Source organism: Pseudomonas sp. PS01300, assembly GCF_029960155.1.
Classification (GTDB): Bacteria; Pseudomonadota; Gammaproteobacteria; order Pseudomonadales; family Pseudomonadaceae; genus Aquipseudomonas; species Aquipseudomonas palmensis.
The window spans coordinates 1-44,449 of record NZ_JASCPN010000046.1; the positions used below are offsets into that span (position 1 = coordinate 1).

Genomic DNA, 44,449 nt, shown 5'->3' on the forward strand with positions numbered 1-44,449 from the left:
CCCGAACTCAGTAGTGAAACGATGCATCGCCGATGGTAGTGTGGGGTTTCCCCATGTGAGAGTAGGTCATCGTCAAGATTAAATTCCGAAACCCCTATCTGCATCTGCAGGTAGGGGTTTTGTCTTTAGAGTAGAAGCATCAAGAATTCGCCGGCACGTCGCAATGTACGGGCCAGCACACAGAATTTCTTGACGACCATAGAGCATTGGAACCACCTGATCCCATCCCGAACTCAGCAGTGAAACGATGCATCGCCGATGGTAGTGTGGGGTTTCCCCATGTGAGAGTAGGTCATCGTCAAGATTCAATTCCAGAACCCCTGTCTGCGTTGCAGACAGGGGTTTTGTCTTTTCAGGGGCTAGGGTAGCGGGTTGTTCCTGCCACCCTCTGCACCGGCCAGGCCGGCCCCTGCACACAATGGGCTGCAGGAGCCGACCTTCAGTCTATGCAGTGCGCCGAGCCCGGCTACTGCGCCGCGCCAGCAACTTGCGCCACCAGATATACACCCCTGTCACCGACAGCACCGCGATCACTACCCCCAGCACCGCGATCATCACCTGGCCTGTAGTGCCGAGGATCCTGCCGCCATGTATGGGTAGTTGCAGCCGGTAGAAGCGTTCCCCGAGGGTGCCCTGGCCAGCGATCTCCTGCCCCAGCAGGCGCCCGTCGGTGCCATGGAAGAACAACCACGACTTGCCCTGGGCATCGGTGTCGTGCTGTCCGAAACCGGCGCCATAGAAGTTGTATTCGAAGCTGTAGTACAACTCGCCGATCGGCGCCGTCAGCCCCAGCCGCTGGCCCTCCTGCTGCGCCAGCTGATGGGCTTGATGCCATGTCAGCTGGGTCTGCCCCAGTTCTTCTCTGGGCAGCCTGCCACGGGCCTCATAGACGCTTGGTTCCACCGGCGAGAACAGCGACACTGCCGGCTTGAACACCTGGCTGGGCAGGTTCATCGCCACACTGCTGACGGCCACCGGCAACAGCAGCAGCCACAGCCACAAGCCCCCAGCCCTGTGGATATCCATGTTCAGTCGATACGCATGCCCGCCCTTGATCTTCCAGGCCGTGCTCCATTTGCGCCAGAACGGACGACCACGGGGCAGGGTCAGCAGCAGGGCGATGAAGCAGTCGAGCACCCACAGGATCGCCACCACGCCCATCAGCCACAGCCCCCAGTTGCCCGGCAGGGTCAGGTTGTAGTGCAGCTCGAGGACGAACGGCATGAAGTTCTCCCGCGAGAAACAGCACTCGCCCCAGTAGCGCTGGCCCAACGTCTGGCCGCTGACCGGGTCGAGGTAGAACACCGTGTTCTTCTCGGCATACGGCTTGTCGGTGGCTGGGTCGTTGCGCGGCACCATCGCCAGCAACGCCGAATGGCCGGGCTCGTCGGGGTATTCCATGTACCACACCTGCAGGCGCGGGTGTTCGGCCTGCACCTTGTCCACCAGGTTGCCGGGGTCCTGGCGGGGGCCTTGCGCCGGGGCTTCATAGAACGAAGGGTTCAGCCATTCGTCGATCTCGTGGTTGAACGCCAGCACGCTCCCGGTGAGCCCTGCCAGGGCAAGGAACAGCGCGGTGGCCAGGCCGATATAGCGGTGCAGCAATACGTAGAGGTGGCGCATATAAAAGGATTCCAGATCAGGTCGCCAGATGCGACAAAGCCAGCGCCTGGAATCAGGCACTGGCTTTGCGGCTCACGGGGGTGTGGTCAGAACTGATAGCTGACCGTGGCGCTGACATTGCGCTCTTCACCCATGTAGCAGTAGTTCAGGCTCGCGCACGAGGCGATGTAGCTCTCGTTGGTGAGGTTGTTGGCATTGAGCCGCACATCCACGCCCTTGAGCCCGACCTTGCCCAGGTCGTAGCCAACCGACGCATCGAACAGGGTGTACGACGGTACCTTCATGGTGTTTTCCGCATCCACCCAGCTGTAGCCCACGTAACGCACGCCACCGCCTACGCGCACACCGTCCAGCACCCCCTGGCGGAAGTTGTAGTCCGCCCACAGCGAGGCCATGTGCTTTGGCGCCTGGGTTGGCGAGTTGCCCTTGTTGTCGAGTGTGCTGCCAGCCAGGGTGCTCGGCATCGTCTTGCTGTACTCGATGTCGGTGAAGGTGTAGCTGCCCAGCACCTTGAGGTTCTCGCTCAACTGCATGTGCGCTTCCAGCTCCAGACCCTGGGAGCGTACCTGCCCGACCGGGTAGTAGAAGTCGTCCTGCGGCTGTTTGGTGGCCAGGTTCTCCTGCTCGATGCGGAACACCGAGGCGGTGAACAGGTTGTCGGTGCCCGGCGGCTGGTACTTGATACCGGCCTCCCACTGGGTGCCTTCGGTCGGTGCCAGCGGGTTGCCGGCGGCATCGGCGTAGGAGTTGGGGTTGAACGACTCCGAATAGCTCAGGTAAGGCGCAATACCGTTGTCGAACAGGTACAGCACGCCCGCGCGGCCGGTGAGCTTGGTGCGGTCATCGCTGATCTTGGTGCCCAGTGGGCGGGTAGGCTCGGCGATACGATTCTCATCGGAGGTCTTCACCCAGTCCTGCCGCAGCCCCAGCGAGAAGCGCCACTTGTCCATCTCGATCAGGTCCTGGGCGTAGATGCCGGTCCGCTGCAGGCGCCGGGTGTAGCTGGTCGGTGCGTAATAGGTGATCTGCGAATTGCCGTACTGCGGGTTGAACGCATCGATCGACGCCAGGCCGCCGCTGCTCCAGTCCACCACGGTCTTGCGTCGCTGGTAGTCCAGGCCCACCAGCGTGGTGTGCTTGGCCGCGCCGGTGAAGTACTCGGCCTGCAGCATGTTGTCGATGATGTAGGAGTGCAGTTTCTCGTCGGCACCGGTGTAGTAGCGGTTCAGCTTGTTGCTGGTGGGCGACTCGTAGCCCCAGGCGTACACCTGGTCCATCTTCACCGTCGAGTCCAGGTAGCGGAAGTTCTGGCGTGCGGTGAACACGTCGTTGAAGCGATGCTCGAACTGGTAGCCGAACGACTGCTGATTGCGCTCGTAGCTGTCGATGCCCGGCTCGCCCTCGAAGAAGTGCTCCGAGATACGCTGGCCGTTGCGTTTGTGCAGCGCGCCATCGGCGGGCACGCCGGCGTGGTAGCCGCCTTCCGGATCGTTTTGCAGGTAGGCCTGCAAGGTCAGCGAGGTGTCCTCGGTGAAATCGATGCTCAGGGTCGGCGCCAGCGCATAGCGCTTTTCTTCGTTGTGATCGAACTGGGTGTCGGACTGATGCGTCAGGCCGGTCAGGCGATAGGCGATACGCTTGTCGTCGTCCAGCGGGCCGCTGAAGTCGAAGCCCACCCCACGCTGGCCCTGGGTGCCGACGGTAGCCTGCACCTGGCGGAAGATCTCGTACAGTGGCTTCTTGGTGGTCAGTGCCACCAGGCCACCTGGCGAACTGCGGCCATACAGCACCGACGACGGACCTTTGAGAATATCCACGCGCTCGAGGAAGTACGGGTCGATCTGCATGGTGCTGAAGGTGCCGCTGTCACCCATCGACTTCAGGCCGTCGATGTAGATGTTGTCCACCGAGCCATCGTTGAAGCCGCGCATGGCCACATAGTCATAGCGGTGGGTCGCGCCATACGGGTTGGTCAGCACGCCCGGGGTGTAGCGCATGGTCTGCGAGACCGTCTGTGCGCCCTGGTCGTCCATCTGCTGGCGGGTCACCACCGACACCGACTGCGAGGTCTCCAGCAGCGCGGTACTGGTCTTGGTCGCGATCTGGCTGTGGGTGGCGTTGTAGCCCTCCATGCTGCCCAGCGCGTTGCCCAAGGCAAAGCCACGCACGTCGGTGGTAGGCAATGCCAGTGCGGCGTCCTGCGGGGCCGCATGCAGCACATAACTGGTGCCATCCTGGCTCACCGCCTCCAGCCCCGTGCCATTGAGCAACTGGCGCAGCGCCTGGTCGGTGGCGTAGCTGCCCTGCAGGCCGGGCGATTGCGCGCCCTGGGTCATCTGCGGGGTGCTCGACAGCGTGATGCCGGCCTGGCGTGCGAACTGGTTCAGCACTTCGTCCAGCGAGCCGGCGGGGATGTTGTACTGCTGGCTGGCGCTGCCCGCAGGTTCGGCCATCACTACCATCGGCACGCTGGCCAGGCCCAGCGCGGTACCGAACAGTGCGGCGCGCACCGCCTTGCCCAGGCGTGAATCTAAGAGAGGTTGAAACTCATTACTGTCAGTGAGCCGCGGCTGGGCCAGGGTATCGCGCATGAAGAGCATCCGTAGGGTCGGTAAGGGCAGAAGGGAGTCGCTTACTGTCCTAGCCGGACGTGCCGACAAAACCCGCCAAAAAAATCAGCGCATCACGCCTGGCGTTCCAGGCGTACCCACCAGCGCGTGCGATAGCTGACATGCACCGGCAGGGTCTGCGGCAGCAGGTGCAGCAGCTTGTCGGTGTCTTCCAGGCGGAATACCCCGGACAGGCGCAGGTTGGCGATATCGTCGGAGCAGCTCAGGTAGCCGTGGCGGTAGCGCGCCACCTCGTCGATGAAGTCCCCCAGGCGCATGTTGCGCGTGACGATCAGGCCATCGGCCCAGGCACCGGGGTCCATGTTCTGCTGCGCCACGGGCGTGGCGCCCTGGGCATTCACCAGGAAGGCTTCGCCAGCAGCCACCCATTGCAGCCCGGCGGGGCCGGGGTGATGGATCGCCACCTTGCCCTGGCTGACCGTGACGCGGGTGCAGTCGCGCTCCTGGCGCACCACGAAGCGCCCATCGAAGCCTTCGAGCAGCGCATCGCGGCTCTGCACCAGCAACGGCCGCCCAGCCGGGCCGAGCGGGTGTTCGGCGCAGGTCAGCATCAACTCCCCGTGCTTGAGGCGCACCAGGCGCTGGCGGCTGTCAAAGGCCAGGTCTGCCGCGGTATGGGTATTGAGATTGAGCAGGCTGCCATCGGGCAGGCGGACGCTGCGCCGCTCGCCGGTGGCCGTGGCGAAATCCGAGGTCCACGGGTCGAGCAGGCCAACGTCCTTGCTGACCCAGGCCGCTGAGCCAAGCATCACCACGCCGCCCAGGAGCTTCAGGGCCTGGCGCCGGTGCAGCCGCTGCTGGCTGTTCTCCAGGGTCTGCAGGGCGACGACACCGGCGCCCGGCACCGCACGCAGGTTCATTTCCTGCTGCAGGCTGTGCACCCGCTGCCAGGCCAGTTCGTGCTCGTGGCTGGCGCTGCGCCACTGCTCGCACTGGGCCTGCAACTGCGGGCTGGCGCCGTTCTCGCGCACCCGCAGCATCCAGTGAATGGCCTGCTTGACCACGCGCGGGCTAGGGTTCATAGCGCAGCAGGTAGCAGTGATAGAGAGCGTCGGCCACATACCGCTCCACCGAGCGCAGCGAGATACCCATCTGCTCGGCGATCTGCTTGTGGCTCAACCCTTCGCACTGGGCCAGCAGGAACGCGGTGCGCACCTTGGGCCTGAGGCCGTCGAGCAGGCACGCAATGCGTTCCAGTAGCTCCAGCAGCAGCTCGCGGGTTTCCGCTGATGGCACCTCGGCCTCGGGCAGCTGCGCCAGGGCTTCGAGGTAGGCACGCTGCAGCTCTTCGCGGCGCCAGTGATCGATCACCAGCCCCCGTGCGATGGTACGCAGGAATGCGCGTGGTGCATTCAGCTCCAGTTGTTCGCGCCGCTGCAGCAGGCGCACGAAGGTGTCCTGGGCCAGGTCCGCGGCATCGGCCGCATTGCCCAGGCGGCAGCGCAGCCAGGTGTTCAGCCAGCTGTGGTGTTGCTGATAGAGCCTGTGCACAGAGTCGTGGGAGGACATGAAGGCGCGCTGCAACCAAGGTCATAAATGATAATTAGTCTCATTGTTATGGGGCCTTGCGCAATTTGCAACCACTGACCGACCCGGCGGCGCGTTCAGCCCTGCGGCTGGCTGGCCAGGTACTGCCTGATGGCCTGCATGCCCTTGTCCAGGTGCTGGGTCAGAAGCTGTACAGCTTCGTCCACCTGGCCGGCCTGGGCTGCGTCCACCAGCGCGATGTGATCGTCCTGGGTCAGCTTGCCCAGCCCCATCGACGACAGATGAAACCGCAGGAAGCGCGCCTCTTCGCTCAACTCGTTGTCGATCAGGCGCAGCAACTTCTGATTGGGCGCCTTGCGGTACAGGGCCATGTGCAACAGGCGGTTGAGCTGGCCCATTTCGGCGTGCCGGGTCTCGTTCTGCAGTTGCTCGATGTAGCCCCGGGCCAGGGCGATGTCCTCGGCGTCCAGCAGCGGGATCGACTGGCGCAGCGCCTCGCTCTCCAGGATCACCCGTAGCCCGTAGGAGTCCATCGCATCTTCGCTGATCAGCGGGGCCACCACCGCGCCCTTGTGCGCAACCACCTGCAGCAGCGACTGCGCCTCCAGCTGACGCAGGGCCTCGCGCACCGGCATGCGGCTGACCCCGAACAGCGTCGCCAGCTCCTGTTGGCGCAACGCCATGCCGGGTGCCAGGCGCCCGTCGAGGATGGCGCTGCGCAGGCGCTCTTCGATCACGCTGCGCGCCAGGTGAGCAGGCACCTGCTCGTCACCCAGAATGCTCAGGAGTTTGATTTTTTCGGCCACGCTGACTGCCCTGCTAGCAAAGATTGGATCCAATGACCCTAGTGATGACGGTTGCGCCTGTCAAATTCAGGCCGGCGCGGGCCTGCGGGCGTTCGCGGCGGCTATCCTGAATGAAGTCGCAGCGCTTTGGAAGCTTGCCGCCGTGCGCCATTGTCTTTTGCCCGCCCAGCCTGCACCATCGCGATTCCACGATCTGCATGGACCGCCGGCCTTGGCGATACGTTGGGCTTTGCCTCTGACCCCGCGCCGGGCTGGCCTGGCGCTGTTGCTCGGCTGCGTATTGCTGGGCAACCTGCGCGCGGACTGGGACTTTTCCCAGATCAGCCGCAAGGCCCAGGCCCTGTACGGCCCCCTTGGTGCCGGCCAGCAGCGTATCGATGCCTGGCAGCAGTTGCTTGCCACCCAGCGCCAAGGCAGCGAAGCCGAGCGCCTGCAGGTGGTCAACCAGTTCTTCAATCGCCAGTTGCGCTACGTCGAAGACCCCGAACTGTGGCAGCAGGCCGACTACTGGTCCACCCCGATCCAGTCACTGATCAAGGGCGCCGGCGACTGCGAAGACTACGCCATCGCCAAGTATTTCAGCCTGCGCCGCCTGGGTATCCCCAGCGAGAAACTGCGCATTACCTACGTCAAGGCGCTGCGCCAGAATCGCGCGCACATGGTCCTGACCTACTATTCCACTCCAGAGGCGATGCCGCTGGTGCTCGACAGCCTGATCGACACCATCGAGCCGGCCAGCCAGCGCACCGACCTGCTGCCGGTGTATGCCTTCAATGGCGAGGGCCTGTGGCTGACCGGGGCGGGTGGCAATCGCAAGGTCGGCGACAGCAAGCGCCTGTCGCGCTGGCAGGATCTGTTGAAGAAGATGCAGGCCGAGGGGTTTCCCACCGAGCCGGCTTACTGAGGATTGCGGATGTCACTGTTCAAGCAATTGTTGCTCGCCATCTGCCTGTTTCTGGTGGTCGCCTTCAGCGGCAGCTTCATGGTCGGCCTGGAAAGCTCGCGCAGCCAGTACGTCAATCAGCTGCGCGCGCATGCGCAGGACGCCGCCACCGCGCTGGCGCTGTCGCTCACGCCGAACATCGACGACCCGGCAATGGTCGAGCTGATGGTCAGCTCCATCTTCGACAGCGGCTACTACGCCAGCATCCGCGTGATCGACCTGGGCCCCAATGCCCTGCTGGTGGAGCGTCACGCCGAGCCGGACAGCAGCGGTGTGCCGGCCTGGTTCATCCGCCTGATCAACCTGGAGCCGGCCGGCGGCGATGCCATCGTCAGCCGCGGCTGGCAGCAGGCGGCGCGGGTCGAGGTGGTCAGCCACCCGATGTTCGCCCTGGCCAAGCTGTGGCGCAGCGCGCTCGGCAGCCTGGCCTGGCTGCTGGCCTGCGGGGTGGTCAGTGCACTGCTGGGGGCGCTGCTGCTGCGCCGTCAGCTGCGACCGCTGGACTACCTGGTGGCGCAGTCCCAGGCCATTGCGCGTCGCGAGTTCCTCAGTGCGCCGCGCCTGCCGCGCACCCCGGAGCTGCGCCGGGTGGTGCAGGCCATGAACCAGATGGTCGAGAAACTCAAGGCGCTGTTTCTCGAGGAGGCCCAGCGCAGTGAAGCCCTGCGCGCCGAGGCCTGGCAGGACAGCCTGACCGGCCTGGGCAACCGGCGCTTCTTCGAGATGCAGCTGTCTGCCCGGCTCAGCGCCCAGGACGATAGCCCCGGCTACCTGATGCTGGTGCACGTGCAGGACCTGGCCGGGCTCAACCTGCGCCTGGGCGGCCAGCGCACCGATGCCCTGCTGCAGGCTCTTGCGCAGCAGGTGCAGCGGGTGTGCGCGCACTATCCCAAAACCCTCGACCTGATCGCCCGTAGCCGTGGCGGCGAGTTCGCCGTGCTGGCACCGGGGCTGGTGCATGACGAGGCCGTGCACCTGGCCCAGGAACTGGAGCAGACCCTGCACAGCCTGTACGACACCGGCGCTTCCGACCGTAACCCGGTGGCCTGGATCGGCCTGGCCCCCTACAGCCCGGGCGACGCCCCGCAGGCCCTGCTCGAGCGCTGCGACGAAGCCCTGGCCCAGGCGCAGAGCCAGCAGCTGCCGACGTGGGTCTGCCTGCCCGCGCACACCCCGGCGCTGCTGGACCACGACTGGCATGCCCTGCTGCAACACGCCCTCGACCAGCGCCGCTTCGAGCTGTTCTTCCAGCCGGTGGTGGCGACGCACGAGCTGGGCCGCGTATTGCAGTACAAGGTGCTGTCGCGCCTGCCCGACGGGCATGGGCAAACCCTCCCCGCCGGGCGCTTCCTGCCCTGGCTCGAGCGTTTCGGCTGGTCGATCCGGCATGACCTGCTGATGCTCGAACAGGTGCTGGCCCACCTGCAGCGCCATGACCAGGCGCTGGCGCTGAACCTGTCGGCGGCCACTCTGGCCGACCCCCAGGCGTTGCAGGCGGTGTACGGGCTGCTGGGGCGTCATGCGGCGCTGGGCCCGCGCCTGACCCTGGAGATCGGCGAAGAGCAGTTGCCCGACCAGGCCGCGCTCGAGCAGCTGGCACGGCAACTGGGCGCGCTGGGCTTCAAGCTGAGCCTGCAGCACTTTGGCGGGCGCTTCAGCATGATCGGCAACCTGGCGCACCTGGGCCTGGCGTACCTCAAGGTCGACGGCAGCTTCATCCGCGCCATCGATCAGGAGCCGCACAAGCGCCTGTTCATCGAGGCGATCCAGCGCGCAGCGCACAGCATCGACCTGCCATTGATTGCCGAGCGGGTGGAAACCGAAGGTGAACTGGAGGTGCTGCGCGAAATGGGGATTTTCGGGGTGCAGGGGCGCTTGATCGGCGAGCCCCGGCCCTGGGCGCCGTAGTGGCTTCTTCGCCGGCCACGCCGGCGCCTGCAGGCGGCGGTGAACCCCGCAGGCGCCTGCCTGGCCGGCGAAGCTGCTAGATCAACGGCCGCTCCTCATCGATCAGCTTGTTCAAACCCCCCATGGTCTGGCGCGCGCTCGAACGGCTGAGCAGCTTGGCCTGTGCGCTCGCCGGCAGGTCGGTGATGCTGATCACGCCCTTGCTGGTCAGTACCTCGATCAAGTCCTCCAGCACCCGGATCATGTCCAGGTCGCTCTGCTGCAGCTTCTTGGCAAACCAGGCCTGGGCCTCCGGCGAATCGTTGGGCAGTGCTTCGTTCTCCTCGGCAAAGGGCGTCGACTCCAACCGCACGATCTGCCCACGGGTGTCGCGTTGCACATAGAACATGGCTTTTCCCCCTGATGACATCTGCTTGATGGCCTCAGCAGCATAGGCCACGCGAGGCGGACAACCCTCTCTATGCTTATTCTCTAAAGGTATTTAAATTATTTTTCTTATGCATTTATATTTATTTCCACGCGCAGTTACCGACCCGACACGTGGGAGTGAAAAGATATGTCAGCGGCCCCTGGCGCCTTGTCGTACACCGACAGCGCCCAACCCCAAGCCTTCGAGATTCGTCCGTTTGCCGGTGCCGTGGGCGCCGAGATCATCGGCCTGGACCTGAGCCGTCCGGTCAACGCTGGCGATTTTGCGCGCATCCACCGCGCGCACCTGGACCACCATGTGGTGGTGTTCCGCGACCAGCGCATCACCCCCCAGCAGCAGATCGACTTCAGCCGCCGTTTCGGCGTGTTGCAGATCCACGTGCTCAAGCAGTTCCTGCTCGGCGGCCACCCCGAGATCCTGATCGTCTCCAACATCATCGAGAATGGCCAGAACATCGGCCTGGGCGATGCCGGCAAGTTCTGGCACTCGGACCTCTCCTACAAGGAACTGCCCAGCCTGGGCTCGATGCTGCATGCCCAGGAGCTGCCCAGCGAGGGCGGCGATACCCTGTTCGCCGACATGCACAAGGCCTGGGACCAGTTGCCCGCCCACCTGCGTGCCGCCGTCGAAGGCCGCAGCGCCGCGCACTCCTACACCGCGCGCTACAGCGAAACCAAATTCGAAGGCAACTGGCGCCCCACGCTCACCGCCGAGCAACTGGCCCAGGTGCAGGAAGTGATCCACCCGGTGGTGCGTACCCACCCGGAAAACGGGCGCAAGGCGCTGTTCGTCAGCGAGGGCTTCACCACCCGCATCGTCGGCCTGCCCGAGGACGAAAGCCGCCAGATCCTGGCCGAGCTGTACGCCCACAGCGTGCTCGAACACAACATCTACCGCCACCAGTGGCAGCCCCACGACCTGGTGTTCTGGGACAACCGCTCGCTGATCCACCTGGCCGCCGGCTGCCCCGCGCACCTGCGCCGCAAGCTGTACCGCACCACCATCCAGGGCGACGCCCCGTTCTGACCCGTCTTCAGGAGTACCGCATGCGCAACTCAATCAGCCGCCTGGCGGCCAGCATCGGCCTGGGCGTCAGCCTGCTCGCCGGCAGCCTCGTCGCCCCCGCCACGGCCCAGGCCGAAGGTGAAATCCGCATCGCCGAACAGTTCGGCATCGTCTACCTGCTGCTCAACGTGGTGCGCGACCAGCACCTGATCGAGAAGCACGGCAAGGCCCAGGGCATCGACATCAAGGTCGACTGGACCCAGCTCTCGGGCGGCGCCGCGATCAACGACGCGCTGCTGTCCGGCTCGGTGGACATCGCCGGTGCCGGCGTCGGCCCGCTGCTGACCATCTGGGACCGCACCTACGGCCGCCAGAACGTCAAGGCCGTGGCCTCGCTGGGCAACTTCCCGTACTACCTGGTCAGCAGCAACCCCAACGTCAAGACCATCGCCGACTTCACCGAAAAGGACCGCATCGCCCTGCCGGCGGTTGGCGTCTCGGTGCAGTCGCGCTTCCTGCAGTACGCCGCCGCCCAGCAGTGGGGCGACAAGGACTACGCGCGCCTGGACAAGTACACCCTGGCGGTCCCGCACCCCGACGCCACCGCCGCGCTGCTGGCCGGCGGCACCGAGCTCAATGCGCACTTCTCCAACCCGCCGTTCCAGGACCAGGCGCTGGCCAACAAGAGCGTGCACGTGGTGCTCGACACCTACGACCTGCTCGGCCCCAACTCGCCCACCGTGCTGTTCGCCACCGAAAAATTCCGCAACGACAACCCCAAAACCTACCAGGCCTTCGTCGACGCCCTGGCCGAGGCGGCCGACTTCGCCCAGCACGACAAGGGCGCGGCGGCCGATACCTACATTCGCGTGACCAAGGCCAAGATCGACCGCGAGGCATTGCTCAAGATCATCGACAACCCGCAATACGAATTCAGCGTCACGCCGAAGAACACCTACAAGCTGGCCGACTTCATGTACCGCATCGGCGCGATCAAGCACAAACCCGAATCGTGGAAGGACTACTTCTTCCAGGACGCCAAGCCACTGCAGGGGAGCTGAGCGCATGACCGCCCGCTTGCCAGGCCACACGGCCAGCAACCTGAGCCCCGTGAGCGCACCGGCGCTGCTGCAGGTGGACAACCTCAGCCTCGAATACCGCACCGCCCAGCGCGTGGTGCGGGCCACCCACCAGGTCAGCTTCGAAGTGGACAAGGCTGACCGTTTCGTCCTGCTCGGCCCCTCAGGTTGCGGCAAGTCGACCTTGCTCAAGGCCGTGGCCGGCTTCATCGAGCCCCGTGAGGGCGCGATCCGCCTGCAGGGCCAGCCGGTGCACGGGCCGGGCCCGGACCGCATCGTGGTGTTCCAGGAGTTCGACCAGCTGCCGCCGTGGAAAACCGTCAGGCAGAACGTGATGTTCCCGCTGCTGGCCTCCGGCACGCTCAAGCGCGCCGAGGCCGAACAGCGCGCCCTGCATTACCTGGACAAGGTCGGCCTGGCGGCATTTGCCGATGCATACCCGCACACCCTCTCCGGCGGCATGAAGGCGCGCGTGGCCATCGCCCGGGCGCTGGCCATGCAGCCCAAGATCCTGCTCATGGACGAACCCTTTGCCGCCCTCGACGCGTTGACCCGGCGCAAGATGCAGGAAGAACTGCTGCTGTTGTGGGAGGAGGTGCGCTTCACCCTGCTGTTCGTCACCCACTCCATCGAGGAGGCGCTGGTGGTGGGCAACCGCATCCTGCTGCTGTCGCCGCACCCGGGGCGCGTGCGCGCCGAGATCCACAGTCACCAGTACGACCTGCACAGCCTGGGCGCTGCCGACTTCCAGGCCAGCGCGCGGCGCATCCATCGTCTGCTGTTCGACGATGATGCCGCCGCCGAGCAGGACGCCGCCCTGGATTTCACCGACATCCGCATCGCCTACTGACCGGGAGCCCCACCGATGACCACCTCTGCACCGGCTCCGCGTCAGGAGTACGAAGTCACCCTTGAACCCCTGCTCAGCGTACCGCTGGAACGCGAGCTGCCCCTGGGCCAGCGCCTGTGGCAACAGGGCTGGCTGCGCAAGAGCCTGATCCTGATCCTGCTGGCGCTGGCCTGGGAAGCCGTGGCGCGCTATCAGGGCAACGACCTGTTGCTGCCCAGCTTCCTGCAAACCGCCGCGGCGCTGTACGACGGCCTGCTCAGCGGCGAACTGCCGGCCAAGGTCGGGGTGTCGCTGGTGGTGCTGCTCAAGGGCTACCTGCTGGGCATAGTGCTGGCCTTCGGCCTCACCAGCCTGGCCGTGTCGACCCAGATCGGCCGCGACCTGCTCAGCAGCCTGACCTCGATGTTCAACCCGCTGCCGGCCATTGCCCTGCTGCCGCTGGCGCTGCTGTGGTTCGGCCTGGGCGACAACAGCCTGATCTTCGTGCTGGTGCACTCGGTGCTGTGGGCGCTGGCGCTCAACACCTATGCCGGCTTCATGGGTGTGTCCGAAACCCTGCGCATGGCCGGGCGCAACTACGGGCTGCGCGGCTTGCGTCTGGTGGTGCACATCCTGATTCCGGCGGCGCTGCCGTCGATCCTGTCGGGGCTCAAGATCGGCTGGGCGTTCGCCTGGCGCACCCTGATCGCCGCCGAACTGGTGTTCGGTGCCACCAGCGGCAAGGGCGGGCTGGGCTGGTACATCTTCCAGAACCGCAACGAGCTGTACACCGACAAGGTGTTCGCCGGCCTGGCCGTGGTGATCCTCATCGGCCTGCTGGTCGAGAGCCTGGTGTTCAATACCCTCGAGCGCGTCACAGTACGGCGCTGGGGCATGCAGCGCTGAGCGCATCGGGGCGACAAAAGTGCGCGTCCTTGTCTAGGCTTGCCTCACAGGGTGGCATGGGCCACCCACCGGTCAGTCAGGGATGAACCGTTGTCTGCTGCCAGCACCATCTACCCACTGCTCGCGCGGCTGTTGCCCAGGGCGATCGCCCCCGATCCGGGCGGGCAGACCCAGCGCCACACGGCCGGCATCGGCATGCCGGCCCAGCGTGCGGTGCTCGGCAGGGGCTTCTGCCTGGTCAACCGCCTGGACGAAGCCGTCGACCTGCAGGTGGTGTATGCCGACCTGCGCCAGCAGGCGCTGGATGGCAGCGTGGTGGCGCTCAACGACCTCGGCTGGGTATGGCTCAACGGCAAGTACTGGCGTGCCGAACCGGCCCTGGCCGGGCGCCTGCTGCGCATGGCGGCGCTGCAGGGCAGTGCGGTGGCCTGGTACAACCTGGGCCAGCAGCACTATTTCGGCAAGGGCGTGACCATCGCCTACGCCAGCGCCGCCGAGTGCTACCGGCAGGCCTTCGAGCGCGGCCTGGACGAAGCCGCCGCGGCGCTGGGCGACCTCTACGAAGAAGAGATCTGCGATACCCACCTGCAAACCTGGCAGGTCGATCCGCAGCGCGCCTACGACTGGTTCATGCAGGGCGCCCAGCGCGGCGATGGGCGCTGCCGGTTCGAGATCGGCTACCGCCTCCTGCATGGCCAGCAGGTGCGGGCCGATGCCAGGCTCGCCGTGTACTGGCTGGAGCTGGCGGCCGCAGCGGGGGTGATGCCGGCGGCCGAGGAACTGGCCATGCATTTCAGCGTGGCCGGCAACCCCATGCGCTATCTGTTCTGGCGTGACCGGGCGATCAGCCTGGGCAGCCCGCGGGCGCTGACCCTGAAACACGAAGACCAGTACCGGCGCTGACCTCGGCCGACGGATGCCGCATTGCCGCTATTGACGCCCGGGGCGTTGATCGAAGAATATTGATAGTTAGCAAACTATGAATCTCGACACCTTGCCCATGAATCTTGATGCACTGCAACTGAACATCAGCAGCGGCATGGTCGCGGCCAGCCGTCACTGGCGGCGCATCTGCCAGGCCACGCTGGTCGGCTACGGCATCTCCGAAGCCTGCGCGGTACCACTGCTGATGATCGTGCGCCTGGGCGATGGCGTGCACCAGGTGGCGGTAGCCCAGGCCGCAGGGCTTGAAAGCCCGTCGCTGGTGCGCCTGCTCGACCAGCTGTGCAGCGCCGGTTTCGTATGCCGCAGCGAAGCCCCCGGTGACCGCCGCGCCAAGGCCCTGAGCCTGACCCCGCGCGGGCGCGAGCTGGCCGAGGCGATCGAGGCCGAGCTGGTGCGCCTGCGCCGCCAGGTGCTGCACGACATCCCGCCCGCCGACCTCGAAGCGGCGCTGCGTGTGGTGCGCGCCTTCGAAGACGCCGCGCAGCGCTCGCCGGGCGTGCCTTCATGAAGGACTTCTTCAGCTCCATGCCGCCGGCGCGGGACTGGTTCTACGGCGTGCGCACCTTCGCCGCGTCGATGATCGCCCTGTACATCGCCCTGCTCATGCAACTGCCGCGCCCCTACTGGGCGATGGCCACGGTCTACATCGTCTCCAGCCCGTTCGTCGGGCCCACCAGCTCCAAGGCCCTGTACCGCGCCCTGGGTACACTGCTGGGCGCGGCGGGGGCGGTGTTCCTGGTGCCGCTGCTGGTTCAGACCCCGGTGCTGCTCACCTGCGCCATCGCCCTGTGGACCGGCACCCTGCTGTTTCTCTCGCTGCACCTGCGCACCGCCAACAGCTACGCGCTGATGCTGGCCGGCTACACCCTGCCGATGATCGCCCTGCCGGTGGTGGACAACCCGCTGGCGGTATTCGACATCGCCTCCTCGCGGGCCCAGGAAATCTGCCTGGGCATCGTCTGCGCGGCGGTGGTCGGGGCGATCTTCTGGCCGCGCCGGCTCACCCCGGTGGTGGTCGGCGCCACCGGCAACTGGTTCGCCGAGGCGATCCGCTACTGCGACACCTTTCTTGCCCGCCAGGCCACGCCCGAAACCGTGGGCGGGCTGCGCGCCTCGATGGTCACCACCTTCAACTCGCTGGAGATGATGATCGGCCAGCTGTCCCACGAGGGCGCGCGGCCGCAGACGGTCAAGAATGCCCGCGAGCTGCGCGGGCGCATGATCCACCTGTTCCCGGTGATCGACGCCCTCGACGACGCGCTGCTGGCCCTCGAAGGCCGCGCCCCGGCCCAGGCGGCGCAACTGCAAGGCTTGCTGGAGCAGGCCCGCAGCTGGTTGCAGGCCAGCGCCGAAGACGCCTCGGTGGCGCGCTGGACGGCCCTGCGCGAGCAGCTCGAACGCCTGCAACCGAGTGTCGCCGCCCTCGACGAGCGCCCCGGCCTGCTGCTGTCCAATGCCCTCTACCGGCTGGGCGAATGGATCGACCTGTGGCAAGACTGCTGCAGCCTGCAGCACGCCATCCGCGACGAAGACCTGTCGCCCTGGCGCGCGGTGTACCGGCACTGGCGCCTGGGCCGCCTGACGCCGTTCTTCGACCGTGGGCTGATGCTCTACTCGGTGTTCTCCACCTTCACCGCGATCCTCGCCGCCACCGCGCTGTGGATACTGCTCGGCTGGCCCGACGGCGCCAGCGCCGTGATCCTCGCGGCGGTGGCGTGCAGTTTCTTCGCGGCCATGGACGATCCCGCGCCGCAGATCTACCGGTTCTTCTTCTGGACCACCCTGTCGGTGGTGTTCGCCAGCCTCTACCTGTTCCTGGTGCTGCCCAACCTGCATGACTTCCCGATGCTGGTACTGGCGTTCGCCGTGCCGTTCATCTGCGTCGGCACCCTCACCGTGCAGCCGCGCTTCTACCTGGGCACCTTGCTCACCATCGTCAACACCGCCTCGTTCATCAGCATCCAGGGCGCCTACGACGCGGACTTCCTGACCTTTGCCAACGCCAACCTGGCCGGCCCGGTGGGGCTGCTGTTCGCTTTCGTCTGGACCCTGGTGGTGCGCCCGTTCGGCGTGGAGCTGGCGGCCAAGCGCCTGACCCGCTTCAGCTGGCACGACATCGTCGGCATGACCCGCCCGGCCAGCCTGGCCGAACACCGGCGCCTCGGCGTGCAGATGCTCGACCGCCTGATGCAGCACCTGCCGCGCCTGACCCAGACCGGCCAGGACACCAACAGCGCGCTGCGCGACCTGCGCGTGGGGCTCAACCTGCTCGACCTGCTGGCCTACATGCCACGGGCCACGCCGTCGGCACAGGCGGCGCTGGCGCAGGTGATCGCTGAGGTGGGTGCGCACTTTCAGGCGTGCCTCAAGGCCCGCCGCCGCCTGCATGCGCCGGCCGACCTGCTGCGCAGCATGGAGCGTGCGCGGCATGCCCTGAACCTTGAGGCCATGGCCGACTGCGGGGAAACCCGCGTGCACCTGCTGCATGCCCTGAGCGGCCTGCGCCTGGCGCTGCTGCCGGGGGTGGAGGTGGTGCTGGAACCGTCCGACGATCAACCGCAACTGCCCTACGGCATCGATGGAGCCCCCCTGTGATCGGTGAACTGGATATCAGCGGGGTATTTCTGCCCACGCTGCTGGTGATGATGGTGTTCACCTATGTGCTGTTCCTGGGGGTGCACGCGGTACTCACGCGCCTGCACTTCTACCGCCTGGTCTGGCACCGGGCGCTGTTCAACGTTGCTCTCTACGCCGTGCTGCTGGGCACGGTCGACCACTTTTGCCGAAGCCTGATGCTGCCATGAAAAAACCCTTACTGACCCTGGGCCGCGTGGTCCTGACCCTGCTGGTGGTATCGCTGGCAACCGTGCTGGTGTGGCAGATGGTGCTGTACTACATGTTCGCCCCCTGGACCCGCGACGGCCACATCCGCGCCGACGTGATCCAGATCGCCCCCGATGTGTCCGGGCTGATCCAGCAGGTGTCGGTACGCGACAACCAGGTGGTCAAGCGCGGCGACGTGCTGTTCAGCATCGACCAGGACCGCTTTCACCTGGCTCTGCGCCAGGCCCAGGCGACCCTGGCCGAGCGCCGTGAAACCCTGGCCCAGGCGCAGCGCGAGGCGCGCCGCAACCGTGGCCTGGGCAACCTGGTGGCGCAGGAGCAGCTCGAAGAAAGCCAGTCGCGCCAGGCCCGCGCGCAATCGGCCCTGGCCGAGGCGCAGGTGGCGGTGGACGCGGCGCAGCTGAACCTCGACCGCTCGGTGGTACGCAGCCCGGTCGACGGCTACCTCAACGACCGCGCCCCGCGCGCCCACGAGTTCGTCAGCGCCGGGCGCCCGGTGCTGTCGGTGGTCGACAGCAACTCCTACCACGTCGATGGCTATTTCGAAGAGACCAAGCTGGGCGGCATCCATATCGGCCAGGCCGTGGATATCCGCGTGATGGGCGACGACGCGCGCCTGCGCGGTCGGGTGCAGAGCATCGCCGCAGGCATCGAGGACCGTGACCGCAGCAGTGGCGCCAACCTGCTGCCCAACGTCAACCCGGCCTTCAGCTGGGTGCGCCTGGCGCAGCGCATTCCGGTGCGCATCGCATTCGACGAGGTGCCGGAAAACTTTCGCATGATCGCCGGGCGCACTGCCACGGTGTCGATCATCGAGGATGCCGCCCGATGAAACGCTTTGCGCTGCTGGGCGCAGGGTTGCTGCTGTCGGCCTGCCAGATGGTCGGGCCCGACTACAGCGTGCCCAAGGAGGCGGCGGTCAATCGCGGCGACCTGCAGGGCGCGCTGCGCAGCGACGCCGACAGCGTGGTCTCGGCACCGGTGCCCGCCAACTGGTGGCACCTCTACCAGGACCCGCGTCTCGACGCGCTGGTCAACCAGGCGCTGGCCGCCAACACCGAACTGCGCGTGGTCGCGGCGAACATCGCGCGGGCGCGGGCACAGGTCGAGGAGGCCGAGGCCCAGGGCGGGTTCAATGGCGGGGTCAAGCTGGGTGCGCAGCGCCTGCAGGAGTCCGGCGAAGCCTTTCTGCAACCCGACAAGGTGCCGGTGGCCAACATCGGCGAGGCGATCCTCAGCGCCTCGTACCAGTTCGACCTGTGGGGCACGCTCAAGCGCGGCGTCGAGGCCGCCCAGGCCCACGCCGACGCCACCCAGGCTGCCGCCGACACCGCCCGCATCACCCTGGTGGCGGATGTGGTGCGGGCCTACACCCAGGTGTGCGCGGCCAACGAGGAATACCACATCGCACGGGCCTCGCTGGACCTGCAGGAGCAGAGCGTGACCCTCACCCAGCGCCTGCGCGATGCCGGGCGCGGTGACGAAACCCAGGTGACGCGCACCGAGACCCAGTTCAAGTCGCTGCGCGCCGAACTGCCGCGTTACCAGGCCATGCGCGAGGCGGGCCTGTACACCTTGTCGATGCTGCTGGCCAAGCCGGTCGAGCAACTGCCGGCGGGTACCGCGCACTGCGCCGAACTGCCGCACATCGCGCAACGTGTGCCGGTGGGCGATGGCGCCGCGCTGCTCAAGCGCCGCCCCGACATCCGCCAGGCCGAACGCAGCCTGGCGGCGGCCACCGCCGGCATCGGCGTGGCCACCGGGCAGCTGTACCCGGACATCAGCATCGGCGCGCAGGTGGGCACCATCGGCATCCTCGAGAACCTGGGCAAGCCGGCGACCAACCGCTGGGGCTTTGGTCCGCTGCTGACCTGGACCGTGCCCACCAATGGTTCGCGGGCACGCATTCGCCAGGCCGAGGCCTCGACCCAGGCGGCGCTGGCGCATTTCGACGGGGTGGTGCTCAACGCCATCCGCGAGACCCAGACCAGCCTGGCGCAGTACAGCGCGCTGCTTGACCGGCGCGACGCGCTGGCCGAGGCCGAGCGCTCGGCGCAACTGGCGGCCGACCAGACCCACCGGTTCTTCAAGGCCGGGCGTGAATCGTTCCTGGCCGACCTGCAGGCCACGCGCACCTACACCGACATGCGTGCGCAGCTGGCGGCGGCCAATACCCAGGTCGCGATGGGGCAGATCGGCTTGTTCCTGGCGCTGGGCGGCGGCTGGTAGCAACCGCTATCTTGCAGGGCCATTCTGGCCCGCTCCCACATGGGCAGCGGTGATCCTTGTGGGAGCGGGCTTGACCCGCGATTGGGCCGCAAAGCGGCCCCCACCCACCCTCGAGCGACGCCATCGGCATCGGACCGTCTGCATGTACCGCAACTGCAGCGACTAAACTCCAGCGGTCGGGACCGGCGGTGAAATTAAACGCCAACCCGACTGACCTCGAACGACCTGTGCGCTGTCTACCCCATTCAACCCGGCCTGACGTCCAGAAGGAGTGACCCATGGAAGCACCTACCCACAGCTTTAGCGCCCTGTTCAAGCAGCTTGGCCTGCCCGATGATCCCAAAGGCATCGACCAGTTCATCACCAGCCACTCGCCGCTCAAGGGCGACATCAAGCTGGTGGATGCGCCGTTCTGGACGCCGGCACAGCGCGAATTCCTCAAGGAGGCGATTCTGGAGGATGCCGACTGGGCCGTTCAGTTCGACCAGCTCAACGAGGCGCTGCGCAATCCCCGCAAATAAGCGCTGAGCGGCACCTGTACCTGCAGTTGGCGTTGCTATGCTCAGAAAAACAATAAGGGGATGGCGCCAATGAAAGATCCCTACGCACCCGGCTTCTGGGCGGCCGTGACCGCCCTGGGCCTGCTGAGCACCGGCTATTTCTACGGCGTTCGCCAGCTCTACCAGCTGGTGGAGGCCATGCGCTTCATGTACGCGGCCGCCGCCGTGATTGCGGCGCTGGCCCTCACGGCCCTGGCCTGGAGCAGCTGGCAGCAGCTCAAGGTGCGCAAGCGCCAGCTAGAGCAGGGCCGCACCCTGGTGGCCATCTGGAACACCAAGGTTGCCCTGCGCCGGGTCGAAACCGTATTCGACCGCTACTTCTGGGGCAGCTACTGGCAGCCGGGGCGCACTTTTCAGGAAGTGATGGGCGAGCTTGAAGGCACCCCGCTCGAACAGAGCCTCGAAGCCCTCAAGCGCCAGTGCCAGCAGCTCGACCAGCAGACCCGCGGGCGCCACCGCTACTGGCTGAACAACGCCCGCGAACTTTCCAGCGTGGCCACGGCCATGGCCCGCGAACGCTACCAGCTCGACCTGTGCGACTCGCAGCAGAGTGCCGGGCGCGGCAGCGCCGTGCTCAACCGCGACCTCGAAGTGCTGGTGTACACCTGGTCGGCGCGCCTGCGCAGCTTCGACCACCAGCTCGACGAGCTGGAGGGCGAATACCGCTGAGGTTCATTCGCCGCGGATGTACTGCTCCAGCTGCAGGATCAGGTTGGCCTGTTCGGCAATCGCCGCCTTGACCAGGTCGCCAATCGACAGCAGACCGATCAGCTGGCCGTTCTCCACCACCGGCAGATGGCGCAGGTGGCTGTTGGTCATCAGGTTCATGCACACCTCCACGCTCTGGTGCGGGTCTACCGTGACCACCGGTGCGCTCATGATGTCGCGTACCGGCGTGCCCACCGACGAACGTCCCTTGAGCACCATCTTGCGGGCGTAGTCACGCTCGCTGATGATCCCGACCACCTGGCCGTCATCGACCACCGGCAAGGCGCCGACGTTCTTCTCGCCCATCACCATCAGTGCCTCGAGCACCGTCTGGTGCGACCTGATGGTGTGTACCGCATGGTGTTTTTCTTCTTTGGTATTGAGCAGCTCTTTCACGGTTTTCATGTGCAGCCTCGGCGGTGGATAAGCGGCGATGCCTATCCCCTAAGAATCGTGCACGGATGCCCACTCGGCAAGGTTGAAAACGCCATGGGGCCGATTGAAAAACGTCATGCTCCGTCGAAACCGCGCATCAGCATCAACGCCACGCCTGTCAGCAGCACCGCCGTGGCCCGTTGCAGCAGGCGCCGACGCGCCGGCTGCTGCAGCACATGACGGATGCGCTGGCCGAAATAGCAGTAAAGGCAGCCGCTGGCAAACTGCAGCAGCAGGAAGGTCAGGCCGAGCACGGCGATGTCGCGGGTGTGGCTGGCAAACTGCGGGAACACCGCGCTGAACATCAGGATGCTCTTGGGGTTGGACAGCCCGGTCAGCAGGCCCCTGGCGAACAGCGCCCGGAAACCCTCCAGCGCCGGCCCGCCGCTATCGCCCAGCGCCAGCCCGGTACTGGTCCACTGCCGCCAGGCCAGGTACAGCACATACGCGACCCCCAGGGCCTGGATCAGCTGGCGCACCAGCGGGTAGCCCTGGATCAGCGCCGAAAAGCCCAGTGCAAACACCAGAATCGACAGCAGGTAGGCCACGCTGGCGCCCAGTTGTGCCGGCAGCGACTGGCGCAGGCCGGCCTTGAGGCCCAGGCTCAGCAACAGCAGGGTCATCGGCCCGGGGCTGAAGGTCATGCTGGCGCAGAACACCACGAAGTAACCGAAAGAGGAGGGCGTCAGGCCGAGGCTCATGGGGCAGTGCTCACAGTGCAAAGGCCGCAGTCTAGAGCGCGGGCCACGCTGCGGGCAGGCCAAGCAGCGGGCAATCGCGCCCGACTTTACTGGTAGGATTACCGGTAAACCTGTGGAGACCTGCATGCTGCCCGTCATCGAGTTCTGCCCCGGAACACCCAAGGTCCAGCAGATCGCCGAAGCCTGGGCGCGTGCCATCGAGGCCGGCGAGCTGCCGGCGGGCAGTCGCCTGCCGCCGGTGCGCGAACTGACCGCGCAACTGGGCGTGAGCAAGTTCACCGTGATCGAAGCGCTGGACCGCCTGCGTGCCCGCAACCTGATCACCTCCAGTCAGGGCCGCGGGCACTTTGTCGCCAGCCGTCACGCGCCGAGGGTGCCGGGGGGCGACACCGACTGGCTGCCGCAGGACCTGGCCAGCGTGCTGCGCCGCTCGCTGCTGGCCGATGACAACAGCATGCGCCCCGGCAGCGGGCACCTGCCGCCCGACTGGCTGGAGCCCGGCAACCTGCGTCAGGCATTGCGCGCCGTGGCCCGCTCCACGCGCCTGCGCATTGGCGGCTACGGCACGCCGGCCGGTTACCTGGCGCTGCGCCAGACCCTGCAGACGCGCCTGCTCGGCCAGGGCATCGCCGCGCCGCTGGAGCAGATCGTCACCACCAGCAACACCGTGCAGGCGCTGGACATGCTGCTGCGGGTGATGCTGCGCCCGGGCGATTGCGTGGTGCTCGACAGCCCGTGCTATTTCAACTTCCACGCCAACCTGGCCCTGCACGGCGCGCGCATCGTCACCGTGCAGCGCACCGCCGAGGGCCTCGACCTGGCGCGTTTCGAACAGCTGCTGGCGCAGCACCGGCCCAGGCTGTACCTGACCACCAGCGTGCTGCACAACCCCACCGGGCACTCGTTCACTGCGGGCCAGGCGTTCGCGCTGTTGCAGCTGGCGCGCCAGTACGACTGCCATGTCATCGAGGATGACCTCTACGCCGACCTGCACCCGCAGGCGCCGGCCCGCCTGGCGGCGCTGGCGGGCCTGGAGCAGGTGACGTACCTGTCCGGGTTCTCCAAGACCCTCAGCGCCAACGCCCGGGTCAGCTATGTGGTGGCCGCGCCGCAACTGGCCGCCAGCCTCACCCACATGAAGCTGATGAGCGGCGGCATCACCTCCGAACTGCTGGAGCAGGTGGTCGACCAGCTGCTCACCGATGGCAGTTACGACAAGCACCGCAAGCGCCTGCAGCTGCGCCTGCAGGAGGCAGCCGGGCGCGTCGAGCAGCGCCTGCGGGCGCTGGGCTGCGAGCCGCTGCAGGGGTATGCCGGCGGCCTGTTCATCTGGGTGCGGCTGCCCCCCGGTTGCGACGCCCAGGCCCTGGCCCGTGCAGGCCTGGCGCGGGATGTGCTGCTGGGGCCGGGCAGCCTGTTCGGCCCCGAGCCCGGCCTGTTGCAGTGCATGCGCTTCAACGTCGCCTGCAGCGACGACCCGCAGCTATGGTCGGAGCTGGCGGTACTATTGGACAGTTTTGCCGACCCGGCATCTGCGTTATAACGAACCCCCAAAAACGTCGGCACAGTGTGTAGCCGGCGGCCACCTTCAAGGAGTCACCATGTTGCCAAGGCGGCCCACCGTCCTCACCTTCCTGTTGCTTGGCGCGGGCTCCGCGAGCGCCGACAGTGTCGACCTGGCGCCGCTGGAAGTCACCTCCACCCGCGTGACCTCCGAATGGTTGCAGACCCCGGCCGCCGTCAGCTCGGTGAGCGTCGCCGACAAGCCCGGCGAACAGATGCTGACCCTCGACAGCCTGCTGATGGCGGTGCCCGGTGCGGTGCCGCAAAGCCGCTACAACATGGCCCAGGGCATGCGCCTGTCGATTCGCGGCTTTGGTGCCCGCTCCAGCTTCGGCATGCGCGGCATCCGCGTACTGGTCGACGGCGTGCCGTTGACCATGCCCGACGGCCAGACCGAGATGGACGGTGTCGACCTGAGCCTGGTGGAAAACATCGAAGTGATCCGCGGCTCGGCTTCCACCCTGTACGGCAACGGTGCCGGCGGCGTACTGGCGATCACCACCCGCGAGCCCTCGCTGGAGCCGCGCACCCTCGTGGACGTGGGTGGCGGTGCCGACGGCTATCGCCGCGTGCGTGCCGAAACCAGTGGCACCTCCGGCAACCTTGGCGGGTTGCTGGCGCTCAACGTCACCAACATGGACGGCTACCGCGATCACGCCGCCTCCGAAGCGCGCAACCTCACCGGCAAGCTGCGCTGGCAGGCCGATGCCGGCGTGCTGGGGGTAACCTTCCAGGCCCTCGACAACCGCTCCGAAGACCCTGGCGCCCTGACCCTCGCGCAGGTGCGCGACAAGCGCAGCCAGGCGCGCCCGCAGAGCCTGCTGTTCGACTCCGACGAACAGATGAACCAGCAACGCCTGGCGGTCAACTGGACCAGCCAGCTGAGCGACACCGACAGCTACCAGCTGCGTACCTGGCTGGGCCGGCGTGACTTCGGCAACCGCCTGCCGCTGCGCGCGGGCGGGCAGACCACCTACGAACGCCTGTTTGCCGGTGTCGGCGGGCAGTACACGCACCTGGCCAACTGGTTCGGCCTGGGTCATCAGCTCACCACCGGCATCGACATCGAGCAGCAGCGCGACGACCGCGAGCGGCACAACAACGAAGTCGGTGGTCACACCGGCAACCTCACCCTGCGCCAACGCGAAAAGGCCGGTGGCTATGGGCTGTACGTGCAGGACAGCATCGACCTCACCGAGCGTCTGCAACTGACCCTGGGCGGACGCTATGACGCCACGCGCCAGTCGGTCGACGACCGCTTCCCGAGCGACGGCGACGCCTCCGATGCGCAGCGTTTCGAAGACTTCAACTACAGTGCCGGCCTGAGCTACCGCCTTACCGAGCACACCATGGCGTATGCGCGGGTGGCCACCTCGTTCGAGACCCCCACCCTCAACGAACTGAGCAACCCGACCGCAGGCGGCTTCAACACCGGGCTGCAACCGGCGCGGGCGCTGACCCGCGAGCTGGGTGTGAAGGGCGAGTGGGACGACCTGCGCCTGGAGGCGGTGGTGTACAGCATCCTGCTCAAGGACGAACTGGTGGCGCAGAGCACCGACCGCGGCAACACCTACAGCAACGCCGGCAAATCGCGGCGTGACGGCTTCGAGTTGAGCGGCGAATACCGGCCTGTGGATAACTGGCGCCTGTCGATGGCCTACAGCTACAACGACTACCACTACACCCGTTTCGAGGGCTATGACGACAACCGTCTGCCGGGCATTCCCCGGCAGACCTTGTTCACCGAGGTGGGCTACGAGTCGGATGCGTTCTATGCACGGGTCAACATGAACGCCTATGGTCCGCAGTATGCGGACAACGCCAATGAGGCGCGGGTGGCGGGCAATGCCTTGTTCAACCTGCGCGTGGGCACGGTACTCAAGCTTCAGGGCCAGGAGCTGGAGCCGTACGTGGGTGTGGATAACCTGACTGACCGGCGTTACTACGACAACCTGCGCATCAACGACACAGGCGCCCGTTACTACGAGCCGGGCCCAGGTCGGACCTTGTACGCGGGCATCCGCGCGAGCTTCTGAAGGCCTGACGCCGAGCGAACAAGGCTGGCACCGCCGATCCTGCAGGCCATGGCGCCTTGCAATCGATGCAGGAGCCGGCCTTGCCGGCGAAGCGCCGCGCGGGCGGCGCTCGATCTGATCGATCGCCGCAGAAGCAGCGGCTGGCACCTTGTGAGGGCACATCTGGTGCCATCCCCTGCAAAACCTTGAACCCCATCACGTTTCCCACACCCCGTTGCAACTTTCTCGCGATATCCCCGTCAGAGCGGTGCGGAAGAGGTTGTAGGACAAATCACCGTCCCTCCCAGCAGGCTTGAACATTCAGCCGCGCACAACGCTCCGCCCCCCGATAACACTCCCCCAAGAATTCCGGCCCACAAGGATGTGCCATGCTGCCGATCGCCCATTGCCGGGCGTTGACGACACGTGTTGCCCACTGCTTCGTCAGCACCTCGCGCCCCACTCCCGCTGCCGCACTGCTGCTGGCCCTCGCTGCCTGGGCCGCCGGTGCCGGCACCGCCGCACACGCCGCCGACCCGAATGCCGAGCTGCTGCGCCAGCGCGACCGCGAGCGGGTGCAGCGCGAGCAGCTCGAAGCACGCCCCGACGTGCGCCTCGAAGCACCGCTGGCCGATGAAGGCGACGGCCGCCTGCCCGCCAACGAAACCCCGTGCTTCCCCATCCGCCAACTGCGCCTGGTGGGCGATGCGGCCGAGCGCTTCCAGTGGGCGCTGCGCGCCGCCAACCCCAAGGATGACCCGGCCACCGGGCGCTGCCTGGGCAGCGCGGGCATCAACCTGACCATGAAGCGCATCCAGAACGCGATCATCGAAAAAGGCTACGTCACCACCCGCGTGCTGGCCCAGGCCCAGGACCTCAACAGCGGCGAACTGACCCTGACCCTGATTCCCGGGCGTATCCGCGACATCCGCTTCGCCGAAGGCACCAGCTCGCGCGCCAATGCCTGGAACGCGCTGCCGGCGCACTCGGGCGACCTGCTCAACCTGCGCGACATCGAACAGGCCCTGGAGAACTTCAAGCGCGTACCCACCGCCGAAGCCGACATCCAGATCGCCCCGGCCCAGGCCCGCGACGCCGGCCCCGGCGAGAGCGACATCGTGATCGCCTGGCGCCAGGCCTTCCCGGCGCGGCTCAGCCTGTCTGTGGATAACTCCGGCAGCAAGACCACCGGCAAGTACCAGGGCAACCTGGCGTTGTCGCTGGACAACATCCTCTCGCTCAACGACCTGTTCTACGCCAGCGCCACCCACGACCTGGGCGGCGGCGAGTCGGGCAATCGCGGCTCCAAGGGCAACACGCTGCACTACTCGCTGCCGTTCGGCTACTGGCTGCTGGGCTTCACCACCAGCGAGTACGACTACCACCAGCAGGTGGCCGGCGAGAACGAGACCTACCAGTACCGCGGCGAAACCCGCAACAACGAGCTGCGCCTGTCGCGCCTGCTGTACCGCGATGCGGTACGCAAGACCACGGCCTGGGGCAGCCTGTGGACGCGTACCTCGGAAAACTTCATCGACGACACTGAAATCCAGCTGCAGCGCCGGCGCATGGCCGGCTGGGAAGCGGGCCTGAGCCACCGCGAATTCATCGGCGCCTCCACCCTCGACCTGAGCGCGGGCTACCGCCGCGGCACCGGTGCCCACGGCGCACTGCAGGCGCCAGAAGAACTCACCGGCGAAGGCACCTCGCGCTCCAAAATCATCAGTGCCGATGCCCAGCTGCAGGTGCCCTTCATCGCCTACAACCAGCGTATGCGCTACATCGGTGGCTGGCGCGCGCAGTGGAACCGCTCGGCGCTGGTGCCGCAGGACCGCTTCTCCATCGGCGGGCGCTACACCGTGCGCGGCTTCGACGGCGAGAACATCCTCTCGGCCGAACGCGGCTGGACCCTGCGCAACGAGATCGGCCTGGCCCTGGGCGATACCGGCCAGGAGCTGTACACCGGCGTCGACTACGGCGAAGTCAGCGGCCACTCCAGCGAGTACCTGGTGGGCAAGCGCCTGGCCGGTGCCGTGGTAGGGGTGCGCGGCGGCTACAAGGCGCTGTCGTATGACTGGTCCTGGGGTACGCCGCTGAAGAAGCCGGACGGTTTCGAAACGGCCAACATCACCAGTGCCTTCACTGTCTCTTTGTCGTTCTGAGGCCCGCCATGCGTATCGATCGCTTCGACATCATCGCCCCCGGGCTCTTCGACGAGCCCTGGAACGAGGCCACCGTGCTGGGCTCGGCCACCTGGCTGTGGATGCACTCCACAGCTCACCGCGACGCACCGCTGCACAGCCTGGCCACCCTGTTGCTGCCGGCGCTCAAGCACCGCCAGTTCGTGCTCGGCAGCGAGGCCGGCAAGCCGGTGTTCTACCTGTCCTGGCTCAACCTCGACGGCGCCGCCGAGCAGCGCTACATCCAGCGCTCGCCTGTCGAGATGGCCGATGCCGACTGGAACAGCGGCGAACGCCTGTGGATAAACGACTTCGTCGCCCCGTTCGGGCATGCGGCAACGCTGGCGCGCCTGGTGCAGCGCCAGCTGTTCCCCAACCGCTGCATGCGCGCCCTCGACCACCAGGGCGAAGTGCGCGGCCTGCGGGTCAAGACGCACCTGGGGATCGGCGTGATTCCCGAACAGGCCAAGGCCTGGTTTGCCGCTCACCCGCTGGAACTCACAGCGTAACCCTGACTTCTGGCGGTCTGGCACCGCAAATGGAATTGCAATGAACAAGCATCTCTACCGTATCGTTTTCAACAAGGCTCGCGGGCTGCTGATGGTGGTTGCCGAGAACGTCGCCAGCCAGGGCAAGGCGCCGGGCACCACCACCGGGCCCGTGGCCGGCTCGGCCGGCACACTGGCCGAACTGGGCCGCCTGCGTTTCGCAATGATGCTCGCCCTCGGCCTGGTGGCGCTGGACGCTGCACCTTCCTGGGCTGCCGGGGTGGTCGCCGATGGGCGTGCGCCAGCAGCCCAGCGCCCGAACGTGGGCCAGAGTGCCAACGGCACGCCGCAGGTGAACATCACCGCCCCCAGCGCCGCCGGCGTGTCGCGCAATACCTACAGCCAGTTCGACGTGGACAAGCGCGGGGTCATCCTCAACAACGGCGTCAAGGCCAGCCAGACCCAGCTGGGTGGCTGGATCCAGGGCAACGGCAACCTGAGCAAGGGCAGTGCGCGGGTGATCCTCAACGAGGTCAACGCCAGCAACCCCAGCCAGTTGCGCGGCTATGTGGAAGTGGCCGGTCAACGCGCCCAGGTGGTGATCGCCAACCCGGCCGGCGTCACCTGCGACGGCTGCGGGTTCATCAACGCCAACCGCGCCACCCTGACCACCGGCCAGGCGCAGCTTGAGAACGGCCGCATCACCGGCTACCAGGTCAAGGGCGGTACCCTCAGCATCCAGGGCAAGGGCCTGGACAGCGCCGACGCCGACTACACCGACCTGATCGCGCAGAGCGTGCAGGTCAACGCCGGCATCTGGGCCAAGGACCTGAAAGTCACCGCCGGGCGCAACCAGGTCAACGCCGACAACACTCGCGCAACCCGGCTGGCAGGCAGCGACGAGGAGGCCCCCGCAGTCGCCATCGACGTGGCCAAGCTCGGCGGCATGTACGCCGGCAAGATCATGCTGGTGGGCACCGAGGGCGGTGTGGGCGTGCGCAACGCCGGCACGATCGGTGCCGGCGCCGGCGAAGTGGTGATCAGCGCCGACGGCAAGCTGCTCAATAGCGGCACCCTCAGCAGTGCCGGCGCCACCCGCGTCGCCGCCAAAGGCGGGGTCGACAACAGCGGCACGGTCTATGCCAAGGGCGACCTGCAGCTGAGCAGCGCCGGCGACCTGAACAACAGCGGCACCCTGGCCAGCCAGGCCAATGTCGAACTCAAGGCGACCGGCGCGCAGTCGACCATCACCAGCAGCAAGGGCTCGGCACTGGCTGCCGGGCTGGACGAGAGCGGCAAGCTGGGCAAGGCCGGCAACCTGACCCTCACCGCGCAGCGCGTGCAGGCCCACGGCGAACACCTGGCCGGCGGCGACTTGCAGGTCAGTGCAGGCGACGTCGACCTGAGCGCCAGCCGTAACGTGGCCGGCAACATCACCCTCACCGGCGGCGACATCAACCTCGCCAACGCCAGCGTCGATGCCAGCAAGACCCTCAGTGCCACCGCCCGCCAGACCCTGCGCAGCGACGCCGCCAAGGTGGTGGCGGGCAACCTGCAAGTACGCGCCGGCGAGCTGTCGAACGTGGGCGGCGAGCTGACCCAGAGCGGCAAGGGCAGCACCTCGATCAAGGTCGACGGCACCCTCGACAACCGCAGTGGCCGCATCGCCAGCAACGCGACCCATGCCACGCTCAGCGCCGCCACCGTGGTCAACACCCACGGCCGCGTCGAGCATGCCGGCGCCGGCACCCTGCAGTTGACTGCCACGACGCTCGACAGCGCGCAGGGCACGCTGGTCAGCACCGGCACCCTGCAGGTCAAGGCCGGCCAGGTACAGCTCGACGCCGGCGTGGCTCAGGGCAAGGACGTATCGATCGAGGCCGACACCCTGTCCAACCGCGGCGGCAAGGTCCTGGCCACCCAGGGCGGCAGCCTTGCGGTCACCACCCAGGGCCTGCTCGACAACACCGGCGGCACCCTTGCGGCCAGCGGCAACGGCGTGTTCAACGCCGGCACGCTGGACAACCGCAGCGGCACCGTGAGCGCCGGCGGCACACTGTTTGCGGGCGCTGGCGAGCTGTTCAACACCGCCGGCACCTTCGCCGCGATCCGCCAGATGACGCTGACTGCGGCGCACCTGAACAACAGCGGCGGTACGGTCGGCTCGGTACAGGGCGCCCTGCTGCTGACTGCCCGCGACAGCCAGCTGGGCAACGTGGGCGGGCGCCTGGAAGCGGCGGGCGACATCGTGGTGAACGCTCAGGGTATCGAAAACAGTGGCGGCGTGATCAGCGGCCTGGCACTCAACCTGAACAGCAATGGCCAACTGCTGCAGAACGCCCAGGGCACCCTGGATGCGCGCAGCACCCTGGACCTGCGCAGCGGGCGCCTGGAAAACGCCGGCGGGCTGATCCAGTCCCAGGGCAGGCTCTACATCGATACCGGCGAACAGGCACTGGTCAACCTCGACGATGGCAGCGGCAAGGGCATCATCAGCCAGGGTGCGCTGGAGATTCACAGCGCGCATTTGAGCAACGCCGGCGGTTACATTTCGGCCAAGGGCGCGATGCAACTGCTGGCCGCCGACGTGACCAACGCCGGCGGGCGCATCGTCGGCGCCGACAGTGTGCAGGTGCAGGGCCTGCGGCTGAACAACCAGGCCGGGCAGATCCAGGCGCTGGGCGCCATCGACGTGGCCTCGGCCGAGCGTGTGGACAACCAGGGCGGCCTGATCCGCTCCGCCGGTTTGCTGCATGTGTCGACCGGCACCCTCGCCAACAACGCCACCCAGGCCGACAACCAGGGCCTGCAAGGGCACGCCCTGCGCCTTGAGTCCGACGTGCTGGGCAACCAGGCCGGTGTGATTCGCGCCGACACCACGCTGGACATCGGCGTCAGCCAACTGCTGGACAACGCGGGCGGGCTGATCAGCTCCAGCCAGCACCTGAACATTACCGACCGTGACCCCGCTGCGCGCCGCCAGAGCATCAGCAACCTCGACGGGCGCCTGCTGGCCGGCCAGTCGCTGAGCCTGAACGCCGCCTACTACAGTGGCAACGGTCAGGCCGTGAGCCTGGGCGACCTGACCCTGCGCCTGCTCGCAGGCCTTGAACTCAGTGGCCTGCTGCAGGCCAACGGCACCCTCGACGTGCAGACCGGCGGTGCGCTGAACAACAGCGGCAAGCTACTGGCCGGCCGCTCCATGCTGCTCGACGCCAGTACCCTGGACAACCGCGCCGAGGGTGAAATCAGTGCCGACCAGGTGCGCATCACTGCCCACCAGAGCCTGACCAACCGTGGCCTGATCGACGGCCAGAAGGTACGCCTGCAAACCGGCGTGCTGTACAACCTGGGCACCGGTCGCATCTACGGCGACCAGCTGGGCATCGCTGCCGGCACCCTGGTCAACGCCAACGAGGGCGACCGCTCCGGTGCCATCGCCGCCCGTGCGCGCCTGGACATCGGCGCCACGCAGATCGACAACAGCGAAGCGGCGCTGATCTTCAGTGCCGGCGACATGGCCATCGGCGCCACGCTGGATGACGCCGACCACGCCAGCGGCCGCGCCGCGCTGCTGACCAACGCCAGTGCCACCATCGAGTCGCTGGGGCACATGGCGCTGGACGTGCAGACCCTGCGCAACCTCAACAACCACTTCAGCACCCGCGACGTGGAAATCAGCCGCCAGAGCTTCCAGGAATTCCAGCTGGCCGGCTCGCCCAACCGCTACCAGGCCGACCAGGTCACGTTCCGCCACAACGAAGTGCAGTACCTGATCACCCCCGAGGGCCAGAAGGACAACTGGAACCGCTACGACGTGACCCGCGTGGTGCGCGAAACCCAGATCGCCACCTCGGCGCCGGGGCAGATCCTGGCCGGCGGCAACCTGGTCATCAACGCCGGCGAAGTGCTCAACGACAAGAGCCGGATCATCGCCGGCGGCCTGCTGCACGGCGCCATCGGCAGCCTGGTGAACACCGAGTTCAAGGGCCAGCAGGTCACCACCGACAGCGGCACGGTGACCAACTTCTACCGTATCCAGCGCAAGGGCCGCGACCGCCAGGGCGCCCGCGTGGCCGGTTATGTGCCCGCGCCGCTGATCCAGGAAATCTCGCTGCAGCCCACCGTATGGCAGGAGCTGGCCGCCGTCACCGGCAGCGGCACCCAGCTCGGCGGCCATGCCAGCCAGCTGAGCGACCAGCAGGCCGCCGGCGCCGGCGCGGTGGACAGCGCCGCCGCCAATGCCTACCAGGTGGCGCCGATCATCGAGGTGGCGGCGCAGGCCGGGCTCAATGCCGAAGGCGTCGGCGAGCAGATCCGCACCGGCGGCCCGGTGCTGACCCTGCCGAGCAACAGCCTGTTCGACAGCAACCCGCAGGCGGTGCGCAATTATCTGGTGGAAACCGACCCGCGCTTTGCCGGCTACCGCAACTGGCTGTCGTCCGACTACATGCTGCAACAGCTGCACCTGGACCCGGGGCAGACCCTGCAACGCCTGGGCGACGGCTTCTACGAACAGAAGCTGATTCGCGAACAGGTCGCCCAGCTCACTGGCCGGCGCTTCATCGACGGCTATGCCAATGACGAGGAACAGTACCGCGCGCTGCTCGACAACGCGGTTACCGTGGCCAATACCTGGCAACTGGTGCCGGGTGTGGCGCTGAGCGCCGAGCAGATGGCCCAGCTGACCAGCGACATCGTGTGGCTGGTGGAAAAACAGGTGACCGTGGCCGGCGGCGAAACCCGCAGGGTGCTGGTGCCGCAGGTGTACGTGCGGGTGCAGCAGGGCGACCTCAACGGCGCGGGTGCGTTGATGGCCGGCCAGCAGCTCAAGCTCGACGTGAATGACACCCTGAGCAACAGCGGCAGCCTCGGCGGGCGTAGCATCCTGGCGCTGACCGCGCAGAATGTGGAGAACCTCGGCGGGCGCATCCAGGCCGACAAGGTATCGGTGCAGGCACGCGAGAACCTCGACAACCTCGGCGGCCTGATCGGCGCCGTGGACAGCCTGGCGATCAGCGCCGGCAACGACCTCAACGTCATCTCCAGCACCCATGACAGCAGCAGCGAGCAGGGCACGCGCAGCAACCTGTCGCGGGTGGCCGGGCTGTTCGTCAGCGGCGCCGGCGGCACGCTCACGGCCTCGGCCGGCAACGACATCAACCTGGCCGGTGCCCAGGTGGTCAACGCCGGTGCCAACGGCAGCACGCAACTGGTGGCCGGCAACAACCTGAACCTGACCACTGTCACCGAGTCGCACCAGCAGTCGATCACCTGGAACAGCAGCAACTGGCGCAAGGACGCCAGCCGCACCGAGGTGGGCAGCAATGTGCAGGGCACCGGCGACGTCAGCCTCAAGGCCGGTCAGGACATCAACCTGCGCGCCAGCCAGGCCAGCAGCGAGCAGGGCATGGTGATGGCCGACGCCGGCCGCGACGTGAACCTGATGGCCGGGCAGAACTACCAGTTCGCCGACGAGGCGCACAAGGTCACTGGCGGCAACGGCATGTTCTCCAAGACCACCAGAACCACCCGTGACACGCTCAGCGAAACCACCGCCCAGGGCTCGACCCTCAGCGGCGAGCACACCTACGTGCAGGGCGGGCGCGACATCAACCTGCAGGGCGCCAACGTGGTGTCCAGCCAGCAGACCATCCTGGTGGCGGGCAACGACGTCAACATCGCGGCGGCCAGCGACAGCCGCAGCGAGCGCCACGACAAGACCGAGAAGACCAGCGGCCTGTTCAGCGGTGGTGGCATCGCCGTGACCGTCGGCACCCAGGAGCAGCGGGTCAAGGACATGACCACCAGCACCACCGCGGTGGCCAGCACCGTCGGCTCCACCGAAGGCGACGTGCTGATCGAGGCCGGCAAAAGCTATCGCCAGGTCGGCAGCCAGGTCATGGCGCCCAAGGGCGACGTGGATATCCGTGCCGAGAAGATCGCCATCGTCGAGGCGCGCAACACCAGCGAGCGTGAGCGTCAGACCCTGTTCAAGCAGACCGGCGTGTCGCTGACCCTGACCAACCCGGTGATCAGCGCCATCCAGACCACCCAGCAGATGAAGCAGGCCTCGGACAAGACCGAAGACGGGCGCATGAAGGCGCTGGCCGCGGCCACTGCGGCACTGGCGGCCAACAACGCGGCCACCGCGGTGGCCACCGATCCGGGTTCGGCGGGCGGGATCAACCTGAGCCTGTCGCTGGGCACCAAGAAGAACCAGAGCACCACCGAGCAGCACAGCGATACCGCTGCCGGCTCGACCATCGTCGCCGGCAACGACGTGCGCCTGATCGCCACCGGCGCCGACGAGGACAGCACCCTCACCGTGCGCGGCAGCCAGATCAAGGCCGGCAACAATGCCAGCCTGCTGGCCGACGGCGACATCAACCTGCTGGCCGCCACCAACACCAGCACCCAGCAGACGGACAGTACCGGCAGCAGTGCCAGCGTCGGTATCGGCCTGTCGCTGGGCGGCACACGCAACGGCTTCACCCTCGACCTAGGGGTGTCGGGCAATCGCGGCGAAGCCGATGGCGAGGACCTCACCCACACCAACACCCATATCGATGCCGGCAACCAGCTGGTCATGGTTTCGGGCGGCGACACCAACCTCAAGGGCGCGGTGGTCAGCGGCAAGCAGGTGGTGATGGACGTGGGCGGCAACCTCAACATCGAGAGCCTGCAGGACACCAGCACCTACACCGTGGACGAGAAGAGCCTGGGCGTGGGTATCAGCCTGTGCATTCCGCCGTTCTGCTATGGCATGAGCTCGGTCAGTGGTGCCAGCGGCAGCTTCGGCGCCACCGACATCGACTCCAGGTACGCCAGCGTCACCGAGCAGTCGGGGATCAAGGCCGGCGACGGCGGCTTCGATATCTACGTGGCCGGCAACACCGACCTGGTGGGCGCAGTGATCGCCAGCAGCGACAAGGCCGTGCAGGACGGCAGCAACCGCCTGGTCACCGCCAGCCTGACCAGCCGCGACATCAGGAACGAGGCCGAGTACAAGGGCAGCAGCCTGAGCCTAGGCGGCGGTTACCGCGAGGTCGGCAAGGACCAGCAGGGCAACGCCACCAGCGGCGCCACGCAGACCCCTGGCACCGACCTTGCCAAAAACGAGAACGACATCGGTGTGAGCATGCCGATCGCCATCAGTGCCAGCGATAGCGCCAGCAGCGTGACCCGCAGCGGTATCAGTGGTGGCAGTATCGTCATCACCGATGCGGCCGAGCAGCACAAACGCACCGGCAAGAGCGTGGACGAGGCCATAGCCAGCCTCAACCGCGACGTGTCCAGCGACCGCGATGGCAGCAATGCGCTGAAGCCGATCTTCAACGAGGAGCAGATTCGCGCCGGGTTCGAGATCGTCGGCGCGTTCGCCAACGAGGCGGGCACCCTGCTCAACAACAAGGCCAAGGAAGTCGACGCCAAGCGTAACCAGGCCAAGGAGGCCGAAGCCAAGGCCGCCAACCCGGAACTGGGCGACGGCGAGCGTACTGCCTTGCTGCTGGCGGCCAGCGACCTGCGCCATCAGGCCGACGGCATTGCCGAAAACTGGGGCGCCGGCGGCACCTACCGGCAGATCACCACCGCGCTGGTGGGTGCGGCCAGCGGCAACATCAGCGCCGGCAACACGGCGTTCATGCAGGGCCTGGTGGTCAACTACGTGCAGCAGCAGGGCGCGGGCTATATCGGCGAGCTGGTGGCCAACGGCAGCCTTATCGAAGGCTCGCCGGTACACGCGGCGCTGCACGGCATCCTCGCCTGCGCGGGTGCGGCGGCCAGCAGCCAGAGTTGTGGCAGCGGTGCGGCCGGGGCGGCGGCATCGAGCGTGCTCACCGGGTTGTTCTCCGAAGCCAGCCCCAACGAGTCCGAGGCGCAGCGTGAAGCCAAGCGCAACCTGATCACCAGCCTGGTCACCGGGCTGGCCGCCAGCACCGGCCTGGATGCCGCCACCGCCAACACCGCCGCTGGCGCCGCCACCGACAACAACTGGCTGGCCACCCAGCAACTGGTGCAGGCCAAGAAGGAGCTCAAGGAAGCCGAGGGCCTGGCGGACGAGCTCAAGGTCATTGCCAAGTGGGGCTTCATCAGCAAGAAGCAGGACCTGCTGACCCAGGTTGGCGTGGGGCGTGGCCTGGTCGAGGCCGGCATCAACGATATCGAGGGGCTGGCGCAGTTCATCGCGCACCCTATCGATGGCCTCAAGGGCATCAAGGAACTGATTTCCAACCAGGAGGCGCGCGACAAGCTGGGCGCCGATGTGGTGGATGAACTCAACGCCAAGATCGACCGCGTGACCCTGGCGCTGGAGGTGGGCGGTGACGAGCACGCCATGCAACTGGGGCGTGACCTGGGCGAGATCGTGTGGCAGGCCGGCAGCATTGCCACCGGCGTGGGCGGCGCGGCCAAGGCCGGCGTGACGCTGGCCAAGACCGGCATCAAGATGGGCCGGGCGGGTCTGGAAAAAATGGCCGCCAAGGCCGAAGTGCTGGTCAAGGAAGCGCCGGTGGCCAAGGTCGAGCTGCCCCCTGCCGGCAAGCCGGCGGCGGGTGCGGGCACCGTGGCTACCGTCGAGCGCCTGGACGAACTGCCCGTGAAGCAGTTCAACCCCTATGACAACCCGCGCTACAAGGAGATGACGCCCACCGAGCAGCAGGCGTACCTCAAGGAATACAACAAGCAGTTGCAGGCCCAGCAGGAGGCCATCAACAACATGACCGCCGACGAGTTCAAGTTCGCCCGCGAGGCGTTCGACAGCACCGGGCGCAACCCCGACGCGGTGGCGCTGCAGCGCAAGTTCGGCCGCGAATTCGAGCGTAGCGTGGCCGAGAACATCCAGAAGGGCCTGGTCAACAACGGTGTCGACCCCAAGGTCGCGGCGCAGATGGCCAAGGCACGGGCCAAGGAAATCAAGTCGAACCTGGCCGCACTGCACGAGCCCGACATGGTGGCTGGCGGGTGGGTAAAACCCGACCCTGTTAGAATGGGCAATTCGAACGTCAACTCGTCGATCGGCGCCAGCTGGTCGAGCCGGCTGCCGCTGCTGGACGAGACCGTGCGCAAGGCGGTGGAGGCGGGCAACGGCAGTGCCAAATTGAACATCAGGTTAGAGCTAGCCAGGGGAGCCAGTCAGTGATGAAGGACGCATTTCTCGAGATGTTTATCGAGGCCATGGGCGAGCCTGCCCATCAGCGGCCCGTGCCGGCCGAAAGCATCGCGCAGTACCGTGGCCGCCTGCCGGACAAACTGCTGGAGTACTGGCAGGAGCAGGGGTGGGGCAGCTATGCCGACGGCCTGTTCTGGCTGGTCAACCCGCACGACTACCAGCACCTGCTGGACATGTGGCTGCAAGGCACCGAGTTCGAGAAGCTGGACACCTACCATGTGATCGGCCGCACGGCCTTTGGCGACCTCTATGCATGGGGCGAGACCTATGGCCGCAAGCTGATCGTGCTGTGTGCGTACAACCGCGTGTACGCCATGAGCAGCGAAAAGAACGTGCCCTGCAGCAACCCGGACCTGGAGCTGCAGTCGTTCCTGTCGATGGTCGAGCGCGAGGACTTCGACATGGAGGACGCCGATGGCGAGTTCCTGTTCGAGCGTGCGCTGCAGGCCCTGGGCCCGCTGGGCGAGCAGGAGCTGTACGGCTTCGAGCCCGCGCTGGTGATGGGCGGCAAGGCGGTGCTGGGCAACCTGCGCAAGCTGCAGCTGGATGTGCACCTGACGATTCTTCGCCAGTTCGGTCGCTGAGCGCATGACCCTGCTCGATGACTGGATAGCGTGCCGCGAAGGTCGCGTCGTGCTCGACAGCTCGCACTTTCTCGGCTTGTTCAAGGAGCATGGCAGCGACGCGGAGCTGGCGCAGATCTTTGCCGGCTTTGCCCAGGCCGATGCCTTGCAGGCGCGGGCGCAGCAGGTGCTGGTGGCAGGTTCGCTGGACAGCAGCCTGTACCTGTTGCCGCAGCGCGGCTGCGATGAAGGCCGGCTCAAGGCCGCGGCGCTGGCCTGGTGGAACGAACAGGCACGGTACTGCCTGTCCACCCAGGGGCCGTGGCCGGAGCAGGCCCACTGGCAGCCTGTGGTCGAGGTGGTAAGCCGCGAGGTGGCGTTGAAGGCGTTGCAGAGCGATGCGCCGAATGCCTGGGTGTTCGAGCATTTCGCCGACACGGTCATCGAGGACGTGCGTGACAGCCAACTGCCGATGTACGCGCTGCTCGAAGCGTTGTACGGGATTGCCGCTGACTATTACCTGGCGTGGTACATCGCGGCGCCGCTGCTGGCGCTGGAGGTGGATTTTGCGCGTTATTTCGAGCTGTGGCGGCTGGGGGGCATGAGCGTGGTGCTGCAGGACCGGCTGCTGGTGGCCGGTTGACAGGTATCAGCAGAGCCGGCATCGACGGCGAACAGGCCCGCACCGCCTGCCAAAACCTCCGGCACTGCCTGTAGACTCTCCAGCGCCCCGCACCTGTGCGGTTGATCGATCAAGCGTTGAGAGGATAGAGAATGAGTCTCTGGGATGACCTGAAAAAGAAAGCCGTCGACGCCAACCCCGAGCTTGCCGCCAAGGCGGCCCAGGCGCTGACCAAGGCCAGGGAACTGGCCGTGGAGGCCGGGCAGAAGGCCGCGCCGGTGCTCAAGGAGGCCAGCGAGAAGGCCGCTGCCTACGCCCAGGAGAAAACCCCGATCCTCAAGGCCCAGGCGCTCAAGGCCATCGACGACGCCAAGGTGCGCCGCGCCGAGCTCAAGGAGCGCGCCAGGCACGACAAGGCCGCGCGCGAGGAAATGGTGCGCACCATGTATGACATCAGCCTGTCGCCCGACGACCCCAATTTCATCGACGAGCCGTTCAACCACTACGATCGCCAGTTGCATTTCTTCGTGGTCACCGGCGAGATTCTCGACACCCAGAAGCGCAACCAGACCCACCTCAGCGCCAGCCACTCGCACCATTCCGGCGGCGGCTACATGATCGACGGCTACGGCTCCATCGGCGGCAGTTCGTCGTCGATGCACGTGAGCAGCCACAACATCCAGGAGCATGAGTTCTGGGTGAAGCTGCGCGATGGCAGGGAAGCGTGTTTCCAGTTCGCCGACAGTGCCGTGCGCATCCGCACCGGGCAGACAGTGAGCATGCTGTTCGCCCGCCCTGCCGACACCCAGACCGGGCAGATGGTGGCGCTGTACAACCACAGCTCGCAGGAAAACCATGTGATCGCCGGGCCGGCCGCGATCAACCAGATATTCAACCTGTATACCGTCGAGCCCGGGCTGTTCAACGGCAACGAAGTGACCACCCGGCGCAACCGCCTGCTGCAGGAGCTGGATCGGCGGCTGGGGCAGTTGGCCAGGTACTCGGCATTGCATGGCAACAGCCAGGGGCAGCTGATAGAGGGCGAGCGCACGGTCTGAGCCCGGCCTGCCCCTTTTGCGCGCCCATGAAAAAAGGCCCGGGTTTTCACCTGGGCCTTTTGTCGTAGATGGCGCACTCGGCGGGATTCGAACCCACGACCCCTGCCTTCGGAGGGCAGTACTCTATCCAGCTGAGCTACGAGTGCAACGCGGGCGCCATGATACCCATCTGCACCCTTGCCGTCCATCGCCAGTAATGTTGTGTTCGATTCCGAACACTCGCCGGCGCAAAAGTGACGCTGATCTGAAATTTCAGGGTCTGCTAGGCTTTTTGTTCTTTTTTTCGAACACCCTATTGTCCTTTGTTCCCGTTGATCCTAGGATTCGTTTGAGATTTCAAACGCTCTCCTTTTTCTACAAATCAATAATTCGCCCTGTGTTCGCACGGTGCAGTTAAGGAAGCCCGACATGCAGCTCAAAGACGCCCAGTTGTTCCGCCAGCAAGCCTTCGTCAACGGAGAGTGGCTGGACGCGGACAACGGTCAGACGATCCAGGTGACCAACCCGGCCACCGGTGAAGTGCTCGGCACCGTGCCTAAAATGGGCGCCGCCGAAACCCGTCGCGCCATCGAGGCCGCCGACAAGGCTCTGCCGGCCTGGCGCGCACTGACCGCCAAGGAGCGTGCTGGCAAGCTGCGCCGCTGGTTCGAACTGATGATCGAGCACCAGGACGACCTGGCCCGCCTGATGACCTCCGAGCAGGGCAAGCCACTGGCCGAAGCCAAGGGCGAAATCGCCTATGCCGCCTCGTTCATCGAGTGGTTCGCCGAAGAAGCCAAGCGTGTCTATGGCGACACCATCCCGGGCCACCAGCCCGACAAGCGCCTGATCGTGATCAAGCAGCCGATCGGCGTTACCGCGGCCATCACCCCGTGGAACTTCCCGGCTGCGATGATCACCCGCAAGGCCGGCCCGGCCCTGGCCGCTGGCTGCACCATGGTGCTCAAGCCCGCTTCGCAGACCCCGTACTCGGCCCTGGCCCTGGTCGAGCTGGCCACCCGTGCCGGCATCCCGGCTGGCGTGCTGAGCGTGGTCACCGGCAGCGCCGGCGACATCGGCAGCGAACTGACCGGCAACCCGATCGTGCGCAAGCTGTCCTTCACCGGCTCGACCGAAATCGGTCGCCAGCTGATGGCCGAATGCGCCAAGGACATCAAGAAGGTTTCCCTGGAGCTGGGCGGCAACGCTCCGTTCATCGTGTTCGACGACGCCGACCTGGACAAGGCCGTCGAGGGCGCGATCATCTCCAAGTACCGCAACAACGGCCAGACCTGCGTCTGCGCCAACCGTATCTACGTGCAGGACGGCGTCTACGACGTGTTCGCCGAGAAGCTCAAGGCGGCAGTCGCCAAGCTCAAGATCGGCAACGGCCTGGAAGACGGCACCACCACCGGCCCGCTGATCGACGGCAAGGCCGTGGCCAAGGTGCAGGAGCACATCGCTGACGCGGTGAGCAAGGGCGCCAAGGTACTGAGCGGCGGCAAGCTGATCGAAGGCAACTTCTTCGAGCCGACCATCCTCGTCGACGTGCCGAAAAGCGCTGCCGTGGCCAAGGAAGAAACCTTCGGCCCACTGGCTCCGCTGTTCCGCTTCAAGGACGAGGCCGAAGTCATCGCCATGTCCAACGACACCGAATTCGGCCTGGCCTCGTACTTCTATGCCCGTGACATGAGCCGTGTGTTCCGTGTCGCCGAAGCCCTGGAATACGGCATGGTCGGCATCAACACCGGCCTGATCTCCAACGAGGTCGCGCCGTTCGGTGGTATCAAGGCCTCGGGCCTGGGCCGCGAAGGCTCCAAGTACGGCATCGAGGACTACCTCGAAATCAAATACCTGTGCATCAGCGTCTGATCGCAGCGTAAGGCTTTACCTCTGCCAGCGGGGCGCGAGAGCGCCGTCCCGCTGGCCTTTTTTACACCGTGACATCCGGCCGCCTGGGCCCCTGCAGCAGTCGATCAACGCATGCTGCTGCAGTCGAATACCGGCCGCCCCGATCGAATCGCGCCACCTGCGTGTGGCGAAATGAGGACATTATGAGCAAGACCAACGAATCCCTGATGCAACGCCGTGTAGCCGCCGTCCCACGTGGCGTCGGCCAGATCCACCCGATCTTCGCCGAGTCGGCCAAGAACGCCACCGTGACTGACGTCGAAGGCCGCGAGTTCATCGACTTCGCCGGCGGTATCGCGGTACTCAACACCGGTCACGTGCATCCGAAAATCATCGCTGCCGTTGAAGCTCAACTGCACAAGCTGACCCACACCTGCTTCCAGGTACTGGCCTACGAGCCGTATGTCGAAGTGTGCGAAAAGATCAACGCGCTGATCCCGGGTGATTTCGCCAAGAAAACCCTGCTGGTCACCACCGGTTCCGAAGCCGTTGAAAACGCCATCAAGATCGCCCGTGCCGCCACCGGCCGTGCCGGCGTGATCGCCTTCACCGGCGCCTACCACGGTCGCACCATGATGACCCTGGGCCTGACCGGCAAGGTCGTACCGTACTCGGCCGGCATGGGCCTGATGCCAGGCGGCATCTTCCGCGCCATCTACCCGAACGAACTGCACGGTGTGAGCATCGACGACTCGATCGCTTCGATCGAACGCATCTTCAAGAACGACGCCGAAGCCAAGGATATCGCTGCGATCATCCTGGAGCCGGTCCAGGGCGAAGGCGGTTTCTACGTCGCGCCTAAAGAGTTCATGAAGCGTCTGCGCGCCCTGTGCGACCAGCACGGCATCCTGCTGATCGCCGACGAAGTACAGACCGGCGCTGGCCGTACCGGTACCTTCTTCGCCATGGAACAGATGGGCGTCGCGCCTGACCTGACCACCTTCGCCAAATCCATCGCTGGCGGCTTCCCGCTGGCCGGTGTGTGCGGCAAGGCCGAGTACATGGACGCCATCGCTCCAGGCGGCCTGGGCGGCACCTACGCCGGTAGCCCGATCGCCTGCGCCGCGGCCCTGGCCGTGATGGAAGTGTTCGAAGAAGAAAAACTGCTGGACCGCAGCAAGGCAGTCGGCGAGCGTCTGGTCACTGGCCTGCGCAAGATCCAGGACAAGCACCCGATCATCGGTGACGTGCGTGCCCTGGGCTCGATGATCGCGGTCGAGGTGTTCGACAAGGCCGGTTCCCACACCCCTAACCCGACTGCCGTTGCAGCCGTCGTGGCCAAGGCGCGTGACAAGGGCCTGATCCTGCTGTCGTGCGGTACCTACGGCAACGTGCTGCGCATCCTGGTTCCGCTGACCTCGCCTGACGAGCAGCTGGACAAGGGTCTGGCCATCATCGAAGAGTGCTTCGCCGAACTGGCGTAAGTGTGACGCGATAGGAAAAAACCCGCCTCGGCGGGTTTTTTTTCGCCCAAAGCCCGACAAGGGCGCTAAGGTTTGCACAGGAGCTACCTTGGAAGACGCCCTGGATGGCGTGCATCGAGATGTCAGGAGAAGCCCGATGACCGTTTCAAACCCACCCACCGCACCCTGTGTGCTGATTGCCGAAGGCGACCCGTGGGTGCGTGACATGCTCAAGGACATGCTGCTCAGCGTGCGCTGCGATGCCCGCCTGCACGTCTGTGCCAATGGCCACGAGGCGCTGTCCGCGCTGGCCAGCCAACCCGATCTGATCATCGCCGCCCGCGAGCTGCCCGGCATCGACGGCCTGGACCTGCTGCGCAGCGTGCGCGCCAAGCGCCGCAGCTTGCCGTTCATCCTGATCAGCAGCCGCAGCGATGTGGCCAGCGTGCGCGAGGCGCTGCCGCTGGCGCCCACGGCGTACCTGAGCAAGCCGCTCAATGCCGACCTGCTGCGCCAGCGCCTGGAGGAGCAACTGCTTGGTGCCGGCGAGGCGGTGGCCTGCCCGGTGCCGGCATTGCGCCCGGGCATCACCTTGTCGCGGTTTCTCGAAGACCACCGCAGCACCGCCGATGGCGGGCCGTTGCTGGCTGATGTGAAGCAGGCGATCAAGCACGCGCTCAACCCCGAGGGGCTCAACCTCAAGGCACTGGAAGAAGAGATCCGCAACGACCCGCAGATCACCGCGGTGCTGATCGCTGCGGCCAACAGCGCGGCGCTGCATCGTGACGGTGCGGTGCAGACCCTGCTGCAGGCGTTGAACAAGCTGGGCACCACACAGAGCATGAACCTGATCATGGGCCTGGCACTCAAGCGCAGCGCCAGGCTCAGCGACCCGTTGCTGTCACGCCATGCCGAGCATTTCTGGGGCCTGTCGCTGCACACGGCCGAGTATGCCGCCAGCCTGGCGCGGTCGATGGAGCTGGACCAGGAGCGTTGCTACTGTGCCGGCTTGCTGCATTGCCTGGGCGACCTGGCGTTGCTGCGCTGCCTGCAGGAGTGGAGCCTGGCCGGGGGCGAGCTGGACGAGGACGCGGTGCAGTTGTCGTTGAACGAGTATGGCGCTGCGTACGGCTCGGCGCTGCGTACCCGCTGGCGCTTGCCGCTGGAGCTGCGCGAACTGATTGCCTCGGTGTATCAGTTGGGGGGCGGGGTGTACTCGCGGGAGAACCTGATCTTGAACCTGGCCGGGCAGCTGGCGCGGCTGCCGGCCGAGCAGGGCCTGGAGCAGTTGGCCGAGAGCAAGACGGCGCGCCTGCTCAAGGTGGGGTTGGCGCAGCTGGAGCTGCTGCGCAAGGCCTGAGACCGCAATCGCGGGCCAAGCCCGCTCCCACAGGGCCCTGGTAAACCTGTGGGAGCGGGCTTGGCC

General features: G+C 66.5%; 33 protein-coding genes, 1 tRNA gene and 1 rRNA gene. 26 read left to right on the forward strand and 9 right to left on the reverse strand.

Annotation, left to right across the window (positions count from 1 at the left end; all coding sequences use genetic code 11):
• Nucleotides 1-188: 188 nt before the first annotated feature.
• Nucleotides 189-304: ribosomal RNA gene (gene rrf / locus QMX96_RS19560) — 5S ribosomal RNA — on the forward strand.
• 140 nt (nt 305-444) lie between these two features.
• On the opposite strand, the gene QMX96_RS19565 is transcribed toward rrf, so the two are convergent.
• The 5 genes from QMX96_RS19565 to QMX96_RS19585 all read right to left on the reverse strand — a co-directional run bounded on the left by QMX96_RS19565 (nt 445) and on the right by QMX96_RS19585 (nt 6,547).
• Nucleotides 445-1,623, reverse strand: a complete 1,179-nt coding sequence (locus QMX96_RS19565; protein ID WP_043861335.1) for a PepSY domain-containing protein — start codon at nt 1,621-1,623, stop codon at nt 445-447.
• Nucleotides 1,624-1,709: 86 nt separating this feature from the next.
• Nucleotides 1,710-4,214, reverse strand: coding sequence for a TonB-dependent siderophore receptor (locus QMX96_RS19570; RefSeq protein WP_282362254.1), 2,505 nt, complete (start codon nt 4,212-4,214; stop codon nt 1,710-1,712).
• Between the two features lie 92 nt (nt 4,215-4,306).
• Nucleotides 4,307-5,275 carry a FecR family protein gene (locus QMX96_RS19575; RefSeq protein ID WP_043861333.1) on the reverse strand — a complete coding sequence of 323 codons (969 nt, stop codon included), beginning with the start codon at nt 5,273-5,275 and terminating at the stop codon, nt 4,307-4,309.
• Nucleotides 5,265-5,762, reverse strand: coding sequence for a sigma-70 family RNA polymerase sigma factor (locus QMX96_RS19580; RefSeq protein WP_054915945.1), 498 nt, complete (start codon nt 5,760-5,762; stop codon nt 5,265-5,267). Before QMX96_RS19580 ends, QMX96_RS19575 begins: the two co-directional genes overlap by 11 nt.
• Nucleotides 5,763-5,857: 95 nt before the next feature.
• Nucleotides 5,858-6,547 carry a GntR family transcriptional regulator gene (locus tag QMX96_RS19585; protein WP_043861332.1) on the reverse strand — a complete coding sequence of 230 codons (690 nt, stop codon included), beginning with the start codon at nt 6,545-6,547 and terminating at the stop codon, nt 5,858-5,860.
• Between the two features lie 211 nt (nt 6,548-6,758).
• On the opposite strand from QMX96_RS19585, the gene lapG reads away from it, so the two are divergent.
• On the forward strand, nt 6,759-7,451 hold the full coding sequence (gene lapG, locus QMX96_RS19590) for a cysteine protease LapG (protein WP_043861331.1): 693 nt from the start codon (nt 6,759-6,761) through the stop codon (nt 7,449-7,451).
• Between the two features lie 9 nt (nt 7,452-7,460).
• Nucleotides 7,461-9,398 (forward strand): cyclic di-GMP receptor LapD, encoded by a 1,938-nt coding sequence (lapD, locus tag QMX96_RS19595; RefSeq protein WP_282362256.1) that lies wholly within the window; start codon nt 7,461-7,463, stop codon nt 9,396-9,398.
• Between the two features lie 76 nt (nt 9,399-9,474).
• On the opposite strand, the gene QMX96_RS19600 is transcribed toward lapD, so the two are convergent.
• A complete protein-coding gene (locus QMX96_RS19600) occupies nt 9,475-9,786 on the reverse strand; it encodes a hypothetical protein (RefSeq protein WP_043861329.1) in 312 nt (103 codons plus the stop codon).
• A 168-nt stretch (nt 9,787-9,954) separates the two neighbouring features.
• On the opposite strand from QMX96_RS19600, the gene QMX96_RS19605 reads away from it, so the two are divergent.
• The 12 genes from QMX96_RS19605 (at nt 9,955) to QMX96_RS19660 (ending at nt 20,894) form a co-directional block, all read left to right on the forward strand.
• A complete protein-coding gene (locus tag QMX96_RS19605; protein ID WP_043861328.1) occupies nt 9,955-10,854 on the forward strand; it encodes a TauD/TfdA family dioxygenase in 900 nt (299 codons plus the stop codon).
• A gap of 20 nt (nt 10,855-10,874) precedes the next feature.
• The gene (locus QMX96_RS19610) at nt 10,875-11,894 is read left to right on the forward strand and encodes an ABC transporter substrate-binding protein (protein ID WP_043861327.1); all 1,020 of its coding nucleotides are present in this window, start codon (nt 10,875-10,877) and stop codon (nt 11,892-11,894) included.
• A gap of 4 nt (nt 11,895-11,898) precedes the next feature.
• Nucleotides 11,899-12,762 carry an ABC transporter ATP-binding protein gene (locus tag QMX96_RS19615; protein WP_043861326.1) on the forward strand — a complete coding sequence of 288 codons (864 nt, stop codon included), beginning with the start codon at nt 11,899-11,901 and terminating at the stop codon, nt 12,760-12,762.
• A 15-nt stretch (nt 12,763-12,777) separates the two neighbouring features.
• Complete coding sequence (locus QMX96_RS19620; protein ID WP_054915880.1) at nt 12,778-13,647, forward strand: ABC transporter permease; 870 nt, start codon at nt 12,778-12,780, stop codon at nt 13,645-13,647.
• A gap of 90 nt (nt 13,648-13,737) precedes the next feature.
• Nucleotides 13,738-14,550: a tetratricopeptide repeat protein gene (locus QMX96_RS19625; RefSeq protein WP_274096584.1), complete on the forward strand. Its 813-nt coding sequence runs from the start codon at nt 13,738-13,740 to the stop codon at nt 14,548-14,550.
• A gap of 97 nt (nt 14,551-14,647) precedes the next feature.
• A complete protein-coding gene (locus tag QMX96_RS19630; RefSeq protein ID WP_043861339.1) occupies nt 14,648-15,100 on the forward strand; it encodes a MarR family transcriptional regulator in 453 nt (150 codons plus the stop codon).
• The gene (locus tag QMX96_RS19635) at nt 15,097-17,187 is read left to right on the forward strand and encodes an FUSC family protein (RefSeq protein WP_282362258.1); all 2,091 of its coding nucleotides are present in this window, start codon (nt 15,097-15,099) and stop codon (nt 17,185-17,187) included. Before QMX96_RS19630 ends, QMX96_RS19635 begins: the two co-directional genes overlap by 4 nt.
• A complete protein-coding gene (locus QMX96_RS19640; RefSeq protein ID WP_043861322.1) occupies nt 17,184-17,396 on the forward strand; it encodes a DUF1656 domain-containing protein in 213 nt (70 codons plus the stop codon). Before QMX96_RS19635 ends, QMX96_RS19640 begins: the two co-directional genes overlap by 4 nt.
• A complete protein-coding gene (locus QMX96_RS19645; RefSeq protein ID WP_054915882.1) occupies nt 17,393-18,268 on the forward strand; it encodes an HlyD family secretion protein in 876 nt (291 codons plus the stop codon). Before QMX96_RS19640 ends, QMX96_RS19645 begins: the two co-directional genes overlap by 4 nt.
• Nucleotides 18,265-19,665, forward strand: coding sequence for an efflux transporter outer membrane subunit (locus QMX96_RS19650; protein WP_282362259.1), 1,401 nt, complete (start codon nt 18,265-18,267; stop codon nt 19,663-19,665). The genes QMX96_RS19645 and QMX96_RS19650 overlap by 4 nt, the downstream gene beginning before the upstream one ends.
• A gap of 278 nt (nt 19,666-19,943) precedes the next feature.
• Complete coding sequence (locus QMX96_RS19655) at nt 19,944-20,186, forward strand: DUF2789 domain-containing protein (protein WP_043861319.1); 243 nt, start codon at nt 19,944-19,946, stop codon at nt 20,184-20,186.
• Nucleotides 20,187-20,255: 69 nt separating this feature from the next.
• The gene (locus tag QMX96_RS19660) at nt 20,256-20,894 is read left to right on the forward strand and encodes an NADH:ubiquinone oxidoreductase subunit N (protein WP_282362260.1); all 639 of its coding nucleotides are present in this window, start codon (nt 20,256-20,258) and stop codon (nt 20,892-20,894) included.
• 3 nt (nt 20,895-20,897) lie between these two features.
• Here QMX96_RS19660 and QMX96_RS19665 read toward each other — a convergent pair whose 3' ends face one another.
• On the reverse strand, nt 20,898-21,338 hold the full coding sequence (locus QMX96_RS19665) for a CBS domain-containing protein (protein WP_043861317.1): 441 nt from the start codon (nt 21,336-21,338) through the stop codon (nt 20,898-20,900).
• Nucleotides 21,339-21,442: 104 nt separating this feature from the next.
• Nucleotides 21,443-22,069 (reverse strand): LysE family translocator, encoded by a 627-nt coding sequence (locus QMX96_RS19670; RefSeq protein ID WP_043861316.1) that lies wholly within the window; start codon nt 22,067-22,069, stop codon nt 21,443-21,445.
• 124 nt (nt 22,070-22,193) lie between these two features.
• On the opposite strand from QMX96_RS19670, the gene QMX96_RS19675 reads away from it, so the two are divergent.
• The 8 genes from QMX96_RS19675 to QMX96_RS19710 all read left to right on the forward strand — a co-directional run bounded on the left by QMX96_RS19675 (nt 22,194) and on the right by QMX96_RS19710 (nt 39,730).
• Nucleotides 22,194-23,612, forward strand: a complete 1,419-nt coding sequence (locus QMX96_RS19675; RefSeq protein WP_282362261.1) for a PLP-dependent aminotransferase family protein — start codon at nt 22,194-22,196, stop codon at nt 23,610-23,612.
• Nucleotides 23,613-23,670: 58 nt separating this feature from the next.
• Nucleotides 23,671-25,668, forward strand: coding sequence for a TonB-dependent receptor (locus QMX96_RS19680; protein WP_078481732.1), 1,998 nt, complete (start codon nt 23,671-23,673; stop codon nt 25,666-25,668).
• A 368-nt stretch (nt 25,669-26,036) separates the two neighbouring features.
• Entirely contained in the window at nt 26,037-27,809 is a 1,773-nt protein-coding gene (locus QMX96_RS19685) for a ShlB/FhaC/HecB family hemolysin secretion/activation protein (protein ID WP_054915887.1), read from the forward strand.
• 8 nt (nt 27,810-27,817) lie between these two features.
• Nucleotides 27,818-28,336 (forward strand): toxin-activating lysine-acyltransferase, encoded by a 519-nt coding sequence (locus QMX96_RS19690; protein ID WP_054915888.1) that lies wholly within the window; start codon nt 27,818-27,820, stop codon nt 28,334-28,336.
• Between the two features lie 40 nt (nt 28,337-28,376).
• Nucleotides 28,377-37,457 (forward strand): hemagglutinin repeat-containing protein, encoded by a 9,081-nt coding sequence (locus QMX96_RS19695; protein WP_282362262.1) that lies wholly within the window; start codon nt 28,377-28,379, stop codon nt 37,455-37,457.
• The gene (locus QMX96_RS19700) at nt 37,457-38,071 is read left to right on the forward strand and encodes a GAD-like domain-containing protein (RefSeq protein ID WP_043861310.1); all 615 of its coding nucleotides are present in this window, start codon (nt 37,457-37,459) and stop codon (nt 38,069-38,071) included. The genes QMX96_RS19695 and QMX96_RS19700 overlap by 1 nt, the downstream gene beginning before the upstream one ends.
• A gap of 4 nt (nt 38,072-38,075) precedes the next feature.
• Complete coding sequence (locus tag QMX96_RS19705) at nt 38,076-38,693, forward strand: hypothetical protein (protein ID WP_282362265.1); 618 nt, start codon at nt 38,076-38,078, stop codon at nt 38,691-38,693.
• Between the two features lie 131 nt (nt 38,694-38,824).
• A complete protein-coding gene (locus tag QMX96_RS19710; RefSeq protein ID WP_043861308.1) occupies nt 38,825-39,730 on the forward strand; it encodes a hypothetical protein in 906 nt (301 codons plus the stop codon).
• A gap of 69 nt (nt 39,731-39,799) precedes the next feature.
• Here QMX96_RS19710 and QMX96_RS19715 read toward each other — a convergent pair.
• Nucleotides 39,800-39,876, reverse strand: a tRNA-Arg gene (locus QMX96_RS19715).
• 262 nt (nt 39,877-40,138) lie between these two features.
• Between QMX96_RS19715 and gabD the strand changes: the two genes are divergently transcribed.
• From gabD to QMX96_RS19730, 3 genes are all read left to right on the forward strand, one after another.
• Nucleotides 40,139-41,581: an NADP-dependent succinate-semialdehyde dehydrogenase gene (gabD, locus tag QMX96_RS19720; RefSeq protein WP_043861307.1), complete on the forward strand. Its 1,443-nt coding sequence runs from the start codon at nt 40,139-40,141 to the stop codon at nt 41,579-41,581.
• 182 nt (nt 41,582-41,763) lie between these two features.
• The gene (gabT, locus tag QMX96_RS19725; protein WP_054915891.1) at nt 41,764-43,044 is read left to right on the forward strand and encodes a 4-aminobutyrate--2-oxoglutarate transaminase; all 1,281 of its coding nucleotides are present in this window, start codon (nt 41,764-41,766) and stop codon (nt 43,042-43,044) included.
• A gap of 136 nt (nt 43,045-43,180) precedes the next feature.
• On the forward strand, nt 43,181-44,383 hold the full coding sequence (locus QMX96_RS19730) for a response regulator (protein ID WP_282362266.1): 1,203 nt from the start codon (nt 43,181-43,183) through the stop codon (nt 44,381-44,383).
• The last annotated feature ends 66 nt before the right edge of the window (nt 44,384-44,449 follow it).

Bases quoted from the DNA above. Each gene is read 5' to 3' on its own strand.
- gabT (WP_054915891.1), top strand. From the start codon at position 41,764: ATGAGCAAGACCAACGAATCCCTGATGCAACGCCGTGTAGCCGCCGTC.
- QMX96_RS19570 (WP_282362254.1), bottom strand. From the start codon at position 4,214: ATGCGCGATACCCTGGCCCAGCCGCGGCTCACTGACAGTAATGAGTTT.
- QMX96_RS19670 (WP_043861316.1), bottom strand. From the start codon at position 22,069: ATGAGCCTCGGCCTGACGCCCTCCTCTTTCGGTTACTTCGTGGTGTTC.
- QMX96_RS19690 (WP_054915888.1), top strand. From the start codon at position 27,818: ATGCGTATCGATCGCTTCGACATCATCGCCCCCGGGCTCTTCGACGAG.
- QMX96_RS19680 (WP_078481732.1), top strand. From the start codon at position 23,671: ATGTTGCCAAGGCGGCCCACCGTCCTCACCTTCCTGTTGCTTGGCGCG.
- QMX96_RS19615 (WP_043861326.1), top strand. From the start codon at position 11,899: ATGACCGCCCGCTTGCCAGGCCACACGGCCAGCAACCTGAGCCCCGTG.
- QMX96_RS19705 (WP_282362265.1), top strand. From the start codon at position 38,076: ATGACCCTGCTCGATGACTGGATAGCGTGCCGCGAAGGTCGCGTCGTG.
- QMX96_RS19645 (WP_054915882.1), top strand. From the start codon at position 17,393: ATGAAAAAACCCTTACTGACCCTGGGCCGCGTGGTCCTGACCCTGCTG.
- QMX96_RS19665 (WP_043861317.1), bottom strand. From the start codon at position 21,338: ATGAAAACCGTGAAAGAGCTGCTCAATACCAAAGAAGAAAAACACCAT.
- QMX96_RS19580 (WP_054915945.1), bottom strand. From the start codon at position 5,762: ATGTCCTCCCACGACTCTGTGCACAGGCTCTATCAGCAACACCACAGC.
- QMX96_RS19685 (WP_054915887.1), top strand. From the start codon at position 26,037: ATGCTGCCGATCGCCCATTGCCGGGCGTTGACGACACGTGTTGCCCAC.
- QMX96_RS19675 (WP_282362261.1), top strand. From the start codon at position 22,194: ATGCTGCCCGTCATCGAGTTCTGCCCCGGAACACCCAAGGTCCAGCAG.
- QMX96_RS19610 (WP_043861327.1), top strand. From the start codon at position 10,875: ATGCGCAACTCAATCAGCCGCCTGGCGGCCAGCATCGGCCTGGGCGTC.
- QMX96_RS19600 (WP_043861329.1), bottom strand. From the start codon at position 9,786: ATGTTCTATGTGCAACGCGACACCCGTGGGCAGATCGTGCGGTTGGAG.
- QMX96_RS19660 (WP_282362260.1), top strand. From the start codon at position 20,256: ATGAAAGATCCCTACGCACCCGGCTTCTGGGCGGCCGTGACCGCCCTG.
- QMX96_RS19695 (WP_282362262.1), top strand. From the start codon at position 28,377: ATGAACAAGCATCTCTACCGTATCGTTTTCAACAAGGCTCGCGGGCTG.
- QMX96_RS19620 (WP_054915880.1), top strand. From the start codon at position 12,778: ATGACCACCTCTGCACCGGCTCCGCGTCAGGAGTACGAAGTCACCCTT.
- QMX96_RS19710 (WP_043861308.1), top strand. From the start codon at position 38,825: ATGAGTCTCTGGGATGACCTGAAAAAGAAAGCCGTCGACGCCAACCCC.
- lapD (WP_282362256.1), top strand. From the start codon at position 7,461: ATGTCACTGTTCAAGCAATTGTTGCTCGCCATCTGCCTGTTTCTGGTG.
- QMX96_RS19655 (WP_043861319.1), top strand. From the start codon at position 19,944: ATGGAAGCACCTACCCACAGCTTTAGCGCCCTGTTCAAGCAGCTTGGC.
- QMX96_RS19635 (WP_282362258.1), top strand. From the start codon at position 15,097: ATGAAGGACTTCTTCAGCTCCATGCCGCCGGCGCGGGACTGGTTCTAC.
- QMX96_RS19575 (WP_043861333.1), bottom strand. From the start codon at position 5,275: ATGAACCCTAGCCCGCGCGTGGTCAAGCAGGCCATTCACTGGATGCTG.
- QMX96_RS19650 (WP_282362259.1), top strand. From the start codon at position 18,265: ATGAAACGCTTTGCGCTGCTGGGCGCAGGGTTGCTGCTGTCGGCCTGC.
- QMX96_RS19605 (WP_043861328.1), top strand. From the start codon at position 9,955: ATGTCAGCGGCCCCTGGCGCCTTGTCGTACACCGACAGCGCCCAACCC.
- QMX96_RS19630 (WP_043861339.1), top strand. From the start codon at position 14,648: ATGAATCTTGATGCACTGCAACTGAACATCAGCAGCGGCATGGTCGCG.
- QMX96_RS19565 (WP_043861335.1), bottom strand. From the start codon at position 1,623: ATGCGCCACCTCTACGTATTGCTGCACCGCTATATCGGCCTGGCCACC.
- gabD (WP_043861307.1), top strand. From the start codon at position 40,139: ATGCAGCTCAAAGACGCCCAGTTGTTCCGCCAGCAAGCCTTCGTCAAC.
- QMX96_RS19730 (WP_282362266.1), top strand. From the start codon at position 43,181: ATGACCGTTTCAAACCCACCCACCGCACCCTGTGTGCTGATTGCCGAA.
- QMX96_RS19700 (WP_043861310.1), top strand. From the start codon at position 37,457: ATGAAGGACGCATTTCTCGAGATGTTTATCGAGGCCATGGGCGAGCCT.